We start from the raw sequence: 57,671 nt of genomic DNA on the forward strand, positions 1-57,671 counted from the left end.
CCTTTGTGACCCTCGATGCTTTCCCGCTGACCCCCAATGGCAAAATCAACCGTCAGGCATTGCCGGCACCCGATCAGGCCGCAGTCGTCATGCGTGGCTACGCAGCGCCCGCCAATGAAACAGAAACAGCACTGGCGGAAATCTGGCAAGGGTTATTGGGATTGGAGAAAATCGGTCGTTATGACCATTTCTTTGAACTGGGCGGTCATTCGCTGATGGTCGTCAGCCTGCTCGAACGGCTGCGCCATCAAGGCTGGGATCTTGATATCCGTGCCGTGTTCTCCACCCCTGTACTGGCTGAAATGGCGAAAGCCATGCAGGCGACACAGAATCATGCCACCCACTTCATTGTGCCGCCCAATCTCATCCCTGACGGCTGTACTGCCATCACACCGGATATGCTGCCGCTGGTCTCCCTGTCACAAAACGAGATTGATACCCTTGCTGACGCCATACCCGGTGGCTGTGCCAACATTCAGGATATCTATCCGCTCGCACCGCTACAGGAAGGCATTCTGTTCCACAACCTGCGGCAAACACAGGGCGATACTTATTTGTTACGCCAGTTGTTCGCATTTGATACCCGTGATCGCCTCGATACTTTCCTCGCAGCCTTGCAGCAGATCATTGACCGCCACGATATTCTGCGCACCGCAGCCTATTGGCAGGGATTGACCCAACCGATGCAAGTTGTTTATCGCCATGCACCGCTGCCCATGAATGAACTCACTCTGCCGATGGCAGAAAATGCAATGGAGGAAGGGCAGGCAAACGAAAGCACCGAAGCACTATTACATCGCCTGACCGACCCTCGCACAGTACGCATGGATTTGACCCAAGCGCCATTGCTGGCCGCTTATATTGCCCAAGATCCGGAATCAGGACAGTGGTTGCTTTCCTTGTTGAACCACCATTTAGTTTGTGACCATCTGTCGCTGGAAATCATCTCTCATGAAGTGAAAGCGCTGATGTTAGGAGAGGGTGACCGTCTGCCGGCTCCCCTGCCTTACCGTAATTTCATCGCCCAACTCCGCAATGTGCCGCAGGAAGTCCATCAAGCCTATTTCCAGACGCTATTGGGTGACGTGGATGAGCCGACCCTGCCGTTTGGATTGCATGACACCCAGAGTGGTCATCAGGATGAAAGCCAGCATAACGCAATCGCAGAAGATATCCTGCCCCTCGACAGTGAGCTGGCTCACCGTCTGCGTGACTGCGCCCGTCAACAAGGCATGAATGCGGCGGTGCTGTTCCATGTCGCATGGGCACAGGTCTTGGCACGATGCAGTGGACGTGATGATGTCGTGTTCGGGACGGTTCTGCTGGGACGTTTACAAGGGGGCGCCGGCGCTTCCCAAGTCTTGGGAATGTTTATCAATACCCTGCCCATCCGCGTCCGGTTACAGGCATGTACCGTTCAACAGGTCGTACAGGAAACTTACCAACAGCTCACTGAATTACTGGATCACGAACAGGCCCCCTTGGCCGTTGCCCAGCGTTGCAGCGGCATTCAGGCACCGATGCCGCTGTTTAGCAGCCTGCTCAACTTCCGCCATAGCCCACGCGATGAAACCTCTTCCACATCACAGGCTTGGGAAGGTATACAAATCCTCAGTGATGAAGAACGCAGTAACTACCCACTCTCGTTGGATGTGGATGATTTTGACGACGGATTTTCTCTCACCACACAATGCAGCCAGCACATTAATCCGGCTCGGATCAATGCCCACATGAATACCGCCCTGAAAGGGCTTGTCGCCGCACTGCAACACGCGCCAGAAAAAATGGTTGAAACAATCGATACCCTGGCACCGGCAGAACGCACTCAATTACTGGAAGACTTTAACGCTACGGCCATCGCTTATCCACAAGATTGCCTGATCCATCAACTACTTGAACAACAAGCAGAACGGACACCGGATGCCATCGCGTTGATATTTGGTGAGAGCCAACTGAGTTATGCGCAACTTAACCATCGCGCCAATCAACTGGCTCATCAGTTGATCGCATCCGGCGTGCGGCCGGATGATCGGGTGGCCATTTGTGCCGACCGCAGTCTGGATATGATCATCGGCATGTACGGCATTCTCAAGGCCGGTGCGGGATATGTTCCGCTTGACCCGGAATATCCCGCTGAACGGCTGGCCTATCAGTTGTCGGACAGCCAGCCCGCGTTATTGCTGACGCAACAACATTTGCAGGCACACCTGCCGATACACCCGATCCCGGTCTGGTTGTTGGATGATCAACATAATCGGGATAGCGTGGCACAACAACCTGTCCATAATCCTGATGCCCGTCAATTAGGGCTGCAACCGCACCATCTGGCCTATATCATTTACACTTCCGGCTCGACCGGAATGCCTAAAGGTGTCATGCTGGAACACCGCAATGTGGTGAATTTTATCCATGCCCAACGCCAAACCAGCGAACCCCGATTAGGTGATCGCATCCTGCAATTTGCGACGGTGGCATTTGATACTTCGGTGTCTGATATTTTCCCCACTCTTGCATCAGGTGCCACACTGGTTCTGCGTCCGCCTCATATCCGAATACCGGATATCACTTTTGTCACTTTCCTGCGGGAACAGAAAATCACCATCATGGATATGCCGACCGCTTTCTGGCATCACTGGGTACAGGAAATGATGGCCGGCCGCAGTGGCTTCAGCCCATACCTGCATACGATCATTGTTGGCGGCGAGAAAGCAGAGCATCGTCATTTGATGGATTGGTTATCCAACCCTGAAACCCAATCCTGCCGCTGGATAAATTCCTATGGCCCGACGGAAACAACGGTCATTGCCACGACTCTGACCATCGATGACAAACATTCCCCGCACCTGACTGACAGCATTCCGATTGGCCGTCCACTGCCCAACACACGCATCTATATTTTAGATACGCTCGGTCAGCCGGTTCCCATCGGGGTGAGCGGTGAAATTCATATTGGTGGTGCGGGTGTCGCCCGTGGTTATCTGAATCGACCAGAACTGACAGCAGAGAAATTTGTTGACGACCCCTTCGGCGGACATCCCGATGCCCGCATATATAAAACCGGTGATTTGGGCCGCTGGCTGCCAAACGGCATGATTGAATATCTGGGACGCAACGATTTTCAGGTCAAGATACGCGGCTTCCGCATTGAGTTGGGGGAAATTGAGGCACAATTGGCCGCCTGCGACGGGGTCAGCGATGCGGTGGTTATTGCCCGTGAAGAAGGAACCGGTGACAAACGTCTCATCGCCTACGTGATCCCACAAACGGGTGCCACGCTTACCCCAACCCATCTACGCGAGCAATTGAGCCTCAGCCTGATGGAGTATATGCTCCCCAGCGCATTTGTCATGCTGGACACTTTCCCGCTGTCCGCCAACGGTAAATTAGACCGCAAGGCGTTGCCGGCTCCCGATCATTCGGCGATTGTCAGCCGCGAATATGAAGCACCACAAGGCGAAATTGAGCAGAAACTGGCGGCAGTCTGGCAGAACTTACTGGAATTGGAGCAGGTCGGACGCCACGATAACTTCTTTGAACTGGGCGGGCATTCTTTGCTGATCGTAGGGTTGATCGAACAGTTGCGCCAGCAGGGGCTGTCAATGGATGTCAGCGCCGTCTTCTCCGCACCAACATTATCCGCCATGAGCACCCGCTTAAACCGGAATAGTGATCAGGACGCAGATGCTCAGGCCATCCCACCTAATTTGATCCGCGAAGATAGCCGGAGCATTACGCCAGATATGCTGCCACTGGTGGATTTAACTCAGGCACAAATCGATCAGATTGTTGCCCGCGTACCGGGAGGGGTCGCCAATATTCAGGATATCTACCCACTGGGGCCATTGCAGGAAGGGATTTTGTTCCATCACTTACTGGAAGAAGAAGGCGATACCTATCTGGAAAACACTCTCATCAACTTTGACAGCCGGACCCGGCTGGATAGTTTCTTGCAGACGCTCCAGCAGGTTATTGATCGCCATGATATTCAACGCAGTGCCTTCCATTGGCAGGAGCTGCCCATACCTGTGCAAGTCGTTTACCGCCATGCACCCCTGCCCATCACGGAGCTGACTCTCTCAACGGAAAGCGAATCAGCGGAAACCGGTGTCGAGGCACAGTTGCGACGTCTCACGGCACCCGACACGATCCGTCTGGATATTACCAAAGCCCCACTATTGGCCGCCTATATAGCCGAAGATCCTGACTCCGGTCTGTGGTGGCTGAGTCTGTTGCATCACCATCTGGTCTGTGACCACTTGTCACTGGACATCATTTTCAGTGAGATACAGGCGCTGCTTTCAGGCAAAACAGACCATCTGTCCGTGCCCGTTCCTTACCGCAATTTTATTGCCGAAACCCGCAAAGTGCCCATTGAAGTTCATCAAGCCTATTTCCGGCAATTATTGGGGGATATCGAAGAACCGACCCTGCCCTTTGGGTTGCTCGACGTACAGGGAAATCAGCGCGGTGAGCATGATGAAATAGTCGAAGATATCTTCACGCTGGATAACGCGCTGGCACAACAGATCCGTGATTGCGCCCGCCAGCAAGGCATCAGTTCAGCCGTGCTGTTCCATGTGGCCTGGGCACACGTGCTGGCAAAATGCTGCGGCCGTGATGATGTGGTGTTCGGGACGGTTCTGTTAGGGCGATTGCAGGGTGGCATGGGCGCTTCCCAAGTGCTCGGTATGTTTATCAATACCCTGCCTGTTCGCATTCAACTGCAAGGACGCACCGTCGGGCAAGCAGTACAGGAAACTTATCAGCGTTTGAGCGAATTGCTGGATCATGAACAGACGCCATTGGCCATTGCCCAGCGTTGCAGCGGTGTTCAGGCTTCCGTTCCCCTGTTCAATAGCTTGCTCAATTTCCGCCATAGTCCGCGAGATGATGAATCCGCCGACACACGGGTCTGGGAAGGCATTCAGGGCGGTGAAGAAAGTGAAGAACGCAGTAACTATCCGCTGTCGCTGGACATTGACGATTTTGATGATGGATTCGAGCTGACGGCGCAATGTCGCCGGCAGGTAGGTCCGGCGCGCATTAATGCTTATGTCAACGCCGCACTGAAAGGAATTGTGGCAGCATTACAACATGCCCCTGAGCAGGCAATCCAGTCAATCGATATCCTGCCATCGGCAGAACGCACCCGATTATTGCGGACGTTTAACGACACGGTGCTGGACATTCCGCAGGATAGCCTGATCCATCAATTGTTCGAACAACAGGCAGAACGCACACCTGATGCGACGGCGCTGGTGTTTGGTGATACGCAATTGAGCTATGCACAATTGAACCGTCACGCCAATCAACTGGCACACCAATTGCTTGCGGCGGGTGTCCGCCCGGATGATCGTATCGCTATCTGCGTAGACCGCAGTCTGGAGATGATCATTGGCATGTACGCTATCCTCAAGGCCGGTGCGGGCTATATTCCGCTTGATCCGGAATATCCGGTTGATCGGTTGGCCTATCAGCTATCGGACAGCCAGCCCGTGTTACTGCTGACCCAGCAACATTTACGTTCCCATTTGCCGGTACAGGGCTTAAATGTCTGGCTGCTGGATGATGAAATGCATCGGGATCAGGTGGCCAAACAACCTGTCCATAATCCTGACGCCAGCCAAATGGGGCTTAAACCCCATCATTTGGCTTATATCATCTATACTTCCGGTTCGACAGGGCAACCCAAAGGGGTGATGCTGGAGCACCGCAACGTGGTGAACTTTATCCATACACAACACAAAATCAGTGAACCCCAGGCAGGTGATCGCATTCTGCAATTTGCCACCGTCGCCTTTGACACTTCAGTGTCTGATATTTTCCCCACCCTCGCTTCCGGAGCGACACTGGTTCTGCGCCCGGCCCATATCCGCGTACCCGATGCCGAATTTGTCGCTTTGCTGAATGACCAACGCATTACTATCATGGACATACCGACTGCTTTCTGGCACCAATGGGTACCGGAGATGATGGCAGGGCGCAGTGGTTTCGGCCAACATCTGCGTACCGTGATTGTCGGCGGTGAGAAGGCAGAATTCCGTCACTGGTTAAATTGGCAGTCGATAGCGGAAACCCAATCCTGCCGTTGGATCAACTCTTACGGCCCAACGGAGACGACGGTGACCGCCACCAATCTGATCCTGGATAACAACGCCTCCCCGATCACCGATGCCATTCCGATTGGTTATCCCAATGCCAATACCCAAATCTATATTTTGGACCCGCTGGGTCAGCCGGTTCCCCTCGGTGTCAGCGGGGAGATCTGCATTGCGGGAGCCGGCGTTGCCCGTGGTTACCTGAACCGGCCAGATTTAACGGCGGAGAAATTTGTGGCTGACCCGTTCTGCGCACAGCCTGATGCCCGCATGTACAAAACCGGTGATCTGGGACGCTGGTTGCCAAACGGCATGATTGAGTATCTGGGACGCAATGACTTTCAGGTCAAGCTACGCGGTTTCCGCATTGAACTTGGCGAGATAGAAACGCGTCTGACGCAATGTCAGGGCGTACTCGACGCTATCGTCCTGATCCGCGAAACCACCCCCGATGATAAGCGGCTTGTCGCCTATATTCAGCCTCAGCCCGGCATCACACTGGTTCCCGCTGAACTGCGTCAGCAACTGGCTCAACACCTTGCGGACTATATGCTGCCCAGTGCCTTCGTGATACTTGAGGCTTTTCCCCTCACCTCTAATGGTAAGATCGATCGTCAGGCATTCCCTGCTCCCGATCAGTCTGCCATTGTGGTTCGGGATTACGAAGCACCACGGGGTGAAGTGGAAACCACGTTGGCTCAGATTTGGCAAGAGTTGTTGGGGTTAGACCGTGTCAGCCGCCATGATCACTTCTTCGAATTGGGCGGGCATTCTTTGCTCATCCTGAAAGCCAGTTCTTTGGCCGTAGAAAAGTTTGGGCTTGAGCAAACTATGATGGCGCGTTTGATGGCTTTCACGACCATTAAAGATCAGGCTCAGGCCATTGAAAACCGCGAGAATGCTGATATTGGCTCTATGATTGGCCTGTCACAGAATACTCAGGCTACCCCGCTGTTCTTTGCACCGGGAGCCGGGGGACATGTGCTCTACTTGCGGGAATTGGCAGCCGCACTGGAGGGTACTTATGCGGTTTGGGGCATGCAGTCCCCTGAGCTGGATGGGCGCAACGCTCCCCCCTCCAGCCTTGAAGTGATGGCCAGCGCAATGATTAACGACCTTAAAAAGGTGCAGCCCAATGGTCCTTACTACTTGGGCGGACACTCTTTCGGCGGCTGGCTCGCGTTCGAAATGGCTCAACAACTGGTTCAACAGGGGGAAAGTATCGGTTTGCTGGCTTTAATTGATAGCGAATCCCCTCTTGATTGCCTGGCCCAACAGTCAGAATCAGAATGGCCTGACAGCCGCTGGATCGCGGAATTTGGCAATGTCCTTGCGTCATTGGAAGGCGCGGAAGAAAACTTCACTGAAGAAGCGTTTCAATCCATGACGGCAGAAGAGCAAATCGACAGCCTGCGACTTCGCCTGATTGAAGAGCAACTTTTGCCACCTCAACTTGAACCTCAGGAAATCGCGACTTATTTAAATGTGTTCAAGGCTCACTCGTTAATGAACTATCAACCACAAGCGCACTATGCAGGAACGATCCACCTGTTTATAGCGAGCGATAACCAAGAGTATAAGAAACAAGCGACTTCTGATGAGCGTTTTATTGATGGATGGAAAGCATTGGCGACCGGGGATGTCATAGCGCAGAGTTTATCCGGTGATCACATCACCATCATGCGTCAACCTTTTGTTCAGAAATTGGCATCAGCGATAGTCAGTATTGATAAACAGGGATAGTCATGGGCGAATTTTATTGTTGATTAAAAACAGTTGATTATCACAAGTGGCAGCCGATATGGCTGCCCTATTGACTGACTTATCGAGCTTTTTAAAACTAGATAAAAAATGATTGCACTATCAATATTCCGTCTGATTGTTACGTGCTAACCACAAAGAAAGTGCTTTCAGTGAATCTGATGTAAACTCGTCACAACGAGCCGTAATTTCTTCTGATGTCAGCCAATAAACCGCCGTGACTTCCTCTTCCTGCAATGCAAACGGCCCGTGGCTGACACAACTGAACAGACCTCCCCATATACGGCAAGTCTCCTCTTCATAGTAAAAAACCCCATGCTCTGCAAAAGGAACACCGGCGATGCCCAACTCCTCTTCCGCTTCCCGGCGAGCCGCATCAAGCCAGTATTCTCCCGTCATAACGACACCACCAGCCGTTGCATCCAATTTTCCCGGATAAAAATCTTTCGTTTCTGTACGATGCTGAACCAGAATTTTGCCCATTCCATCATGCACGACAATATAAGTGGCACGATGCCTCAAGTTTTGCGCTCTCATCTGCTGACGAGTCGCCTGCGCAATCACTTCATTGTCTTCATTGACAATGTCAATCCATTCAATACTTGCTGATTTTTCTTGCGCCATCCTAAGAACCTTTAATAAACGATTGGTATGCCCGTTTTTGCTGTGATGCCCCGATTAAGGAGGCTAAAATAAGTCCACTGCCCCTAATACAGAAATAAGAAATTTGTAACATATTACAGACAAACAGTGGTAATGTAACACTGCCATATTTATCAAAGAGTTATTATTATCGGAGGTTATATGATAGATCTATATTATGCTCCAACCCCTAATGGCTACAAAATCACCCTCTTCCTTGAAGAAGCCGGCTTACCTTATACTATTCACCCTATTAATATCAGTACAGGCGAACAGTTTAAACCTGCATTCCTTGCCATCGCCCCCAATAACAAAATCCCCGCGATTGTCGATCATCAACCTGCCGATGGAGGAGAACCGGTCTCTCTCTTCGAGTCAGGGGCCATTTTACTTTATTTGGCAAATAAAACAGGTCGGCTGTTAAGTCAAGATACACGTGAGCGTACTGAACAACTGCAATGGTTGTTCTGGCAAGTCGCGGGGTTTGGCCCGATGCTCGGACAAAATCACCACTTCAATCATTATGCTTCTGAAGTCGTACCTTATGCCATTAAACGCTACGTGGAAGAGACCCAACGTTTATACAGCGTGTTGAATACCCAACTGGAAAAGACCGCCTATCTGGGAGGGAGCGAGTACAGTATCGCCGATATTGCCACGTATCCGTGGGCCAAATGCTATGAGCATCAAAAAATCGATGTGCGGGATTATCCTGCGGTTGAAAAATGGCTTGATAAGATCAGCAAACGCCCTGCAACAAAAGCGGCTTATAATGAATCGTCTCAGTAACGCTTGCAAATAATTCAGTGAGTGGCGAAATTTTTCACCATAAAACTTGAAGTCGGTAACAGATAATAGCACATTTCGCTGTCATATGAGCCATCCCTTGTTATAGTCAGTAATCGACTATCTATCCGTCACAGGGGGTGGCTATGCATATCCTAATCACAGGGGGAACAGGACTGATTGGTCATCATTTGACCTACCGATTGCTTTCTCTCTCTCATTCCATCACCATTCTGAGCCGTTCACCACAAAAGGTCTATGCTCTGTTTTCCGATCGCGTTGAATGTTGGACAACGCTGGATGACCAGAACAATCTCAATGGCTTTGATGCCGTTATTAATCTTGCCGGTGAACCTATTGTCAATAAACGCTGGACGCCAAAACAAAAAGACAGACTTTGTCAAAGCCGGTGGCAACTGACTGAACGGCTGAGTCAGTTGATCAACGCCAGTGATTCTCCGCCATCGGTGTTTATTTCCGGTTCAGCCATTGGCTATTATGGCGATCAGGGGCAATCCGTTGTTACTGAAAATGATCCTCCCCACGATGAGTTTGCCCACCAGCTTTGTCAACGTTGGGAGCAACTGGCTTTACAGGCAAAAAGTGAAAAGACCCGTGTTTGCCTATTACGCACAGGGATTGTTTTAGCCAAAAAAGGGGGGGCGCTGCAAAAAATGCTGCCAATGTTTCGATTGGGCTTAGGAGGAAAAATCGGTAACGGCAAGCAATATATGCCGTGGATACACATTGATGATATGGTTAATGGTATCTATTACCTGCTGGTATCGCCGGAATTACATGGCCCCTTTAACATGACATCTCCCTATCCTATTCATAACGATCAGTTCAGCGCTGTATTGGCGAAGGTTTTACATCGTCCCTCTTTCATTCGCATCCCGGCATTCGTGTTAAAAGTGATGATGGGTGAAGCCGCAGGGTTAGTTTTAGGCGGACAGCAAGCCATTCCGAAAAACCTGGAAGAAGCCGGATTCGGCTTCCGTTATTTCCGGCTGGAGGAAGCCTTGCAAGATGTATTGAAGGCAGATGACACCAACATTCCCTGAGTTTGTTGCTATACCCTTTATCTTTCAGCCCGTCGCTTGAAATTTATGGGGTATCGCTTCCCGTGGGTTTGGCACCCTGCCAACGGTCAAACAGGTCTTCCGGCAAATCAATGTCGAACTGATCAAGCACACGGTTAACGGTCTGGTCGATGATATCCTGAATATGCTCAGGGCGGTGATAAAATGCAGGAACCGGTGGCATGATCATCGCCCCGATTTCAGCCGCCTGAGTCATTAACCTCAAGTGCCCTAAGTGCAAAGGCGTTTCCCTCACTCCCAGCACCAACTTGCGACCTTCTTTTAAGACAACATCGGCGGCGCGGGTAATTAAACCATCGGTATAACTGTGCACAATACCTGATAAGGTTTTTATGGAGCACGGCAGGATCACCATGCCCAATGTTTTAAATGACCCAGAGGAAATAGATGCCGCAATGTCACGATTATCATGCACGACATCCGCTAAAACCTGCACATCACGCAAGCTATAATCCGTTTCCAGTGCCAATGTCTGTCGGGCGGATTGGCTAATTACCAAGTGCGTTTCAATGCCGGCTATTGGCTGCAAAACTTGCAGTAACCTGACACCATAAATCGCCCCACTTGCCCCGGTCAGCCCGACAATCAATTTTTTCATCTTTTCCTCTGAGATTCTGGCTATAACTTGATGATAATAACAATATTATCCTTCATTATATATTTCCAGACTCTCTATTTCGCTCTGTCCACGCACTTTCAAGGCATCATCTTTACGCAGATTTTCCAGATAATCGAGGTAGGTCTGATCAATGTCTTTGGTCACATAGATGCCATCGAATACGGAGCATTCGAATTTTTCAATATCCGGGTTTTCTTCCCGCACTGCCTGAACAAGATCGGGAAGATCTTGATATATCAAAGCATCAGCCCCTATGAGCTGGCGAATTTCATCCACTTCTCGACCATGAGCTATCAGTTCATTGGCATTCGGCATGTCAATACCATAGACATTCGGGAAACGAACTTCCGGTGCCGCCGAAGCAAAGTAAACTTTCTTGGCTCCCGCTTCACGAGCCAGTTCAACAATCTGCTCTGAGGTGGTCCCTCGCACGATGGAGTCATCCACCAGCAAGACATTCTTACCCCGGAATTCAGCACGGTTGGCATTCAGTTTACGACGCACTGATTTACGGCGTTCATTCTGACCGGGCATAATAAAGGTGCGCCCTACATAGCGATTTTTAACAAATCCCTGACGATAGGGTTTATCCAAAATGTGGGCGATTTCCAGCGCGATATCACAAGACGTTTCCGGAACAGGAATAACCACATCAATATGTAAGTCTTCCCATTCGCGGGCAATTTTCTCACCCAGCTTTTTACCCATCCGTAACCGCGCGTTATATACCGACACTTTGTCAATAAAAGAATCAGGGCGGGAAAAATAAACAAACTCGAACAAACACGGCGTCAATGATGGATTTTCTGCGCACTGACGGGTGAATAACTGCCCGTTCTCAGTGATATAAATCGCTTCGCCGGAAGCCACATCACGCAGGAATTCAAAACCCAATGTATCCAGTGCCACGCTTTCTGATGCCACCATATATTCATTGTGACCATTTTCCAGTGTGCGTTTCCCCAGCACCAGAGGACGGATACCATGTGGATCACGAAAAGCCACCAACCCATGCCCAATAATCATGGCAACACAAGCGTAGGCTCCCCGGATTTTCCGGTGCATTTCGGCCACGGCGGCAAAAATATTATCCGGCTCCAATGGGCAATTGGGAAATTGAGTTAATTCATTAGCAAAAATATTGAGCAGGATTTCAGAATCTGAGGTGGTATTGACATGACGGCGATCATTTTCAAACAGCATTTTTTTTAATTTATGTGCGTTTGTCAGATTGCCGTTATGCGCCAGCGTAATACCAAAAGGAGAATTCACATAAAAAGGTTGTGCTTCAGATGCACTGGAACTCCCTGCTGTTGGGTAACGGACATGTCCGATCCCGATCGTTCCCTGTAAACGCAACATGTGTCGTGTTTCAAACACATCCTTGACCAAACCATTGGCCTTACGTAAACGGAATTCATTGTTACTATCAATAGTCGCAATGCCTGCTGCATCTTGCCCACGGTGCTGAAGCACCGTCAATGCATCATAAATCGACTGGTTAACCGGTGTAGAACCAACGATACCGACAATACCGCACATGTAGTCTTTCCTCATCAGCCAGGCGGAGAGGGTTATCTCTCCGGCAGGAAACTCGACGCATTTTGCAGGTAGTCAAAAAACCACCTGATGATTTGACTGAACTGTGGGATCAATTGTGACTGTTGCCAGTCCTGGCTTTTAGGCAGTGGCGTGAAAGAATCAGCAACAAACAGAATGGCAGACACAATCAATACGCCGCGCAATGCCCCAAAACAGATCCCCAGAACCCGATCAGTACCTGACAGGCCCGTTCGCTGAACCAGTGAACCAATGACATAGTTCACTACTGCGCCAACAATCAGTGTTGCGATAAATAAGATAGCAATCGCTACTCCATTACGCACCAACTCATCTTCAAGACGGGTAAAATACTCCGCCAAATAAGTATAGAAGTGGCTTGCAACAAAGAAAGCACAGCCCCAAGTTATCAGGGAAAGCGCTTCACGAACAAACCCTCGGATCAGGCTAACCAGTGCCGAAAAACCAATAATGACAATAATCGTATAATCAATCCAGACCATATTTTAATCCCAAAATAGGCGTCCGACATTCAGGTCGGGCGCATTCTAACAGAAAACGAAAACGTTTGCGCAGTAGATTTATCACTCTACTGAAAATAATTTTTCATCCCCTGACGGGAAGTTTAGCCTTCCCGTCAGGGCCTATCCGATTATGGCTTATAGTTTTTAATTTGCCCCTGCAACCCCGTGATTTCTCTCAGTTCGGACAAAACAGATTCAAGTGCTTGCCTGGATGCGTTAGGGCCGACATAAATCCGTGTCAATTGTCCCTGCATCGGCGAAGAAGGAACGGTGTATACCTGATGCCCGGAAAGACGCAACTTCGCCACGATCTCGCCCACTTTATCCGCATTTTTCAATGCGCCGAGCTGAACCACATATGCCGTTGCCTGCGGAGCCTGTACTGCCGGCTTCGGTTTAGCTTCTGGCTGGTTGCCAGAACGGATTTCAGGCTGAGCTTGTGGTTTGGTTTCGACTTTCTGTTGAGAAGGAGACTCAGGTTTGACCTCGATCTTGGGATCTTTTGGGATAGCCACAGGCGGCGCTGTTATCTGAGCCGGCCCGGAAGAGGACAACGAGCCAGACAGCTCGCTATCTGACTGCTGTTGTGCCTGTATCTGCATGGCTTCCGCCGCACCTTCCGGTGGTGTGGAGGGCATGTTTTGCGCCAGTGGCGGAATGGAATCAATATCCTCTTCATCTCCCGGTTTTGGCACCAATGGAATAGAAGCAAACTGGTTTTCGTTATATTTTTTATCGCCGTCAAATATCATGGGCAGCACAATCACACCCAATGCGACAAGGACGATAGTGCCAACTAAGCGGTTCTGAAATTTACTTGCCACGTTCCTTCCCCTCCTCAAGTGCCTCCATAACATGGGCTACGGTGTGAAAAGAACCACAAACGACAATGATATCCTGCGCTGACGCATCTTCCATTGCTTGTTGCCATGCTGACTCGACTTCGGTAAACATGCGGGCATGGTCAAGATGCCCGGCCAATATTTCAGCCTCTGCACCCCGTAGTTCATGCAGTGATGCGCAGTACCATTCGTCAATCTGCCGGGAAAGGCAAGCCAGTGTACCCGCAATATCCTTGTCTTCCAGCATACCAACCACACCACGTATTTTGCTGTCGGGTAAACGGGGCAATTCTGCCAGTTTCTGAATCAGATAAGCTGCAGCATGCGGATTATGCGCCACATCCAGAATGACCAGCGGATTGTCTCTGACAATTTGGAAACGTCCCGGTAACCGGGCGTTTCTCAACCCCGCCCGAATAGCCCGCTCGTCAATTGCCCGGCTGACTTTATCATCCTGTTGCAACAAACAGTGGAGCACGCCCATCGCCGTCGCCGCATTCGCCAGAGGTAAATTGGGTAACGGCAATTGACTGAATTGCTGTTCCCCCGCCTGCCAAGTCCAGCTATCTGTACCCTGCAAGAAATGCCAATCAACATCACGACGAAATAATTTGGCACCCAATTCATCCGCAACATCAGCAATCGCATGTGGCATGTCAGGTTCACCCACCACAGCAAAACGGCCGCGACGAAAAATTCCCGCTTTTTCACGGCCAATGTGCTCGCGATCAGCACCAAGCCAATCCGTATGATCCAGTGCAATACTGGTGATGGCCGCAATATCGGCATCCACAATGTTGGTGGCATCCAGACGTCCGCCCAACCCCACTTCCAGAATCACAACATCAAGGCAGGCTTCTTTAAAAAGCTGTAACGCCGCCAACGTGCCGTATTCGAAATAAGTTAAGGAAATATCACCACGTTGGGCTTCAATATCTGCAAATACACGACAAAAATCCTGTTCTGCTGGCTCCTTGCCCTGAATACGGACCCTTTCGGTATAACGTACCAGATGCGGGGAACTATACACGCCAACCTTAAGCCCGGCGGCCAGAAAAATAGATTCGAGAGTATGGCAAGTGGTTCCCTTGCCATTAGTCCCTGACACCGTGATAACTTTAGGTGCTGGATCCAGCAAGCCTAATTGGCTGCCGAGTTTGCCAACACGCTCAAGCCCCATATCAATGGCTTTGGTGTGCAGGTTTCCAAGATAGGAAAGCCACGTCATCAGTGGCGACGTGGCTTGGGGAGTTAGTAAAGTATCAGACATCTTCTTTATTAGCGTTGATATTTATATCAGCTTCGACATCAGTAGGTTGTTCAACAACGATTTTTTCCACTGGCTGCGCTTGGGTACCCGGCTGCGGTTGATGAGTCAACATTGCGATCAGGCTGGCCACTTTCTCACGCATCTCCGGGCGACGCACGATCATATCAATCGCCCCTTTTTCCAGTAAGAATTCACTACTCTGGAAACCTTCCGGCAGTTTTTCACGCACGGTCTGCTCTATCACGCGGGGACCGGCAAAACCAATCAATGCCTTAGGCTCAGCGATATTAATATCACCCAGCATCCCCATACTTGCCGTCACTCCCCCCATTGTCGGGTTAGTCAGGACACTGATATAAGGCAGACTCCGATCTTGCATTTTTGCCAGCGCAGCACTGGTTTTTGCCATCTGCATCAGTGACATCAGCGCTTCCTGCATACGCGCCCCACCGCTGGAAGCAAAACAGATGAACGGGCAGTTGTCTTCCAGAGCCTGTTCAACGGCACGGACGAAACGTGCACCGACGACCGATCCCATTGAGCCGCCTATGAAGCTAAATTCAAAGGCACCCGCCACAACAGGCATCTCATGCAATGTACCTTTCATGACGATCAGTGCGTCTTTTTCCTGCGTCTGTTTCTGGGCTGCAGTTAAACGGTCTTTGTATCTTTTGGTATCGCGGAACTTGAGAATATCTTTAGGTTCCAGCTCACTGCCTAATTCCGTGCCGGTGCCTTCATCCAAAAATGCGGTCAGTCTCCGACGGGCCGAAATGCGCATATGGTGGTCGCACTTTGGACACACTTCAAGATTACGCTCTAATTCAGCACGATACAGTACCTGACCACAACTGTCGCATTTTGTCCAAACTCCTTCAGGGATATTTGCCTTACGAGTTTGCATAATTTTGCTTTTATTTAGAATCTTTTCAATCCAGCTCATTAATGAACCTTTCCGTCTGAATCTGGCTTATACCTTGATCTCCCAAGCTGCTGCTGCATGAGCGGCAACTTGAAATGCATCAGGTAGATGCCAGCTTTTGTTTTACGTGCCATTAAACCACAATGCTACCGCAGTGTGGATAAAAAACTGCTCAAACCTGTTAGGGTTATTTACTTATATTCCCTGCTGCTTTTTTCGATGCAGCGCGGCGATGACGCCAAATTTCGATGACGCCGGGCAGAATAGAAATAAAGATAATTGCAACAATCAATAGCTTCAGATTCTGCTGTATAACGGGCATATCGCCGAATAAATAACCTGCATACGTGAATAATAGCACCCAGATAAATGCACCGATAACGTTATAAGCAGCAAAATGGCGATAAGACATTTTCCCCATTCCTGCCACAAACGGTGCAAACGTTCTAATAATTGGCACAAACCGAGCCAAAATTATTGCTTTTCCGCCGTGTTTTTCATAGAACCCATGAGTTTTATCCAGATAACTCCGGCGGAAAATTTTTGAATTCGGATTAGTAAATAATTTCTCACCAAAAATTCGACCAATGGTATAGTTTATCGCATCACCCAGAATGGCGGCCGTTACCATCAAGGCCACCATGATGTGTACATTAGGATCATTCGAATTTAATGCAGAAAGTGCCCCGGCCACAAACAGCAGGGAATCTCCCGGCAAAAAGGGAGTTACCACCAGCCCTGTTTCACAAAATATAATCAGGAATAAGATGCCATACACCCAGTCCCCATAGTTGGCAACCAATTCGGCTAAATGAGCATCAATGTGTAAAATGAAATCGACAATAAATTTTGCAAAATCAACAAAATGATTCAAAAACTCCATAATCTTCCTCGTTATGCACGAATATCCCTGCCATTATTTGACAATCGTTAGCCAGAAACCAGATCATTTCCCAAAAACTAAATCACTTCCCAAAAACAGTGGCCCCATCATGGGTTCAGGTAAACCAAAATGTTCAGGATAATCTACGGCAACTAAATATAACCCTTCAGCTTTGGCTGTTGCCGCCGCTTTCGTTCTGTCTTTCAGTGCCAAGAGTTCAGCCATCCAGACAGTGCCCTGATTGCCACAACCAATTTCCAGCAAGCTGCCGACAATATTGCGCACCATGTGATGAACAAAGGCATTTGCCTTGATATCCACGACAATATAGTCCCCATGCCGGCTGACATTGATGTGCATCATATTGCGCCATGGTGAATTGGACTGGCACTGCACCGCCCTGAAAGAAGTAAAGTCATTTTCTCCCAGTAAGCACTGTGCTGCTTCATGCATTTTTTTCTCATCCAGTGGATAGTGAAAATGCGTGACTCCCTGTGCCAGTATCGCCGGACGATAACGGTGGTTGAAAATCACATAGCGATAACGGCGAGCCGTTGCACTGAAACGGGCATGAAATTCATCATCCACCGTTTTGACCCAACGCACAGCAATATCCGACGGCAAATGGGTATTTACCCCCATTGTCCAGGCGGCATCTTTGCGTTGTGCCGACGTTTCAAAGTGCACCACTTGCCCGGTTGCATGTACTCCCGCGTCCGTTCTGCCAGCACAGAAAACGGAAATAGGTTCATTCGCCACTTGCGACAGCGCTTTTTCCAGATATTCCTGTACACTTCTCACTTCTTGCTGGCGCTGCCAACCATAATATCGGCTGCCGTCATATTCAATCCCCAGTGCAATTTTCACCTTTTTTGCCTCTGGCTCAGACTGACTCAGCTCTGTATCAGACATCAGTAAAATTGCTCCTGCACCAGCTTTTCTGCAATTTCAACGGCCATCAATGCGCCACCAAAACGGATATTATCGGCAACTGACCAGAATTGCAGCATTTCTGGCATACCATAATCATTGCGCAGACAACCGATGCTTAAACCATCACTGCCTGAAGCGTCAGTCACCTGAGTCGGGTAATCGCCCTCTTCTGAAACCTGAATTTCTTCAAGACGTTCAAATTCACCACGGGCTTCTTCTGTACCCACCGGACGCAGCGTTTCCAGACTCACCATCTGCGCAATGCCATAGAAAACAGAGGATTGGACACAACTCACGGAAACGGGCAGACCGTCATCCTGCAATACCCGGCGAATTTGATCGACAATGCGGCGTTCTTCACGCACAGTTCCTTCAACATCAGGCAAGAGAGGCAGCATATTGAAGGCCAATTGTTTGCTGAAACGGCCTTCATCCGGTGGAATGCCATTTAATAAACGGGCACTCTGACCCGCCAGTTCATCAATGGCAGCTTTACCATGCACGGAAACCGGCAATATATTGGTCAAATGTAAACGCGCAATGCCCGCCGCATCGATTAATGGCTTAATGGCTGTCAAAACCTGACTGGTTGAGCTATCCGCCACCGCGACGATGTTACGATTGCGATATTCAGCCAACGCATACGGGTTAACACCAGGAACCACCAAAGGCACATCCGGTTCTGCCGCGAACAAGCCACTGCTGTCAATGACCAGACAACCGGCTTCTGTGGCTTTTTCAATATGCTGTGCTGTTGCTTCCATCGTCGCAGCAAAAAAGGCAAGTTGTACCTGTGACCAGTCAAACTCTGCCGCATCACGAACGGTGATATTTTTACCGTTAAAACGCTGGATTTTCCCCGCATTTTGTTCACTGGCCAGAAGATGCAGTTCACCAACCGGAAATTGGCGCTCCTGTAATAACGCCAATATCGCTCCACCTACTGCGCCCGTTGCACCCAAGAGCGCAATATTCCAACCTTCAGACATGTTGGTTTTCTCCACTTCTTTCATTTTGCTGACAGGCAGGGGTCCCTGCCTGTATTAAATCACTTGAGTGTTAAACACCATTCTGCATTAAACACACTTTGGCATTACACCCACTTTGGCATTAAATCCAAGGTGGGACAGTAATTGCGCACTTTTCTCTGAATCACAAAATACCGTCAGGGAGGACCATTCCCGGCGTTCTGGATAATGTCTCCGCAACTGATCAAAAGCCCCCTTTTGACCCGCTACCTGACGTAAAGGTGCATCATCACGGCGCACATCATACACTAAATGTATCAAGCGCTTCAGGATGCTTTGTGTCACTTCACCTTGTATGGCGATCTGGCTGAAATCAGGTGTGGGCAACAGCTCCGCCAATTCCGTTTTGCGGGGTTGCCCCAAGAATTCGCAATAGGCTTCAAAAACCTGCGTTGTGCCCCTGGCCTTGCCCTCCAAGGTATAACCCGCAATATGGGGTGTACCAATATCAATCAACGCCAGTAAAGGCAGTGAAAGATTAGGCTCTGGCTCCCAAACATCAAGCACAACCCGTAATTTTTTTCCACGTTGCAGTACAGAAAGTAATGCTTGATTATCAACCACCTCACCCCGGCTGGCATTAATCAAAATTCGGTTATCCGGTAATGCCGAAAGTAATTCTTCATCTGCCAAATGGTGGGTTCGATATGGGCCAGACTGATTAAGGGGGGTATGGAACGTCAGAATATCGGCTTCTGTCACCAATTTTTCTAAAGGCCAAAATTCGCCTTCATCACCACGATCAGCTCTGGGAGGGTCACACAGTAATGTTTTCACACCCAAAGCCGCCAGCCGATCAGCCAAACGCCCACCGACATTGCCAACCCCCACAATGCCGACAGTTTTATCTTTAAGTTGAAATTGATCTTGTTCAGCCAAGAGCATCAGTGCAGAAAATACATACTCAACAACCGCAATCGCATTACATCCGGGGGCAGCCGAAAAACCAATCCCCGCCTGCGACAACCATTGTTGATCAACATGATCCATCCCCGCAGTGGCAGTACCGACAAATTTCACTGAGCTGCCTTGCAACAAGGAGCCATTAACTTTAGTGACAGAGCGCACCATAAAGGCATCCGCATACTCCAGTGCACCTTCAGGCACAGGGCGCCCCGGAATTGCCTGTACTTCACCCAATTGCTGAAAGAGCTGTTCAGCATAAGGCATATTTTCATCAACCAGAATTTTCACTTTTCTCATCCAACGGCTTAAATGGGCGGGATCTGCTATTCTGCCATTTTATCGGCATAAAACCTATATGCCCTTTATCTTTCAAATCAGCCTTTCCTAAAACATTCTGCTATCGTCCCTGCTTGCACCGCCGTAATAAAGTTCTTTCTGGGGTATAACTCTTTTTAAGGTATAACTCTTTTTGAATAAATCGATCACGGCTACATTGCTAAACTACTCAAACGATACACTTACACAAAAAATTTATCTCAATGAAGAATTTATTGTTTCCCTTCGTGGCTGTATTGATCTGGTCAATCAATGCCGTTGTCAGTAAAGCTGCCGCCACTTTAATTGAACCCGCAGCAATTTCTTTTTATCGATGGTTCATTGCCTTCCTGACTTTGACGCCTTTTCTCTTATTACCCGTCCTGAAGCAGCGGAAAATAGTTGCCCAATATTGGTGGAAGTTATTGATTCTTAGCTCTCTGGGCATGGTTCTTAACCAAAGTCTGGCATACTACGCGGCTCATACTGTCAGTGCGACGATCATCGGAATTTTCACCTCACTCATTCCATTATTGACCGTCATTATCAGTATATTCGCCTTGCGAGCAGCCCCTACTGTCGGGATCACCCTGGGTACGGTACTGTCTTTATTCGGCCTTGTATGGTTGGTCAGCAAAGGAGATCCGGCTTCCCTATTGCAACAGGGTCTGGGTATCGGAGAGGTGATGATGTTTATTGCTGCCGCTGCTTATGCGTTATACGGTGTCTTAACAAAACGCTGGGCGATCCCATTACCCAACTGGCAATCACTCTATGTACAAATTGGGTTTGGTGTTTTATTGCTCCTGCCCAACTTCATGATGACGGAAGATGTTCAGTTAACCTCTGATAATCTTTCCCTTGTTCTGTTTGCCGGCATCCCGGCATCAATTATTGCCCCCTATTTGTGGATACAGGGCGTAGTACGCATTGGCGCAAGCATGACGTCTATTTTTATGAATCTGGCCCCCGTATTTACTGCCATCATTGCCATTCTGGTTCTCCATGAAAAAATGCAAAGTTATCACCTGATTGGAGGCGGTATTGTACTGGGTGGTGTGATACTCGCACAGCAATTACGCACCCCGCTCACACGCAGGAAGCCGGAAAACAATTCGAACCAGTAATCCCCCCAATATTTCACTGGGTAAAAGCTGGAGAGGGGCACCGTGATACAGGCTGATTTCCTTGACGATAGTCAGCCCCAATCCTGCGCCCTCCAGCCCTGCGGCATTGTCCAAGCGGTTAAATGCCATGAGAGAGTGACGGATATCGCCTTGCGCGATACCTGGCCCCGAATCATCGACTTCAAGACAACCATATTTTTTGTCTGGTGTCATCGTAACCCGAGCCGTCACGACTCCCATTTGTGGCGTATATTTGATGGCATTGTCCAGCAAATTGGCACACATTTCCGCTAATAATACGGGTTCACCCTTGATCCACAACGTATCTTCCCCCTCATAACCCAAATCAATGCATTTGCTTTCTGCCTGCTGCCAGCGGGAAAAACAGGCTTGCTGCAGCAACTCCACGATATTCACTGGCTGATAATTTTGTACTGCCTGTTTTTCATGTACTTTCAACTGTGACAACTTCAATAAGCGATCAGTCAACAAAATCATGTTATCCAAACTCTGATCAATAGCAGTCAGTATTGCTTCCCTCTGTTCCGGGTTCTGTTCACTACGAGCCACCACCAGTTGGGTTTTCAAGACAGCCAAAGGCGTTCTGAGTTGATGGGAGGCATCCGCACTGAATCGCTCTTGGCGTCCCACCATTAATTTCAGCCGTTCGATATATCGGTTGAACGCCAGAAGTAATGGAGAAAGTTCAGACCACGGCAAAATATCCGGTAATGGTGTGAGATTATTCGCGGAACGGCGGAGCATAATAGCGGACAGTTTTCGTAACGGCTTGAGCAATTGTTTTAATAAGAGATAAGCCAGAAGCAGCGTCAATAGTACGACCGTGCCCTGATTCATCAACGAAGAAAACAGTAATTGTTGTGTCATATCTTGGCGGGAAATCACGGTTTCAGCCACTAATACCCGCGCCATTCCCATCATTCCGCCTTCATTGACAGGCTGATACAATGCCACGACTCGTATAGGCTGCCCCTGATATTCTGCATCATAAAAATACGCCAGTGCCGTATACAAGGGGGAACGCTGGGTATGTTGCGGCATGAGGGGAAGATTGTCGTAACCTGAGATGGTTTTCCCTTCCGGTGAGATGACTTGATAGTAAAGACGATCATGGATATTGCGCTCAAAACTATCCAAGACAACATAAGGGACATCAACCATCAGGCGCTTGTCTCGGACAATCAGGCGTTCGGCAACGGTTCTTGCTGATGCAAGCAAGGTTCGGTCATAAGCCAGTGTTGCCGCACTCTTCACGCTGACATATTGGCTATAAACAGAAGCACAACCCAATAACAGCAGCGGCACGCCAAAAAACAGCAGCAGTTGGTGGAATAACGAACGGGGTATTTTGACCAATTTCATGAGTCCGGCTGCTCCAAACGATACCCCAACCCACGTAATGTGCCTATTCTTACATCACTGTCGAGTAATTTTTTCCGCAATCGATGCACATATAATTCGATGCTTTGTGGATTTGCTTCATCCGACAGGGAAAACACCTGCTCAAACAATTGCTGTTTAGAGACAGGACGACCCCGACGGTGAAACAGTGTGGTCAGAACGGATAATTCTCTGGGAGTCAGTGCTAATGGGGTATTGCCCAATACGAAATAACCTTCGTCTTCATAAACCAATGAGCCGAATTTTTGTGCTTCTTGCGACATCGCTGTACTGCGGCGTAATAATGCGCGAATACGCGCTTCCAGTTCCTGAAAATCAAACGGTTTAGTCAAATAATCATCGGCACCGGAATTCAATCCCTTGACGCGATCTGTCACTTCTGTTTTGGCGGTCAATAACAATACGGGTAGATTTTGGCCGCGCTTACGCAGCCGGGATAACAAAGACATTCCGTCTAATCTGGGCAAAGCAACATCCAAAATCAGTAAGGCATAATTTTCGGTCTGTAAAAGCTGTTCTGCCACAACACCATCTTCCGCCAAATCGACCACAAACCCAGAATGGCTCAATGCCTTCTGTAACCAATGTGATAAGTCAGGATGGTCTTCAACCAATAAGAGACGCATGAATAATACCACTGTTAAAAACAAACCAGAGGAATAGAACTGAAATATTAACCAATTGCAATATTAAGATTCAGCAATTGGTTATGAGTTAACAAAAAATATATTCCAAAACAGTTCATTAACATTTCCGTGTGAAACACTGCGCAAATTAAGCGACTAAGGTCACATCCAGCCAATTTATATTGTTAATGAAAGGTAATTGAAAGGTTTCACTTCTATAAATAGACATTCACCAGATCGTTATCATCCATGTCCTTTACTGGTGTTATGTGAGGAATCAATATGAAAACATTCAAAACCTTAGTCGCCGCTGCAAGTCTCCTTCTCTGCACTCATGCTTCTGCAACCACAGCTCCCAATAGAACTGAATGTATTGCGCCAGCCAAACCCGGGGGAGGTTTTGATTTAACCTGCAAACTTGTTCAGGTTTCATTATTGGAGACTAAATCCATCAACTCTCCAATGCGGGTCACATTCATGCCCGGTGGTGTCGGGGCGGTTGCCTATAATGCCATCATTGCCCAGCGGCCTGCTGAACCCGGCACGGTCGTCGCTTTTTCTGGTGGTTCCCTGTTGAATCTTGCCCAAGGAAAATTTGGCCGCTACAACGTAAATGATGTGCGCTGGCTGGCGAGTGTGGGTACAGACTACGGTATGATTGCTGTGCGCCAGGATTCACCTTACAAAACGTTGGCAGATTTGATGGCGGCATTCAAAAAATCACCCGATAGTATTGTGTTTGGTGCGGGTGCCTCTATCGGCAGTCAGGATTGGATGAAAACAGCCTTACTGGCAAAAGAAGTGGGTATTGACCCCCGCAAAATGCGCTATGTGGCATTTGAAGGTGGCGGCGAACCTATCACCGCCCTTTTAGGCAATCATATCCAAGTTGTTTCCGGTGACCTGAGTGAGACGTTACCTTATCTCAATGGTGATAAAATCCGCGTACTTGCTGTCTATGCAGACAAACGTCTGGAGGGTGAACTGGCAAATATTCCAACGGCAAAAGAACAGGGATATGACCTCGTGTGGCCGGTCATTCGTGGTTTTTATATGGGGCCGAAAGTCTCTGACGCACAGTATCAATGGTGGGTGGATACCTTTAAAACGCTACAGCAAACCGCAGAATTCAAAAAACAGCGCGAACTGCGAGGGTTATTTGAATTCAACATGACTGGCAAGGAGTTGGATGACTATGTGAAAAAACAGGTTGTTCAATACCATGAAATGGCCAAATCCTTTGGTTTAGCAAAATAACAGAGGTGGCATCATGAGCGATCGTATCTTTGCTGCTGTATGGCTGGTGCTATGTGGAATAGGGCTGGTCGTTGGCTGGGGTATCCATAGCGAATACAGCTATGAACCTCTGGGGCCTCGCCCATTTCCCATTGCTATTCTTTCATTAATGGCATTTTGTGCATTACTGTTGCTATTTAACCCCCCCTCTCCCATACACTGGCCGACGATACCCGTGTTACGTCGCTTAGTTTTACTGATTGTTTCACTCACCCTTTACGCATGGTCATTTGAGTGGCTGGGTTTTCCTTTGGCAACCATATTGTTGACCATCAGTGTGGCATTGTTATTTAACGCCACACTCCCTGCGGCGATTATTTCTGGCATTGTTCTTGGTATTTCGCTCTTTTTTGCCTTTGATCGCCTGTTAGATGTCACACTGCCCGTCGGCAGTTGGCTCAGTTAAGGAGTTAACGATGGATACTTGGGTATATCTGAGCCAAGGCTTTGAAGTTGCATTAGTGCCCCAAAATTTGGTCATTGCATTAATCGGTTGTTTTATCGGTACGGTTGTGGGTTTACTGCCGGGCCTTGGCCCCATAAATGGAGTGGCAATCTTACTCCCACTGGCTTTCGCATTAAAATTACCGGCAGAGTCAGCGTTAATTTTATTGGCAACGGTTTACATTGGCTGTGAATATGGCGGACGTATATCTTCAATCTTGCTGAATGTACCGGGAGATGCCGCCGCTATTATGACGGCTCTTGATGGTTACCCCATGGCGAAACAAGGGCGGGCAGGCGTTGCGCTCTCTATCTCTGCCGTCAGTTCATTTTGCGGTTCACTTTTAGCCATCACGGGGATCATCTTGTTTGCCCCTCTTCTGGCACAATGGTCTTTAGCGTTTGGCCCGGCTGAGTATTTTGCATTGATGGTTTTTGCCATTGCCTGTCTTGGCAGCATGATGAGCCAAAACCCCGTCAAGTCATTATTGGCTGCCTTAATCGGTCTGGGCTTAGCCACCGTGGGTGTGGATCCCAACACCGGCGTTTATCGTTTCACTTTTAATAGCGTGCATCTTTCTGATGGTATTCAATTTATCGTTGTCGTTATTGGTCTGTTCTCAGTCAGTGAAATTTTGTTGATGCTGGAGAGTACATCTGCAGGACAAAAAGTGATAAACAAAACTGGGCGCCTCTTGTTCAACAGAAAAGAAGCCATGGCCTGTGCGGGACCAACTTTACGCTCTTCAGTGATTGGTTTCTTCGTGGGTATATTACCCGGGGCGGGAGCAACTATCGCCAGTGCAATCACATACATGACAGAAAAACGGATTAGTGGCAACAGTGATTCATTTGGCAAAGGTGATATTCGCGGGGTTGCTGCCCCAGAAGCTGCCAATAATGCTTCAGCGTGTGGGTCATTCATCCCGATGCTCACTCTTGGGGTACCCGGTTCAGGCACAACGGCGGTAATGATAGGTGCTTTGACGCTTTATAACATTACACCCGGCCCGGCTATGTTCACAGAACAACCTGATATCGTCTGGGGACTCATTGCCGCTTTATTGATCGCCAATGTTTTGTTACTGATCATGAATATCCCGATGATCGGGTTGTTTACCCGTATGCTGAATATTCCGATGTGGTTTCTGGTTCCGTCAATAGCGACAATTTCCGCCGTCGGCGTGTATGCCGTTCATAGTACTACATTCGATCTTATATTGATGGTTGGGTTAGGTGTTTTTGGTTACATTCTGCGAAAAATGAATTTCCCAATGTCACCATTAATTTTAGGGTTCGTTTTAGGAGAGATGCTGGAACAAAACCTACGGCGTGCGCTATCTATCAGTAATGGGGATTTCCAGATACTGTGGGGCAGTACTATTACGCAAATTCTCCTGATCCTGGCGATATTGGTCATTATTATCCCATCCGCTTTACGCATCATTAAAAAATTGCGTAATAAAGCAGCAGCATAACTACGTCACATAATTAAAATAGCCAATCCACAGAGTTAATGGATTGGCTTTCATTTTGGTTGATCGTTTTGGCGGATCGTTTTTTCAGTATGTAAAGGCTCAGTCTGAATACTTGCGCATCACCAGGGACGCATTTGTACCGCCGAACCCGAAGCTATTGGACATCACTGTTTTTAGCTCGCGTTCGGTAGGTTCAGTGATAATATTCATACCCAATGCTTTTTCATCCAGGTTTTCAATATTGATGCTTGGCGCAATAACACCATGTTCCAACATCAATAAGCTGTAAATCGCTTCATGAGCACCCGCTGCGCCCAGGGAATGCCCTGTCATCGCTTTAGTGGCGGAAATAGCAGGGGTATTATCACCAAACACTTCTCTGATGGCTTCCAGTTCTTTCAAATCACCAATCGGTGTCGAAGTTCCGTGGGTATTGATGTAGTCCACGCCATCTTCAACCCCCTCCAGTGCCATCTTCATGCAGCGCACCGCTCCTTCGCCAGAAGGTGCAACCATGTCCGCTCCATCCGAGTTTGCCCCATACCCGACAATTTCGGCGTAAATATGTGCGCCACGGGCCAAAGCATGTTCTAATTCTTCAACAACGACAATACCGCCCCCTCCTGCAATCACAAAACCATCGCGGCTTTGATCGTAAGTACGGGAAGCCAGTTCCGGTGTTTCATTATATTTGGTGGAAAGCGCACCCATGGCATCGAATTCACATGCCATTTCCCAACTTAATTCTTCACCGCCGCCGGCAAAAATAACATCTTGCTTGCCAAGTTGGATTAACTCAACGGCGTGACCGATACAGTGCGCAGAAGTCGAACAGGCAGAACTGATGGAGTAATTGACGCCTTTAATTTTAAACGGAGTTGCTAAACAGGCTGATACACCGGAAGCCATGGCTCGCGTAACCATATATGGCCCAACACCACGCAACCCGCGAGCACGCATACCATCTGAACCCGCCACTTGGTTATAGGGAGAACCGCCCCCTGAACCCACAACCAGCCCAGTGCGAAAATTAGAAATTTGTTCATCCGACAGGCCCGAATCTTTAATTGCCTCATCCATTGCCAGATAAGCATAAACAGATGCGTCGCTCATAAAACGTTGAGTTTTGCGGTCAATCAAACCCGTTGTATCCAGTTTTACATTGCCCCAAACATGGCTGCGCATTCCTATCTCTTTAAATTTTTCTGAGAAAGTTATCCCGGAACGGCCCTCTTTCAGAGATTCCAGCACCTCTTTCTGGTTATTACCAATACTAGAAACAATACCCAGACCAGTGATTACTGCACGTTTCATTACTTACCTCATCAATATGTTTGCCTGCGGGATTTCCCATACGCACTTTAGCGTACACTTGTACGCCGAACAAGTCCGATCAGGTCAAAAATCGATGGAAAAATTGATCCGGACTCATTCCAGAAGATCTGTCATAGGTGGTGCAACCCAATGAAGCCCGTTAAAATCTCTATACTATTCTTGTCAACATTATAGGCATTATTGTGAAAAACAGTGCTATCAGCAGCGCAACCCTAAGCTGGAATGAACAGGGCACACCTATTTCTGAGCAGTTTGATGATGTTTATTTTTCAAATCAAGATGGCTTGGAAGAAACTTTATATGTATTTTTAAAAGGCAATAATTTTCCTGAACGCTTTAACACCCATGTCCGTCCAGACTGTGTTATTGCAGAAACGGGGTTTGGTACGGGATTGAATTTTCTCACTCTTTGGCGGTCTTTTTCGCTTTTCAGGCAGGAAAATCCTGAAACTACCTTAAAACGACTTCATTACATCAGTTTTGAAAAATACCCATTAAAGCCAGCAGACCTGAAAACTGCGCACCAACGCTGGCCAGAACTTCAAGTGTTTTCTGAACAATTATGCCAGCAATGGCCCTTGGCGCTGGCGGGATGCCATAGGTTAATTCTGGATAATGGCGCGATCACATTAGATCTTTGGTTTGGGGACGTAAATGATCTATTACCAAAAATCACTGCAAATCTAACCGGAAAAATTGACGCTTGGTTTTTAGATGGTTTTGCCCCCGCCAAAAACCCACAGATGTGGAGCGAACAACTGTTCGCTGCAATGGCAAAATTTTGTCGCCCCGGAGGTACATTTGCCACTTTTACCTCCGCCGGAACAGTTCGACGAGGATTACAGGACGCCGGTTTTACTGTCACGAAGGTTAAAGGATTTGGACGTAAAAGAGAGATGCTGACCGGAATTTTGTCTCCATCAGAAAACCCGTCTCTTTCTTTATCCCACACGCCATGGTTTTCTCGCCAGGCAGCGATTCGTTTTCAAACAGCGGTTAATTCTCAAACAGCGATTCATTCTGATGATATTGCCATCATCGGGGGCGGTATTGCGAGTGCATTAACCGCACTGACTCTATTACGCCGTGGAGCCAAGGTCACATTATATTGTCAGGACGAACAACCAGCTCAGAACGCATCAGGTAATCAGCAGGGAGCCATTTACCCCCTATTGAATGGCGATAACGATCCACTGGAACGTTTCTTTACGTCAGCATTTACTTTTGCCCGCCGTCAATATGATCAACTCATCGATGAAAATGTGTTATTTGACTACCAATGGTGTGGTGTCAGTCAATTGGCTTACGATGAAAAAAGTGGCAAAAAAATCAATAAAATGCTGCAATCATCATGGCCAGAAGCCATTGCACTCGGGATGGATCGCCAACAATTAAGCCATGTAAGTGGATTGGACGTTAATCATCATGGTATTCACTATCCGCGAGGAGGATGGTTATACCCCGCACAACTCACTCAGGCGATAATAAAACGTGCTGAACAACGTGGAATGCGGGTTTATTTTAATCATAAGGTGACTCAGCTAATTCAAAATGAAAATAGTTGGCAATTGCAGGTTGAATATAAGGAAAACCTACAACACAAAAACCATGATGTGGTTATTATTGCCAATGGTCACTGTCTGCCAGAATTCGAACAAACTAAAAAACTTCCAGTCACCGCAGTTCGCGGTCAAGTTAGCCATATCCCAACCACAAGCTGCCTCAATCAACTGAAAAGCGTATTGTGTTACGATGGATACATGACGCCGGCTAATCCCAATAATCAATATCACTGTATTGGTGCCAGTTATCAGCGCCAACAATTGAATACACAATATTCTTCTACTGAACAGCAAGAAAACCGTGATCGTTTATTGAAATGTTTTCCTGAGGTCGATTGGGTACAGGAAGTTAACATTGCGGAAGAAAAGTCCCGCCAAGGTATACGATGTGTTATTCGGGATCATATGCCAATGGTTGGAAATGTTCCTGTTCTTCGTGAGATTATAGAAAAGTATGCTAATTTATCTCATCAGATGAAAACTGATGACGTTATCGAAGAGTCGCCTTGTTACCCTAATTTATTCGTGATTGGTGCGTTAGGTTCTCGTGGCTTGTGTTCCGCTCCGCTAAGTGCTGAATTATTGGCAAGTCAGATTTTTGGGGAAGCATTACCACTGGATGATGAAACATTAGCCGCCTTACATCCCAATCGCTTTTGGGTTAGAAAATTATTACGGGGCAAAACAGTTAAAACAGAAAAACCTTAAAGCAACTTATTCTTCGGCATCAGGCACCATGTATGGAAAACATAGTGCCTAATGGAAAACATAGTGCCTGATGGAAAACACAGCACCTGATGGAAAACATAGCACCTGATGGAAAACATAGTGCCTGATGCAAAACCCAGTGTCCTCATTCTCAAAAATCAGCACAGCGTTCAGGGGTGGAGATCAAACGTTTCATTGCACAGCGTTGTTCTTCAGCAAATCCGTAATCAATTTCACTTTGTAATATTTGGCGTAATGGTTCAGTAATCTGCTGAGAGTCCAAGATGTTAAATCCCAGGCTATGATAAAAAGGCGCATTCCAACTCACCTCACGAAAAGTTGTCAATGTCACGGCTTGAAGATAACGTTGTTCCGCTACTTGAACGACTTTCTCAACCAACGCCTTTCCGATACCTTTTCTCTGCCAACCTTCATGCACGGAAAGCTCCATAATATGCAGGCCATTATCTAACGGTTTAGCCAAGATAAAACCAACCGGCTGAGAACATTCATTAATGGCAACCCAGCTATTGCCTTGCGAAATATAATCCCAATGCTGCTGTTCTGTTTGCACATGACCATTGGCTATCCAAGCCAATTCCGGTATAAAACTAAACAATTTTGCAGCGGAATATTCTATTGCAAGTAATTGGCTTGCATCTGTATCTTGTGTTAAGCGAATAGAAAACATAGTTTACTCTGGCAATTACTCAATTTTACTTATTTCATTAATAGTAAAAGTAAAAAACTCAACTAAATTAAATCGTTGCTGGATTCAAAGCATAAGCCTCATTGCGGCAATAATCATACCAGAAAGACCAAACATTATTGTTACCATCCATTTAGTTTGAGAAACTATTTTCTCAGACATGCTTTCATGCAGGGATGATATTCTCTGATGTATCGATAATATATCTCCATTTGTGGAGGCGATATCCTTCTTCATGGAAGAAATATCCTCGCGCACAGAGGACATATCACTGTTCAGTGATGAGATATCTTTGCGCACAAAGACCATTTCACTGTTCAGTGATGAGATATCCTTGCGTACAGAGACCATTTCACTGTTCAGTGATGAGATATCCTCGCGCACAGAAACTATTTCATTGTTCAGTGATGAGATATCCTTGCGTACAGAGACCATTTCACTGTTCAGTGATGAGATATCCTTGCGTACAGAGACCATTTCACTGTTCAGTGATGAAATATCCTCGCGCACAGAGACCATTTCATTGTTCAGTGATGAGATATCCTTGCGTACAGAGACCATTTCATTGTTCAGTGATGAAATATCCTCGCGCACAGAGACCATTTCATTGTTCAGTGATGAGATATCCTTGCGTACAGAGACCATTTCATTGTTCAGTGATGAGATATCCTTGCGTACAGAGACCATTTCACTGTTCAGTGATGAGATATCCTTGCGTACAGAGACCATTTCACTGTTCAGTGATGAGATATCTTTACGCACAGAGACCACCTCACTGTTTAATGATGAGATATCCTCGCGCACAGAGACCATTTCACTGTTCAGTGATGAGGTATCTTTACGCACAGAGACCATTTCACTGTTCAGTGATGAGGTATCTTTGCGCACAGAGACCATTTCACTGTTCAGTGATGAGGTATCTTTACGTACAGAGACCACCTCACTGTTCAATGATGAGGTATCTTTGCGCACAGAGACCATTTCACTGTTCAGTGATGAGGTATCTTTACGTACAGAGACCACCTCACTGTTCAATGATGAGATATCCTTGCGCACAGAGACCATTCCACCATTTAACAATGATATATCGCTACGGCCAGCGCTTATTTCTTTATGAATCAATGTCCTCACAACTTCAATGTCAGCTTTTGTCGCATAGTTTGATTTTATGACCGCAACATCTGTTTTTATTTGTGCAACATCTGATTCCAGATTTTCAACTCTTTTTTCTAATGTTGTATTCATCACCTTTTCCCATGAAAACTTTAAGGAGCTATAACTCATCGATTCAGGTAACAAAAGTATTTTATTATTTGTGGTATAATATCCATATTCACTTTGGGCAGAACTGCCTTTCTGCTTCATGACATCATCTCCTGAAGTATCCTTTTCCAACCTTAAATTCTCAAGAAGAATTCATCTGTTTTTATAATGCGAGATGTTATCGATTCCTTTATTTATCCTCATCGTCTTTCAAGTGACCGCTTTGTCGGCTGTATCTTTAAATCTATCAGGTCTGGCCTGTGACTTGTCTGTATATCACTATCATGTTGTTATTTAATAACTTTAGTCACCTATTCAGGTGAAAGATTTATACCCGTCATACTTCAAGTTGCCTCTTTGTTGGCTACGCTCATTCACCCCGGTCACATAGTTATCTATGCTCCCGGGGATTCACTCCCTTGCCGCCGCGATGCAACTCGAATTATTTTGGGTATAGTCCTTCAATATATCATTACCCAAACTCTAACATTCCTCATTATTTTAATCATCAGACGTTCCACTAATAACACAATTATTTTTGAATAATAGAAAATGATTCCATTTGTTAGCCTAATAAAAAGTTATATTCCACCATTATTTCCTGGTTATTGAGAAAACCTTCCTAAGATAAAGACAAACATAGAGTTATTATTCTATTTATTATCCACACTCATTGCATTCAATATATTAACACCCTAACAATTTCAATAATAAATAAGGGGGAAACACATTCCCACATCAAATTAACTCTAAAGATATATTTGGCGTCAACTTAATAAACCACATAACTTTACTTCATATTTATGATAAAAAGATCAATAACGATTGAATTTTCGCTATTTATGATAATAATTGAGAGGTGCTCCGAATTTTTTTGTAATCGTAAATCAGTCATTACCTGATTCAGGCAGAAAAATTAAGGGCTATATCAATAGCCCTTAATTTTTTATCAATGCGTTAGGCTTTCACGCCAGCCAACAGTCTCTGCCAGGTTGCCAAAACCAACACCTGATCGGGTGGGGTGAGTTCTCCCGCTTTAATCGCTTTATGAACACTTTCTTCAACACGTTGATGAAGGTGTTCAACGGTATTTGCACCTTCTTGCTCTAATTCAGCAACAGCCAATGTTAAATGCCCACGGAGGTATCCACCAGCAAATAATTCGTCATCACTGGCATGTTCAACCATGTCATCAATTTGCGCCAGAATGTGTGTTTCAAACTCTGCGAGCATTATTTTCTTCCTCAAAATCAATTTCAATGAGCAAAAGGATCTTCCGGATAAGGAAAATGTTCTGCTTTTAGTGGCGGCGTATTGTAAAACGATTGCAGACCCTGAATAAAGCATGCTGCCCGTGTGGGTATTCCATGTTCAAGGTGTTGCATAATTTGTGCATGTACTTTTCGCTGAAAAGCAAGGCGATCCGGCTCAACATCCCCTTCGAGGTTGTCACAACTGACATTGAAAGGAAAACCCGCCGCTACGCAAAATAACCATTCCAATGCCTGCGGTTTGATTTCCACTTTTTCAAACGCTTCCTGAGTCTGGGCATCACGCCCATCAGGGCAGTACCAGTAACCGAAATCGACCCGCTTGCGGCGCTCTTTTCCCGCAATGCACCAATGCGAAATTTCATGTAACCCACTGGCATAAAAACCATGGGCAAACACAATCCGGTTATAGCTCACTTCCTCATCTGCGGGCAGATAAATCGGCTCATCATCACCTTTTATCAAGCGAGTGTTATAGTCATCGCTAAAGCAATTATTAAAAATTTCAATCAGTTGTTGATAGTGATGTGCAGTCATGAATTAATGCAATATCCCAAAATCAAAAATAAAACGCCAGCCAGGAACGGATAGTCTCTCCGTGGTGGTCATAGAGAAGTTTGATGCTCATCAAAAAAGAAATGGTCACCAACATTGGGCGGATCAGTTTTTGCCCTTTGTTCAGTACCAAACTGGCGCCGAATCGAGCACCAATGATTTGCCCGATCAACATGACAAAACCCACGAGCCACAAAACCTGCCCGCCAAGGATAAAAAAGCCCAACGCTCCCATGTTAGACGCAAAGTTCAGTACCTTGGCATGGGCGGTTGCTTTCGCCAGATTGTATCCGCAAAGCATGACATAGCCCAGCGCGAAAAAGGAACCCGTTCCCGGCCCAAACACACCATCATAAAAACCAATTCCACACCCGACAAGACAACCAAATGCCACTGGGCCAAGGCGACGTTGCCGATCTTCTGCCCCAATATTGGGTACCAGTAAAAAATAAAGACCGATGATCATCACCAATGTGGGCAATAAGTAACGCAGAAAATCCGGTGACACAAATTGAACCAGTAAAGCACCGAACATGGCGCCAACTATCGTCATGACGATCGCAAAACGCTGGGAACGCAAGTCCACTACGCCACGACGGATAAAATAAAGGCTGGCAGATAAAGAGCTACCTACAGCCTGTAATTTACTTGTTGCCAATGCCTGAACAGGAGAAACCCCTACCGATAACAGCGCGGGAATGGTTAATAACCCTCCCCCACCGGCAATGGAATCAATAAATCCCGCGACTATCGCCACACAAAAGAGTAAACCGTAAATTTCCGGTCCCAGTAATGACCATTCCATTATTCATCTCACCAGAAAACTGCTTGTCCATCATCACGATGTCTTTCGGCATCAACCAGAACGTGTCTATGCAGGTCGCTATTTTACCTACCAGCGTGGAAGCGGTGGTATCACGTCAGCACATTGCGCCCGCTGACGCAGTAAATGATCCATCAGCACTATCGCCATCATCGCCTCGGCAATAGGTACCGCACGGATACCCACACAAGGATCGTGTCGGCCACGGGTCACCATATCCACGTCTTCTCCCTGGCGATTGATTGTCCTGCCTGATACCGTAATGCTGGATGTGGGTTTCAAGGCGATATGGGCGATAATCGGTTGACTGCTGCTGATCCCGCCCAGAATGCCGCCGGCATGGTTGCTGGTGAACCCCTGCGTTGTAATTTCATCGCGGTTTTCGCTGCCACGTAAGTTTACAACACCGAAACCGTCACCGATTTCAACACCTTTCACCGCATTAATACTCATCAATGCATGAGAGATATCCGCATCCAAACGATCAAAAACAGGCTCTCCCAGCCCGGCGGGGACATTTTCAGCAACGACGGTGACTTTCGCACCAATAGAATCCCCCTCTTTTTTCAAAGCTCGCAGTAAGGCATCAAGTTGGGGCAATTGACGCTCATCAGGGCAGAAAAAAGGATTTTGTTCAACGAGTTCCCAATTTTTCAGTTCACAATGAATATCACCCATCTGGGTCAGGCAGGCACGAATGAGAATGCCATGTTTTTCGAACAGATATTTTTTGGCAATCGCCCCGGCCGCAACACGCATGGCGGTTTCACGGGCAGATGAACGCCCACCACCACGGTAATCACGCAGTCCATATTTCTGTTCATAGGTATAGTCAGCGTGACCCGGGCGGAATACATCTTTAATCGCACTGTAATCCTGTGAACGTTGATCGGTATTCTCAATCGTCAGGCCAATGCTGGTGCCTGTTGTTACCCCGTCAAAAACACCGGAAAGAATACGCACTTGATCAGGCTCACGGCGTTGTGTTGTATAACGGGAAGTTCCCGGACGACGCCTGTCCAGGTCGATTTGTAAATCGGCTTCCGTAATAGCAATGCCCGGCGGAACGCCATCCACAATACATCCCAATGCGATTCCGTGAGATTCACCAAACGTGGTAACACGAAAAAACTGCCCAATACTATTTCCTGCCATTCCTACCCTGCCATCATTATTTGTGCGTTAAAAATGAGATCGAATAACAATAACTCACCCAATGATTAAAACCTATCTTATTTCAGCAATTTTATTTGCCTTTATATCCCTCATTTTTCAGGCCACAATTTTGTGGGTTACGCTGTGACTGGATATTTATTGGATATAATTTAATGCAGTATCAGTCTTAACCATTGAGTACCAAGAAAAATGATTAATCTTTGAATTGATGGAAATATTCGTGATACTCAACTAATTGCTGGCGGGTTAACATGAAAACGCCATTCCCCCCCTGTTCGAATTCCAACCATGTAAAGGGTATTTCAGGGTACTGTCCAATCAGGTGAACCATGCTATTGCCCACTTCACATATCAGTACCCCATCTTCCGTGAGGAAATCAGGTGCAGTTGCAAGAATGCGGCAGACCAATTGCAGACCATCAACTCCCGCAGCCAATCCTAATTCTGGCTCACAGCGGAATTCATCAGGTAGATCGCTCATGTCTTCTTCATCCACATACGGGGGATTAGTGACAATCAGGTCGTACTTCATCGGTGCCATATCACGGAATAGATCAGAACTCATCGGGATCACGCGATGCGAAAGCCCATGACTCTCAATATTCTGTTCCGTAATTGACAATGCATCGGCTGAGATATCAACGGCATCCACTTCTGCTTCAGGAAATGCGTGAGCGCAAGCAATCGCAATACAGCCGCTTCCGGTACAAAGATCCAAAATAGTCAATGGTTCGTGCGGAATTAATCCGGCAAATTGATTGTTAATCAATTCACCGATGGGTGAACGAGGCACCAAAACCCGCTCATCAACATAAAATTCATGACCACAGAACCACGCACGATTGGTCAGATAAGCAACCGGAATACGCTCATTGATACGGCGAAGGACACGCTCAACAATGCGATGGCGCTCTGTTGATGTCAGACGCGATGTCATCATGGATTCTGGAATATCCAAAGGCAGATACAGCGTGGGAAGCACCAATTGCAACGCTTCATCCCACGGGTTATCCGTTCCATGACCATAAAAGATATTGGCGGCATTGAAACGGCTGGTAGACCAACGCAACATATCCTGAATGGTTTGCAGCTCTGCAACTGCCTCATCCACAAAAATCTTATCCAAGAAAACCTCCGAACGACAAAAAATGGATTAACGCGCTAGTTTGCCATGATCCTTGACACAAATCAGCTTTCTGAGCATATGAATTGTCTCAGTGAGAAATTGTGTTTATAAAAATCGGATCAAGGAAAAGAGCGTGTCAGGGGACAAAATGACTGTAATGCAGATTTATTTGCGATGGAATGAAAGAACCATCCAGCATGTACCGGATGGTCTGCCCAGCTTGTATTATCTGGTTTTTTTCACCCATAGGTAATAGCTAATCGTCAGTAATGCTATCCATACCATCCCAACGTACAATGCAATCCGGGTTCCGGGAAAGTATCCCAACACCGCAATAACAAATGCCATAAACGCAATGGTCAGGGCGGGGGCGACAGGCCATAGGGGAACAGGGAACTTAAGCTGTCTGACCTCTTCGGCGGGCATGTTACGACGCATCATGTATTGTGACAGCAGAATCATCAGCCATACCCAAACGGTTGCAAATGTTGCAATGGAGGCAATGATCCCGAATACTTTTTCCGGCAGCAGGTAGTTCAAAACAACGCCCAATAGCAAAACCCCTGACATTGCCAACACGGTGATCCACGGTACGCCATTCTTAGTCAATTGTGTGAAAGAAGCGGGAGCCTGTTTTTCTTGCGCCATGCCATACATCATCCGACCGGCACCGAAGATATCGCTGTTGATCGCTGAAATGGCAGCAGTAATCACGACAATGTTCAAAATATTCGCGGCCGAATCAATGCCCAGATTGGAGAATATTTGGACAAATGGGCTGCCGTTTTGCCCCACTTGATTCCACGGATAAATGCACATCAAAACAAACAGAGTCAGCACATAGAACAGCAAGATACGGAACGGAACGGCATTGATTGCACGTGGGATAGATTTTTCCGGGTTTTTCGCTTCACTGGCGGTAATACCAATCACTTCAATGCCACCAAATGCAAACATCACAACCGTAAATGAGGCAATCACCCCCGCAATACCATTTGGCATGAAGCCGCCATGTTCCCATAAATTTGATAAACCCGTGACATGCCCGGATTCTTGACTGAAGCCATACATCATAATGGCAAAACCACCCACAATCATGGCAATAATCGCAGCCACTTTGACGATAGAAAGCCAGAATTCCATTTCACCAAACACTTTGACATTACATAAATTTATCGCCCCGATGAAAAAGACGATACCGAGTACCCAAATCCACTGATCAACATGGGGAAACCAGAGTTTCATATAGATGCCAAATGCAGTGACGTCAGCCAGACAAACAACCAGCATTTCAAAAACGTAAGTCCATCCGGTCAAGAAACCCGCCAATGGCCCTAAGTAATGAGTGGCATAATAGGAGAAAGAGCCGGGGGCTGAACGATGTACCGCCATTTCCCCCAATGCCCGCATGACCATAAAAACGGCTGCCCCACCCATCGCATAGGCTAACAATACCGCCGGCCCCGCCGCTTTAATGGCTTCGGCTGATCCATAGAAAAGCCCTGTGCCAATGGCCGATCCCAGCGCCATAAATCGAATGTGGCGAAGACTTAACCCTCGCTTGAGTTGTGAACTGTTTTGCATGATTTATCCTTGTGACTTTTATTATTAGATTGGAAAAGATAAATACTACGATAAGGCCGGATATTGCCCGGCCTAAAACGATGTGTTTGTGTTTAGTTTTCTAAGATCTTTCCTGTGGGCAACAAGGCAGAAAGTTGCTGTTCAGCCAACAGTTGGATGGCCTCCTCAATATCAGGGGCGAAAAAACGGTCTTTATCATAATGCGCAACTTTACCACGCAGAATATGGCGGGCTTTTTCCAGTACCGGGCTGCTCTTTAATCCATGACGAAAATCCATGCCCTGACAGGCAGTCAACCATTCAATGGCTAAAATTCCGCGCACGTTATCGGCCATTTCCCACAAGCGACGGCCAGCAGCGGGGGCCATTGATACGTGATCTTCCTGATTGGCAGACGTTGGCAAGCTATCTACGCTGGAAGGATGCGCCAAGGCTTTGTTTTCACTTGCCAGCGCTGCCGCAGTGACCTGAGCAATCATAAAACCGGAGTTCACGCCGCTGTTTTCGACCAAGAAGGGCGGTAGCTGAGACATATTACTGTCCATCAGCAAGGCAATGCGACGTTCTGACAGGGAGCCGATTTCTGCCAACGCGATGGCCAGATTATCCGATGCCATCGCGACAGGTTCTGCATGGAAGTTACCGCCAGAAATCACTTCATCCTCTTCAGTAAATACCAACGGGTTATCGGAAACGGCGTTGGCCTCAACCATAATCACATCGGCAGCGTGGCGGATCTGGGTTAAGCAGGCTCCCATCACTTGTGGCTGGCAACGCAGTGAATAAGGGTCTTGAACTTTCGGACAGTTTTTGTGGGATTCGGAGAGACCGCTTTGCTCTTCCAAAACCCAACGATAGAGGGTTGCCACATCAATTTGCCCTTTTTGACCACGGGCTTCATGAATACGTGCGTCAAATGGCTTACGGGAACCAAGGGCGGCTTCAACAGACAACGCGCCACAAACAACGGCCGATGCCAGTAAATCTTCGGCGGCAAAAAGACCTTTCAAGGCAAAAGCGGTTGAAGTTTGCGTTCCATTGAGCAACGCCAGCCCTTCTTTTGCGACCAGACTAATCGGCTTGAGTCCTGCTTTTTCCAGCGCGAGTTTGGCGGGGAGCCATTCTCCACGATAGCGGGCTTTACCTTGACCCAACAATAACAGGCTCATATGTGCCAATGGGGCCAAATCTCCTGAAGCCCCCACGGAACCTTTACTTGGGATGCAGGGATAAACCTCCGCGTTAACCAAAGCAACCAAACTCTGAATGACTTCCAGCCGAATGCCAGAATAACCACGGGCCAGGCTGTTGATTTTCAATACCATAACCAATCGGACAATGTCATCCGACAAAGGTTTACCCACTCCCGCTGCATGTGACATTACGATAGAACGTTGCAACTCTTCCAAATCTTGTTCTGCAATGCGGGTATTTGCCAGTAAGCCAAAACCGGTGTTGATACCGTAAGCGGTTCTGTTTTCACTGATGATGCGATTTACACAAGCAACACTGCTTTCTATGGCAGGGAAGCATTGCTCGTCCAGACTTATGTGCACAGGATGCTGATAAACATGACGTAACGCTTCAAGCGTCATTTTTCCCGGATGAATAGTAATATTTCTCATATCAATAACGCTCCTTATTTTGCATCAATCATTGGCAGGTTCAGACCCTGTGCTTTCGCACACTGGATAGCCAGCTCATAACCCGCATCAGCATGTCGCATAACGCCTGTTGCCGGATCGTTGTGTAATACACGGGCAATGCGTTCTGCGGCTTCATCAGTGCCATCGCAGACAATTACCATGCCGGAATGCTGCGAGAACCCCATGCCGACACCACCGCCATGATGCAGGGAAACCCATGTCGCGCCGCTGGCTGTGTTTAACAAGGCATTCAGTAGAGGCCAGTCTGAAACCGCATCAGAACCATCCTGCATGGATTCAGTTTCACGGTTGGGACTGGCTACAGAGCCAGAATCCAAATGGTCACGACCAATGACGATGGGTGTAGAAAGTTCTCCACTGCGTACCATTTCATTAAAGGCCAATCCCAATTTGGCGCGATCCCCCAGCCCTACCCAGCAAATACGCGCCGGCAAGCCTTGGAAACTGATGCGTTCTCTCGCCATATCCAACCAGCGGTGTAAATGGGTATCATCAGGCAACAGCTCTTTTACTTTGGCATCGGTTTTATAGATATCTTCAGGATCACCGGAAAGGGCTGCCCACCGGAAAGGCCCGATACCACGGCAGAACAGAGGACGAATGTAAGCGGGAACAAATCCGGGAAAATCAAAGGCATGTTCAACACCTGATTCTTTCGCCATTTGACGGATATTATTACCATAATCGAAAGTCGGCACGCCCTGCTTCTGGAAGGCCAGCATGGCTTCAACATGCACCGCCATTGAGGATTTTGCCGCCTGAATCACGGCCTCTGGTTCAGTTTCAGCGCGGCGGCAATAGGCTTCCCATGTCCAGCCTATTGGCAAATAACCATGTAAGGGATCATGGGCGCTGGTTTGATCCGTGACCATATCAGGACGAACGCCACGGCGTACCAGCTCAGGCAAGATCTCTGCCGCGTTGCCGCACAATGCGACTGAGACGGCTTTACCTTCATGGGTATAGCGCTGAATACGTGCCAAAGCATCATCCAGGTCAATAGCCTGCTCATCCACATACTTGGTACGCAGACGAAAATCGATGCGGCTTTGCTGGCATTCTATGGTCAGTGAAGATGCACCTGCCAATGTTGCGGCTAATGGCTGTGCGCCTCCCATGCCACCCAGACCCGCCGTCAATACCCAGCGTCCGGTTAAACTGCCGTTGTAATGCTGGCGTCCGGCTTCCACAAAAGTTTCGTAAGTCCCTTGGACAATGCCCTGACTGCCAATATATATCCAGCTCCCCGCTGTCATCTGGCCATACATCGCCAGCCCCTTGGCATCCAATTCGTTGAAATGTTCCCACGTCGCCCAATGTGGAACTAAATTCGAATTTGCGATTAATACCCGTGGGGCATTTGCATGTGTTTTGAAAACGCCCACGGGTTTGCCTGACTGCACCAGCAAGGTTTCGTCATTTTCCAGATTTTTCAGCGTCTCAACGATTTTTTCATAACTTGCCCAATTTCTGGCTGCGCGGCCGATCCCGCCATAAACCACTAATTCATTCGGGTTTTCAGCCACATCAGGATCAAGGTTGTTCATCAGCATACGGAGAGGGGCTTCCGTCAGCCAACTTTTTGCTGTGAGTTGTGTTCCTCTAGGGGCACGGATAATGACGTTGCGGAATTTATTATTTTGTCTCGTCACGATTTTTCCTATTTCATCTTGATGTATTTTGTTAATTGTATAGTTGTATATACATGTATATTCAATAGGCAAAAATGTGACGCAGATAAAGTTGATGATCGGGGGTACATTATCATTTATGATAAATATCAATAAGATGACAATGATTTACTTGGTGATAAATCGGGGAATTTTTTTGCTGGTTTTGTGTTTTATATCACATTTGCTTTACATTGTCGTCACAACTGGATGCCGCCATCATGGATAAAAAACCTCTTTTCCTTTTGGGTTAAAGAGGTTTTTGTGGCCCAAATAAGCAGACTATGAACTAAAATGCCCTTTTAATTTATATCGATGGCCCGGAAACAATAACTTGGCACTGGAAACAATACCTGTTTTCGACCACGTTCGGCGGCTGATTGACAAACAAGGCGTATTTGCCTCAATTTGCAATAGTCGACAAGAACGGGCATCTCCCGCGACGGCTTCAACGATATGCTCGCCTTCCGTCAAGGGCGCGACTTGCGATAAATAATCATGGGCCGTTTGTTGGCTAAAATCTTGCCTTAAATACTCCGGCGCAGCCTGAGCATTGACATAGCGATCTTCAATCTGAACTGGCATATCATTTTCATAATGTAGAATGATGGAATGGTAGATAGGCGAACCGACCGCAATACCAAATTCCGCTGCCTGTGTCATATTGGCATTCACCTCAGAAAGTTTCAGCACCTTGCAACTGTGTTGATGAGAGCGTGAAGCAATTTCATCCGCAATACTGTGGATTTCAAACAGAGCCGACTGTCCTTTCGGCTCAGAAACAAACGATCCTACACCTTGCAGGCGGAACAGAAATCCCTCCGCCGTCAGCTCTCTCAGTGCCCTGTTAGCGGTCATGCGACTACAGTTAAACTGCCTGACTAATTCTGCCTCAGAAGGAACCCGATCATGGGGTTTCCATTCTCCTGTATAGATTTTTTCAACAATCGTCTGTTTGACTTTCGCATACATTGGCACTGGCTTGGCCAATGTATCTGATAAATCGGCCGTCACTATCAATTCCTTCTACTTTTTATTCATATCATTTATTCATGCCATTTATTCATGCCACCAGTGCACCAATTGCCATGCAAGACGGGCCGCCGCTTTTCCCCCCATTCCTTGAATATCATACAAAGGATTGAGTTCGACCAAATCTACGGCTTGTAATTTTTTGCTCTGACAAATAAGTTGAATGAATGGCAATAAACGGTCCAGCGGAACACCCAACGCAGCCGGAGCGGAAACGGCCGGCATCTGCCAAATGGGTAACACATCCAGATCGATGGTCATATAGATGATATCCACTTGATTAATGATATCTTGTAATTGCTGCTGTAGCTTGTCCGGCATGGGTTCAACACACTGAGTATCCCAAATAATCGTGACATCAAGGTGATTGGCCTCATCCAACAACGCTTGGGTATTTGACGCCAAACTGGCACCGATGCAAGTATAATTAAACGGGCGCTGGTGCTGCTGGCAATAATGGGCAAGCTGCCGGAATGGGGTTCCTGATGTCGGCTGCGGTGAATTTCGCAGATCCAGATGCGCATCAAAATTAATGATGCCTATGCGTTGTGTCGGAAACGCGCGATAAATCCCCATGCCATGAGCAAATGCCGTTTCATGCCCGCCACCAAAAATCAGGGTTTTCATCTTATGTTGCAGGCAATGGTGGACAGCATCACTGAGGGCATTCTGCGCTTCACTTAATTTTTCAGGATTAGCACGAATATTCCCCAAATCCACCAGCCGATCATGCCCCTGATAACTGGCTAAATTCGCCAATGATTGACGCAAATATTCAGGCCCCAATTTCGCTCCCGGACGACCTTGGTTAAGTTTGACGCCTTCATCACACTCAAAACCCACTAGCGCAATATGATGAGGAAATGCTTCTGGAGAGAAACTGACGGGCTGTTTTATGGTCTGGAATACACGCAAAGCATTATCGGCTTCAGCAAGATCATTACGCCCTTGCCAAATGTTTTCTGATGTTGGATGCCATAAATTCATCTTCTTTCCCTCGCCACTATTAATGATTGCCAATGTCATTATCATCAGCTTGACTTACGTGGTCATGATGCGTGATTTTTCCGCGATAAATGCGATAAACCAATGGGTTATGACCTATCTCATATAAAATATCCACCGGGTTATGAGCATCCCAGACAATGAAATCTGCCCTATAACCCGCAGATAATTGGCCGTGGCTATTTGCCCGCCCCAATGCGCGAGCCGCATGGATTGTAACACCTTGCCACGCTTCTTCTGGTGTTAAACCAAACTGCACACAAGCCATGTTCATGATCAGGCGCAAGGAAGCAAAAGGACTGGTGCCGGGATTAAAATCTGTCGAAATAGCCATCGGAACACCATATTCACGCAATAATGCGATAGGTGGACGCTTCGTCTCTTTCAGGAAATAAAATGCCCCGGGCAACAACACGGCAACCGTTCCACTACGGCTGAGAGCCTGAATGCCTTTTTCATCCAAATATTCGAGATGATCCACTGACAGCCCCTGATATTCAGCAACCAGTTCACTCCCGCCCAAATTGGAAAGTTGCTCAACGTGACCTTTTACAGGGATATTCAGGTGAGCGGCTGCATCAAACAGACGCTTGGTCTGGCTAAGGTTAAAACCGACGGTTTCGCAGAATACATCCACGGATTCGAATAACTGTTTTTGCCACAGGGTGGGCAGGATGGAGTCACACACTAGATGAATATAGGAATCAGGGTCATGGTTATATTCCGGGGGAACGGCATGAGCTGACAGTAGTGTTGGGCTTATTTCGATGGGATTTTTCTGTGCCAATGCCAGTACTACATTTAGCTGTTTCTCTTCATTCTCCAGATCCAGCCCATAGCCTGATTTCACTTCAATGGTGGTGACGCCTTCGGCAATCAGCGCATTGAGACGCTTCTGGGCAGCCATTTCCAATTGTCGGGCCGAACTATGGCGAGTGGCAGTGACAGTGGAATTAATCCCGCCCCCTTTAGCACTGATTTCTTCATAAGAAACCCCATTTAACCGCTGCTCCCATTCCGATGCACGATTACCCCCGAAAACCAGATGGGTATGGCAGTCGATCAAACCCGGAGTGATTAGTCGCTGTCCGACATCAATAATCTGACAGTGGTTGGCTGGCACACTCTCCGTTGGCAGAACGGCCAAGATCTTTTCATTCCGCACAATAAGATCATGCTGCTCTAACATTCCATAATGATTTTTACCATCAATGCCCTTTATTGTAGCGTTCATTGTGGCAAGTCTGGCATTGCGCCAAATAACATCGCTGTCTTTCAGTTCAATCGACATGATTATCGTCCTGTTATTCTTTCTTATTGATATCAATTTTTATGTTGTATATACATTTATTTTATAACCAAACACGATTGTCAAATCATTTTGTGAACAGCTTGTTGCTAAAAATGATGGTGCCTAAGAAAAATCGCAAAAAATCAGGTACACTTAGCGAAATTTGTGAGTGAATTAACGTGTAATGAAGAAGAAAAACCGATTAAACCAAGAAGACATCAGTCTATTCAGAACGTCTGTTGCGGGATCTCGTCGCATTGTCCAAGATACGGTTACCCATACCCCGAAAAGAAAAAAAATAAGTCATGTCGCCCCTGAACGTCTTATGCAAGAACAGGTTGATGCCAGTTACTATTTTTCCGATGAGTTCCAACCCAATTTGGATACGGAAGGCCCGACCCGTTACCTTCGGGAAGGTGCCAATCATTATGAATTAAAGAAATTACGCCGGGGCGATTATTCACCTGAGCTTTTTCTGGATTTACATGGATTAACCCAGTTACAGGCCAAACAAGAGATTGGGGCTTTGATTGCAGCCTGCCGCCGTGAACACGTCTATTGTGCCTGCGTGATGCATGGCCACGGTAAACATATTCTCAAGCAACAGGCCCCCTTATGGCTTGCCCAACATCCCGATATTATCGCCTTTCATCAGGCTCCTAAAGAGTGGGGAGGGAACGCCGCGTTACTCATTCTGATCGAGATGGAGGAATTCACGCAGCGCTAATTGATTCTCAGATGATATTAGAATTTGGTCGCTAGTTGGGCCGGTGAGGTTTGCCACAATAGGCTCCCTTTTGCTGCCTGATAATCCCACTTCACACAAGCAATGCCGGATGTCGCAAACATCGGGGGGGGTTGCCCGGGGCAGAGATCAGAAACCAAATAGCCCACCAACGGTAAATGGGAAACCACCAATACCGATTTGTGCCCTTGTGTTGATAAAACATGTAAATAGCTGGCGACCAGTGCGACATCACCCGATGGAGTCAATTCATCTAACACTTCCTCACTGTCAGGTAATGTCAGGTATTCACGGACGACCTCTAAGGTTTGTCCGGCCCGGAGATAAGGACTGACCAGGATATAATCAACATCAGGATCTTGCTGCTCAAGCCAATAAGCCATTTTCCGTGATTCCATACATCCACGAGGCGTCAGTTCCCGGGCCGTATCACTGATTGAATCTAAGGCAGCATCACCGTGACGCATAATAAAAACGTACATAATCCACCGTCTAGTTAATTGTGAACCAACCTCAAGGCAAGCCATTTACGGTATGAATAAGTCGGCTAATTTGATATTAACAAGCTAAAATTCGATAAAAAACGTTTCAATTAGCATTAATTGGCATTCTGCCCTAAAAAAAGGGCAAATAAAATGGTTAAAAACAGTTGATATATCTGTCGTTCCATGTGTGTCTATTTCTTTATTATATGAAAAATAAAAACCATGAAAAATGGTAATAATTCCCGGCAAAAAAACGGCTCTTGATGAAAAGAGCCGATGTGATTGATTTAGGTATCCCCTGCATCTTGAAATCTATGGGGGCATAAAACCATAAGCTATGAGTAAAATGTCTTTTTCTGTTCAGCCATCTGGATTAAACCTGCGCATGGCGTAAACCTCTCTCCATGCTGTTGTTCCAGCCGACGTAAAATTTCGACAACCTTATCACTGCCAAGTTTATCAATATAACGGAATGGCCCACCCAGAAACGGCGGGAACCCAATGCCAAATACAGCACCAATATCACCATCACGGGGACTTCTTATAATCCCCTCATCCAAACAGCGAACGGCCTCATTCAACATCAGCATTACACAACGCCGGGCAATATCAGCAGGTAATATTTTTATCGCTGGCTTGATTTTTAATAAGGTATAAATCGATGCATCAACTTCTTTGGATTTCTTGCCGAAGAACCAAAATGAACGCTTTTTATTCGTATAAGAATAAAAACCACGGCCATTCTTTTTGCCTTTCCGATCATCTTTTAAGACCGCATCCAGAATCTCTGGCGCAGCAAATCGATTACCCAGTTGCTCTACCAAGATAGGGATGATTTTAGTACCGACATCTATACCCACTTCATCCAACAAATTGATTGGGCCAATCGGAAAACCAAAGTTCACCAGAGCCTTATCGATGTGATCAATCGGCTCTCCTTCCAACACGCAATAACCCGCTTCATTAATGTAAGGTGTCAGAATCCGGTTCACATAGAACCCGGCTTTATCCCCGACAACAATCGCGGTTTTTCCCTGTTTCTTCGCCAGTGCAACAGCGGTTGCAATCGTTTTTTCACTCGTACCTGCATGTGGAATGACTTCAACCAACGGCATTTTGTCAACCGGGCTAAAATAGTGAAGGCCAATGACCTGTTCTGGTCGTGTCGCCACCTCCGCAATTTTGTGAATAGGTAACGAGGAAGTATTAGAGGCAAAAATAGTTTCAGGTTTCGTGTTTTCTTCAATTTCTGAAACCATTTTGCGTTTCAATACCAAATCTTCAAATACCGCTTCAACCACGATATCCGCTTGCTTAAATCCGCTGTAATCTGTGGTTCCTGTCAATAAAGACATCTGCTGAGAACGCTCACTTGATTTCAGCCGCCGCTGTTTTACCCGCTTAGACAGAATATCCCATGTATATTTCAGTGCCTGATTAATGCCTTTTTCATTAATATCTTTAATGCGGACAGTCAGGTTTCCTCGTGTCATGGTCACGTTGGCGATCCCTCCTCCCATCAGACCCCCCCCCAAAATACCCACCTGCTTGATCTCAGCAGGCTGCTCTGACGAACCTGTTTCATTTTTTAACGCAGTCGAAGCAAAGAACAAACTCCGCAATGCCACCGATTCCTGCGACATCGCCAATTCGCCAAATGCCCTGGCCTCAGCCTGAAATCCCTTATCTAATCCTTTCTCCAGACCGGTACGGATCACATTGAGAATTTTCTCCGGTGCGGGATAGTGGCCGTGAGTTTTTGCCTGCGTTTTTTGATGTGCCGCACGAAATAGCAGCGACCTACCCAATGCACTCGCCAACATACGCTGTGACCATGCCAATGGCTTGCGCTTGGCAATGCCTGTTTTCGCATTGCCTTTTTTAACATCATGGCCTTTTTTAACATATTGCACAGCAACATCCAGCAAGATAGGTAAAGGAACGGCGTCATCCACGACGCCCAACCGTTGCGCTTGTTTTGCCCTGAGTTGACGGCCAGTCAATATCATGTCCAGAGCCGCACTGACACCAATCAAGCGTGGCAAGCGCTGGGTTCCGCCCGAACCCGGTAACAACCCAAGCTGAACTTCCGGTAAACCTAGGCGCGTTTTATCATCCAGAGAGCAAATGCGGGCATGACAAGCCAATGCCAATTCCAGACCGCCGCCCAGGCACGCACCATGAATGGCAGCCACAACCGGTAAAGGATAGTTGGCAATCTGCGCAAATAGTTTTTGACCTTTCTCGGCCAATGCTGTCGCTTCTTCCTGAGTTTGGCAGGCTGCTATCATGCTGATATCTGCACCCGCAATGAAAGAGTCCGGCTTCCCAGAGACAATCACCAGCCCTTTCAAACCGGACACTTGCTGCGCTTTCTCAAACATTTTTAAAAATTGTTCAACAAATTCAGCTTTCAGGGTATTCACTTTCTCACCCGGCACATCAATCGTGATGACGCCCACCTTGTCATCCCTAACAGAAAAATCGAATACCGATTGTTTCGGTTGTGCCATTGACATGACCGTTTCTTGTTCAGCCTGAGCCATTACTCTACCTCCAATACCATTGCAGCACCCAAACCACCTGCGGCACAGGCTGTCGCCAACCCAAACCCACCACCGCGACGACGCAATTCATTTAATGTCTGGGTAACCATTCTGGCTCCCGTTGCAGCAAATGGATGCCCATAAGCAATTGACCCGCCCAATACATTGAATTTATCCATATCTACTTCACCCATTGCCTGAGTACGCCCCAGCTTTTCACGGGCAAATTTTTCACTGGCAAACATGTTTAAATTCGTCAATGTTTGGGCGGCGAATGCTTCATGCATGTCAATGAGCGTCAATTCGTTCAAGGTAATACCCGCCCGATCCAGCGCCAACGGCGTCGCATAAGAGGGTCCCAGTAGCATATCTTGCCAAACATCAATGGCAGAGAATGCATAACTACGCAGATACCCCAATGGAGTCATCCCCAGCGCCTTGGCAACTGATTCACGCATCAACATGACAGCGGCCGCGCCATCTGTCAGTGGCGTACTATTTGCTGCCGTGACGGTGCCATATTTACGATCAAAAGCGGGGCGCAATTTAGCATAAGAGGCCAGAACTGAATTTTTCCGAATGTTATTATCTTCAACCAATGTGTCGCGGTATGGCGGGAAATGAGCCGATACGATTTCATCATTCAAAAGCCCTTGCTCCCAAGCCTTAGCGGCTAACACATGGGAACGATGTGCTAATTCGTCCTGATCTTTACGGCTGATATGATAGGTTTTTGCCATCTGCTCCGCCGTATCTCCCATCCTTAACCCCGTAGAATATTCGGCAACAGCAGGCGATACTGGCAATAAATCACGTAACTTCAAGCGGCTGAGTAATTTCAGCCGTTGAGGTAAGCCCTTAGCTTTGTTCAGGTCTACCAGAGTACGGGCTAATGACTTAGTGACGCCAATCGGCAACACAGATGAAGAGTCAGCCCCTCCGGCAATGCCTATATTGACGGTACCTGCCATAATACTTTCAGCCACATTTGCAATTGCCTGGAAACTTGTCGCACAGGCACGGGAAACGCTATAGGCATCAGTATTCACACTTAAGCCTGCCCCCAAAACAATTTCCCTTGCAATATTCGGTGCTTCAGGCATTTGAACAACTTGCCCAAAAACTAATTGGTCGATCTTCTCAGGCGACAAACCGCTCCTAATGACCAGTTCGCTGACAACCGCCTTTCCTAAATCGACAGCCGGGATCCCGTGGTAGAAAGTTGCCTGTTTCGCAAAAGGAATGCGCAACCCGCTGACAATAGCAACACGTTCTTTTGGCGGTGTTACTTTTGTTGAAGAACGACCCATAGCAACTCCTGACAATAATTATTAATTAAATCAATTGATTGATTAAAAATATTTACTCACCTCGCAAGAGGTCAGACCTGATCAAGCATTGTTAACGCAATGTTGGGAAATAGCAAACAGGAATAAACGAAAAATGCGAGCAAGCGCAACTTTAAGCTATTTATAATTTACACAACTTGGACGGGGAATGTGCGATAAAAATAAAGAAAAGGTGATGAGTTACAATAAAAGAAGAATTATTACAATAAATGACAACTGATTTCCCACTGTTTGAAATGACAAAACAATGGGAAAATCATCATTCAGAGTGGATTAGCGCAATCCTAACTGAAAAATCAGTGCTTCTGCCTGACAGCTAAAAGTGAAATCTACAGATAATTGTATTCCACCCTCAACTGCTTCGATTTTATGATGTATAACGCATGGCTCTGATTCCACCGCTTTTGCCTTTTGAGTCAACGTATTAAACATAGTTTCAGCTTCTTGCCCACTGGCAAAAACACACTGGTAAGAAGCAGTACAATCTTCATTATCAATGACGGTTCCTACATCAACACAACAACAGGCAGCAGTTTCTTCCGCACGACAACGGTTAATGGCATCAGGCATTTCTATTTCTCCAACGATAAAAACTTGCTGATAATATTACGAGGTTCTGACTATGGATAACCAGCATTTACGCTATTTGATGCCATTTATCTCACTATTTATTGATCTCATCACACGAACCTGTTTTTATTTACACTTCATTAACATTGGTTGTCGTATTTTTGTTAAGCAAGTCCCATTTTAGCAATCATCTTGGTTATATTTTGAAAACATTCTTGCAACATATTCTATGTTCGAGCCTATACTTCGTGCACTGGTCTGATTTGTCATTGTAGCAAACCGACTCTACAATTCCGCGCTCTCAGCTACTTGAGTAGCATGTTAATAATAATTAAACAATGAGGTTTTGGTTATGAACCAGAAAAACCTGTTTACACGTTCAGCATTAGCAGTGGCGGTTGCAATCATCTCATCCAACGTTAATGCTGCCGGTTTTCAATTGAATGAGTATTCATCATCAGGACTAGGTCGTGCATTTTCTGGGGCAGGTGTCGTTGCAGACAACGCTTCCGTTGGCAGCCGTAACCCTGCGGCCATGACTTTATTTAATAGCCCATCGTTTTCCGGTGGCTTAGTGTATGTCAACCCAAATGTTGATATCACTGGGCAGTCACCTCTCACCAAAAATAGCACTGATGCTAAAAATATTGCGCCAAATGCATGGATCCCCAACCTGCATTTTATTACCCCGATCAATGATCAGTGGTATGTGGGTGCATCTGCGACTTCCAACTTCGGTCTGGCAACCAGTTTCAGCAATAACTACTCTGCTGGCCTGCTCGGTGGGAAAACTGATCTTAAAACCGTGAATCTAAACCTAAGTGGTGCTTACAAATTTAATGATCAGTTCAGCTTTGGCTTAGGTGTCAATGCTGTTTATGCCGATGCTACAATTGTTCGCCATATGGGTGAAATCGGTTCTATAGTATCGAAAATGACAGGGCTCAATATTCCTGCAAGTGCTGAAGCGGCTAAACTGGAAGGTAAAGATTGGGGCTACGGCTGGAATACGGGACTTCTGTATCAATATGATGAAAATAACCGTTATAGCTTAACTTACCGCTCAAAAGTCAAAGTTAAGTTTAAAAACGGGGATTACAGCAACGATCTGCCATATATACCAAAAGCCTTTGATAATGGTACTAACGGCAAAATAGTTAAAGGTAAATTGGATCTGAACTTACCTGATATGTGGGAATTTTCGGGTTATAACCGCGTAGCACCACAGTGGGCAATTCACTATAGCCTCCTGTACACAGGCTGGAGTGAATTCAAGGAATTAAAAGCGACAAGAAGTGATAATGATAGCGTTGCATTTGAGAAACATGAAGGTTTCCGCGATGCTTACCGTATCTCGCTGGGTACCACTTACTACTACGACGATAACTGGACATTCCGCACCGGTATCGCATTCGATGAAAGCCCAGTACCCGCTAAAAATCGCTCTATCTCCATTCCGGATCAAGACCGTTTCTGGTTAAGCGTGGGAACCACTTACGCATTTAATAAAGATGCCTCTGTGGATGTTGGTGTTTCCTATATGCGTGGCAAAAAAGTACATGTTAGCGAAGAATTGCCAGAAGATGTTCAGAAAAAAGGGTTCAATACCCCTTATGAATTCGATTCCAAAGGAACCGCATGGCTATACGGCGTGAACTTTAACTATACGTTCTAATACACGTTCTCACCAAATGCCGTGATCTAAAAAAGGATAGCACCCGCTATCCTTTTTTGATTATCGAACCCTGATTAATCAATGGAATCCAATTCATCTTGAATGCTGGCTGCATTAGGATTTTTTTCTGGTTCCAACTGGCCGCCATTGGCCATAAAATTGTGGCGTTGGAAGTAAGCATCACGCACCATCAAATACGGATCAGAAGAGTTTTTTAACAGACCATCAGAGTCCAACAAACGGGCACGGGTTTCTATCCCGTCGAACATCCACTTTCCTACCGACATCCAACCAGTGAGATAACTCAGCACAGGATAAGTCATATCCGCAAAGTTACCGCCTTCATCACGCAATGTGAAACTACCATAACCCGGCAGAACAACATACGGGCCATAGCCCACATTATAGTGACCTAATGTACTGCCAAAACGCATCGGATCTTCTTTTGCCAAGTTAGGATTTGCCATGGAAGCGACATCAATAAACCCGCCCATTCCCAAGAGTGTGTTTAAAAAGAAGCGGTTAAAGTGTTTTGCACCTTCATGGATATCGCCACGCAAAAAACTGTTAACCATACTGGCTGGCTCTTCCAGATTGCTCATAAAATTGCCAATACCATTCCGGGCAGGCGTCGGCACATAATTCCGCCATGCAACAGCCACAGGCCGCAGAACATAAGGGTCGAGAACATCATAATTAAAGTTGAACATAGCACGGTTAAACCCTTCCAGCGGATCAGAACGCCCCTGTTCACTCGTATTCGATGGACTGGCACATCCCACGAGTAAGACTGCTGTAAGAGCAATCCCGCTTAAACGATACTTCATATTGTTCTCCAAATAATTATTTTTTGACATCAACCATCATGCTGCAAACCAGCCAATGCTCCTAATATGTTAAATATACTTCCAATTTTTCATTAATGGTAATCAAAAAGAGTGGTGATTATATAGGCAAACAATTCTCTGTCCCTTATCTTTAGCAAAAAAAGCAGGTATACTCAGCCTCCATTGTCCCCTTAGTAAAATGGATATAGAGATAAAAAGATTTATAACAATGATTTTAAAAAGAAAAATAAAAAATATAATACCTTAAAAGTACACAAATATGTACACAAATCAAAAAATGTCTGCCTTACTTCACCCTATTCAGTACCTGTATTTTAGTTGAGTATCTCATCAAAAAAACTGCAATCTCCCAAAAAGAAAAACGCACAATCATAGAGCAATGGGAAAGTAAGCTGTTGTCACTATGATGCAACATGCTGATTACGGGGATGGACTATCAGTAAGTTAAAAGGCGGGGATTTCATTTTTATTAACAAGTTTTATCAGTCGTCAGATAAATATTATTATTTTCTGTTTGTTATTTTATGTCATCCTGCTATCAAAACATGCAACTCACCCACTGAATTTAGTCAAGACGTACTCTCCAGTATTGATGAACCTATTTTATTGATGTTCACAGGCGGAGCAGTCACCCACCGCCTTCATGTTACTTAGCAATCTGTATTGTTGATTAGATGAGGGAATAAGTATGAGTATTCAAGATAAAAAGCCTGATACAACAACTTTAGAAACTGATGACCTTGTTGTCGTTCCAACACCGAAATATGTTAAAGAAGCTATTGAAGAACACGCAGCAAGTCGTAATCATCCAGATGCTACGTTGCAAGATAAAGGTTTTGTTGTCCTGAGCAATGATACTGGCAGTGATAGCGAGACGATGGCTGCAACACCCAAAGCAGTGAAAGCTGCATATGATTTAGCTAATACCGCCAATCAAAACGCCCTTAACAATAATTTTGATCTCTATTTGGAGAAGAAACAAAACGGGGACGATATTCCGAATAAAGCGGAGTTTGTGAAGAATATTGGTTTATCAGAGCTGGTTTATAGAACCGTAGGGAATGGACCGAACCAGATTCCTGACATGTCATTTTTCAAACGATATGGAGATGCTCAAAATGGATGGGTTCAATACCCTAATGGACTAATTTATCAGTGGGGCGTGACATCAACTCGAACATATGACGAGGTGTATATAACATTTCCAATACAGTTTAGTTCTGGGGTATCTATGGTCAGTGAGCATGATAATGGTGGAGGTGCGGTCAGAGCTATATGGCAAATAAATGATATTAGCTTAGCAGGTTTTTTAGCAATAAATTTGGGAACATTACAGCGAGGAGTAGGCACTTTTAATCCTTCTGCTCTGTCTGCCTGTCAGTGGCATGCCTGGGGATTCTAATGATGGCATATTTTTACAGCGCAGTGCGTAATTCATTCTATCCTACTCATATGAAACAGGATTATATCAATGTGGGTTCATGGCCGGATGATGGGATTGAGGTCAGCGAGACTATTTTTAATGAGTTCGCGATTGATTCTACCCCAGAGGGTAAATATCGTATTGCTGGCTCAGATGGTCTGCCAGCATGGGCTGATATTCCGCCGCCAACGCCTGAGCAGTTACAGCAAAATGCTGAACATGAGAAACGGCAATTACTGAGAACAGCAGCAGAGAACATTGATATCTGTCAGGACGCGGTTGATTTGGATATCGCCACCGATGCCGAACACTCCGCATTAACCGCATGGCGTAAATATCGGGTGCTGCTCAATCGGGTAGATTGCACTACCGCACCCGATATCGAATGGCCGGAGCTGCCAAAATGATAATAGGGGCTGCGTGCCCCTCAAGTTATTCTGTTTTTTGTCTTAAGTTCCACACCGAATCTTCCGGCATCTGGACACGGACGTCCAGTCGAGTTCCTGCGGGTAAGTCACAGGGTTCATCATCGGCGTAATAAATCTGTTCTTTCGTGCATTTCATGCGCCTGTTCTGTAACCGGGCGGGCATGTGGATGTTTTGTCGATGAGTGACCTTGATTTCAATGGCTCCATCCGGCAATACCTTATCCTCGACATACACTAACTCATTGCCGTTAACATCAAGGGGAACACTAATACCGCCATGTACACCCCATGCACCATCTGAGTTATAGCCCAGAACACCGGTGATTCTGTAATGACCAAGGCCAAGTTTAGTGACAGTCGCACCCTCTGATTCGTCATTGGTGGTAAATGTGCCGTCAGGGTGAATTTGGATGATGGGGGAGGATTGTCGTATATAGCCACTGTTATCACGGTAGCAGTTTCGGTTCAATATTAAGACAGGTTGTCCGCTATAATGCAGATTCCCTGTGTTATATAACTGTAACTCAAACCAGTTTTTGCCATGATTATATGAAATTAATGCATGGTTTTCTCGGCTCGTGCTAATAACCAGTCGCCTGTCATTCGAACCTGTGCGTTTGACCCAGAAATCAGCTTCAACAATTAATCCGCCATCTATAACACCCCCAGCTTTTGGCAGTGCATTTTCCGCCTGCTCCACCGTTTTCACTAAACCAAGGTTTTTCACAAACTCTTGTCTATTGGGAATATCCGCCCCGTTCCTTGATTTTTCGAGGCGGTTGTCAACTGACTGGGTTAATCCTGCGATTTGCTCATTCATTGCCTTAATCGATTGCAGCGATACTTTCTGTCCATTCGGCAATGTCACGTTAACCACGCCATTCTCACTCATCCATCTGTCCATATTCTGGAGGAAGTTGATAATATGGCTGTTAATCGCCACCATATGCCGGACGCCATCGGAGACAGAATCAGGGAGGGTAATCTGAATCTGGTAGCTCACGTTATTCAGGGTGACAGCGGCATTGTCTGCCAGTACCAGTTCGGTATCGGAGTTCACCGCCTGAATCATGTGGAGTAGATTACTATTGCCGGACTGGATTAAGATAATCTGACCGGGGGCAATGCCGTTGATGTTGTCTTTAAATCGTGTGCCGGTTCCACGGACAATAGCCGAGCCGGACACAGTGTTAATTGTGCCTTGTGAATAGTACATGGTGTGTTCCTGAGAGGTTAGAAGTTGAAGTAATCTGCGGCGTCTAAGATAAGAATAGGTCTTTTGGTCACATAGGTATAATCTGGCCCTGAATATCCATATCGGTCATAACTGGATGACACTCCAACACAAATGGAGCCAGAATCATAATTTCCTACCGCCAGATCCTCTTGTCTTCCCTTTCTGCCTGACATCCAGAAGTGTTTAGCTGCGTGTGACGGGATATACATAGGGCGTTCAATACCCGAAACGGGTATTCGTTCATTTTTTCCATATGAATTGATGTAGATCTCTGTCGGTTTGGTCAATACGCCGACCCCTGACGAAAAGGTAATATCCCCCCGATTATTCCTGAGCCGTAACCCATAGCGATCATTCTCAAATCGCCCGGTTGCATCAATATCGGAGAAAATCACCAGCCAAAAAACAGCCGACATTTTATTTCCGTTGCGTCTGTCACAACAAGTGTACGAATTCTCCCCTGGAGTCATTATCGCGTAAGGAGTTTCCGCGCAAAAAAACACCAAACAATTACTCCGGTTTAGCCGGGGATCTATTTGGGAAAAGTCCAGCTCACCATCAATTTTCAATTTCGCTTTGTGTGAGACATACGAAAAACCACTGCGCGGAACATCAATATTGAAATTGGTATTATTTCCTATTTTCAATCCGGCACGTCCCGTTCGATTCTCTGGGTAGGCGAGTATTTTGACAGCGGTATATCTCGGGTCTCCGTTCCACGCTGTCATTGACATGTCAGTAATCGTCACGGTATCACCATTCTGTGAATATATGATCCGCTCCTCTCCTCTGTCCAGCCGGGCATGGGAATCACCAAACTCGAAAACCAAGCCGACCATTTCGTCACACGCCACCATTGACTTATATCCAGACGGAATTTTAACAGGGCACGTCCATTGATCCTCACCTGGCATTCTTCCACGCCGCGCTCCGGGCGTGTTATAACTGACATCCGCCAACCACACCAAGCTGGCTGGTGCGGTTTTCTCATTAAAAATAAAAC

45 protein-coding genes and 2 pseudogenes (2 of these 47 cut by a window edge) are annotated in these 57,671 nt (G+C 46.7%); 13 read left to right on the top strand and 34 right to left on the bottom strand.

Annotation, left to right across the window (positions count from 1 at the left end):
* Together Xbed_RS07160 and Xbed_RS20810 are read left to right on the top strand one after the other, a co-directional pair.
* Positions 1-6,923 (top strand): annotated as a pseudogene (locus tag Xbed_RS07160) (amino acid adenylation domain-containing protein) (its annotated part extends 6,184 nt beyond the left edge of the window); the annotation flags it as partial.
* Positions 6,924-7,058: 135 nt separating this feature from the next.
* Positions 7,059-7,841: pseudogene (locus Xbed_RS20810) on the top strand (thioesterase domain-containing protein); the annotation flags it as partial.
* A 120-nt stretch (positions 7,842-7,961) separates the two neighbouring features.
* On the opposite strand, the gene yfcD reads toward Xbed_RS20810, so the two are convergent.
* Entirely contained in the window at positions 7,962-8,483 is a 522-nt protein-coding gene (yfcD, locus tag Xbed_RS07165; RefSeq protein WP_086112239.1) for an NUDIX hydrolase YfcD, read from the bottom strand.
* Positions 8,484-8,663: 180 nt separating this feature from the next.
* Between yfcD and Xbed_RS07170 the strand changes: the two genes are divergently transcribed.
* Positions 8,664-9,290 (top strand): glutathione binding-like protein, encoded by a 627-nt coding sequence (locus Xbed_RS07170; protein WP_086112240.1) that lies wholly within the window; start codon positions 8,664-8,666, stop codon positions 9,288-9,290.
* 143 nt (positions 9,291-9,433) lie between these two features.
* Positions 9,434-10,351 carry a TIGR01777 family oxidoreductase gene (locus Xbed_RS07175; RefSeq protein WP_086112241.1) on the top strand — a complete coding sequence of 306 codons (918 nt, stop codon included), beginning with the start codon at positions 9,434-9,436 and terminating at the stop codon, positions 10,349-10,351.
* Positions 10,352-10,394: 43 nt separating this feature from the next.
* On the opposite strand, the gene Xbed_RS07180 is transcribed toward Xbed_RS07175, so the two are convergent.
* The 10 genes from Xbed_RS07180 to pdxB all read right to left on the bottom strand — a co-directional run bounded on the left by Xbed_RS07180 (position 10,395) and on the right by pdxB (position 20,165).
* Positions 10,395-10,988: a UbiX family flavin prenyltransferase gene (locus tag Xbed_RS07180; protein WP_086112242.1), complete on the bottom strand. Its 594-nt coding sequence runs from the start codon at positions 10,986-10,988 to the stop codon at positions 10,395-10,397.
* Positions 10,989-11,033: 45 nt separating this feature from the next.
* A complete protein-coding gene (gene purF, locus Xbed_RS07185; protein ID WP_086112243.1) occupies positions 11,034-12,551 on the bottom strand; it encodes an amidophosphoribosyltransferase in 1,518 nt (505 codons plus the stop codon).
* A 32-nt stretch (positions 12,552-12,583) separates the two neighbouring features.
* Complete coding sequence (gene cvpA, locus Xbed_RS07190) at positions 12,584-13,072, bottom strand: colicin V production protein (RefSeq protein ID WP_086112244.1); 489 nt, start codon at positions 13,070-13,072, stop codon at positions 12,584-12,586.
* A gap of 149 nt (positions 13,073-13,221) precedes the next feature.
* The gene (gene dedD, locus Xbed_RS07195; RefSeq protein WP_086112245.1) at positions 13,222-13,917 is read right to left on the bottom strand and encodes a cell division protein DedD; all 696 of its coding nucleotides are present in this window, start codon (positions 13,915-13,917) and stop codon (positions 13,222-13,224) included.
* Positions 13,907-15,205 carry a bifunctional tetrahydrofolate synthase/dihydrofolate synthase gene (folC, locus tag Xbed_RS07200; protein ID WP_086112246.1) on the bottom strand — a complete coding sequence of 433 codons (1,299 nt, stop codon included), beginning with the start codon at positions 15,203-15,205 and terminating at the stop codon, positions 13,907-13,909. The genes dedD and folC overlap by 11 nt, the downstream gene beginning before the upstream one ends.
* Positions 15,198-16,148, bottom strand: coding sequence for an acetyl-CoA carboxylase, carboxyltransferase subunit beta (gene accD / locus Xbed_RS07205; protein ID WP_086112247.1), 951 nt, complete (start codon positions 16,146-16,148; stop codon positions 15,198-15,200). Before accD ends, folC begins: the two co-directional genes overlap by 8 nt.
* Before the next feature lie 166 nt (positions 16,149-16,314).
* Positions 16,315-17,010, bottom strand: coding sequence for a DedA family protein (locus Xbed_RS07210; protein WP_086112248.1), 696 nt, complete (start codon positions 17,008-17,010; stop codon positions 16,315-16,317).
* 63 nt (positions 17,011-17,073) lie between these two features.
* Positions 17,074-17,922, bottom strand: coding sequence for a tRNA pseudouridine(38-40) synthase TruA (truA, locus tag Xbed_RS07215; RefSeq protein WP_086112249.1), 849 nt, complete (start codon positions 17,920-17,922; stop codon positions 17,074-17,076).
* Positions 17,922-18,932: an aspartate-semialdehyde dehydrogenase gene (locus Xbed_RS07220; RefSeq protein ID WP_086112250.1), complete on the bottom strand. Its 1,011-nt coding sequence runs from the start codon at positions 18,930-18,932 to the stop codon at positions 17,922-17,924. Before Xbed_RS07220 ends, truA begins: the two co-directional genes overlap by 1 nt.
* 87 nt (positions 18,933-19,019) lie before the next feature.
* Positions 19,020-20,165: a 4-phosphoerythronate dehydrogenase PdxB gene (gene pdxB / locus Xbed_RS07225; RefSeq protein ID WP_086112251.1), complete on the bottom strand. Its 1,146-nt coding sequence runs from the start codon at positions 20,163-20,165 to the stop codon at positions 19,020-19,022.
* Between the two features lie 251 nt (positions 20,166-20,416).
* Here pdxB and Xbed_RS07230 point away from each other — a divergent pair, with 251 nt between their 5' ends.
* On the top strand, positions 20,417-21,319 hold the full coding sequence (locus Xbed_RS07230; protein ID WP_086112252.1) for a DMT family transporter: 903 nt from the start codon (positions 20,417-20,419) through the stop codon (positions 21,317-21,319).
* Here the strand turns inward: Xbed_RS07230 and Xbed_RS07235 are convergent.
* Together Xbed_RS07235 and tctD are read right to left on the bottom strand one after the other, a co-directional pair.
* Positions 21,269-22,702, bottom strand: coding sequence for a sensor histidine kinase (locus Xbed_RS07235; protein ID WP_086112253.1), 1,434 nt, complete (start codon positions 22,700-22,702; stop codon positions 21,269-21,271). The two genes, Xbed_RS07230 and Xbed_RS07235, sit on opposite strands and share 51 nt — an antisense overlap.
* Entirely contained in the window at positions 22,699-23,367 is a 669-nt protein-coding gene (gene tctD / locus Xbed_RS07240; RefSeq protein ID WP_086112254.1) for a transcriptional regulator TctD, read from the bottom strand. Before tctD ends, Xbed_RS07235 begins: the two co-directional genes overlap by 4 nt.
* 282 nt (positions 23,368-23,649) lie before the next feature.
* Here tctD and Xbed_RS07245 point away from each other — a divergent pair, with 282 nt between their 5' ends.
* Genes Xbed_RS07245 through Xbed_RS07255 form a run of 3 tightly spaced genes read left to right on the top strand, consistent with a single transcriptional unit; the run spans position 23,650 to position 26,585 of the window.
* Positions 23,650-24,624 carry a Bug family tripartite tricarboxylate transporter substrate binding protein gene (locus Xbed_RS07245; RefSeq protein ID WP_086112255.1) on the top strand — a complete coding sequence of 325 codons (975 nt, stop codon included), beginning with the start codon at positions 23,650-23,652 and terminating at the stop codon, positions 24,622-24,624.
* A 13-nt stretch (positions 24,625-24,637) separates the two neighbouring features.
* The gene (locus Xbed_RS07250; RefSeq protein ID WP_086112256.1) at positions 24,638-25,069 is read left to right on the top strand and encodes a tripartite tricarboxylate transporter TctB family protein; all 432 of its coding nucleotides are present in this window, start codon (positions 24,638-24,640) and stop codon (positions 25,067-25,069) included.
* 10 nt (positions 25,070-25,079) lie between these two features.
* Positions 25,080-26,585 carry a tripartite tricarboxylate transporter permease gene (locus Xbed_RS07255; RefSeq protein WP_086112257.1) on the top strand — a complete coding sequence of 502 codons (1,506 nt, stop codon included), beginning with the start codon at positions 25,080-25,082 and terminating at the stop codon, positions 26,583-26,585.
* Positions 26,586-26,684: 99 nt separating this feature from the next.
* Here the strand turns inward: Xbed_RS07255 and fabB are convergent, their stop codons facing one another.
* On the bottom strand, positions 26,685-27,899 hold the full coding sequence (gene fabB, locus Xbed_RS07260; protein ID WP_086112258.1) for a beta-ketoacyl-ACP synthase I: 1,215 nt from the start codon (positions 27,897-27,899) through the stop codon (positions 26,685-26,687).
* 203 nt (positions 27,900-28,102) lie between these two features.
* Here fabB and mnmC point away from each other — a divergent pair, with 203 nt between their 5' ends.
* Positions 28,103-30,190: a bifunctional tRNA (5-methylaminomethyl-2-thiouridine)(34)-methyltransferase MnmC2/FAD-dependent 5-carboxymethylaminomethyl-2-thiouridine(34) oxidoreductase MnmC1 gene (mnmC, locus tag Xbed_RS07265; RefSeq protein ID WP_086112259.1), complete on the top strand. Its 2,088-nt coding sequence runs from the start codon at positions 28,103-28,105 to the stop codon at positions 30,188-30,190.
* Positions 30,191-30,341: 151 nt separating this feature from the next.
* Here the strand turns inward: mnmC and Xbed_RS07270 are convergent, their stop codons facing one another.
* The 13 genes from Xbed_RS07270 to hutI form a co-directional block, all read right to left on the bottom strand.
* The gene (locus Xbed_RS07270; protein ID WP_086112260.1) at positions 30,342-30,881 is read right to left on the bottom strand and encodes a GNAT family N-acetyltransferase; all 540 of its coding nucleotides are present in this window, start codon (positions 30,879-30,881) and stop codon (positions 30,342-30,344) included.
* 84 nt (positions 30,882-30,965) lie between these two features.
* Positions 30,966-32,264, bottom strand: a complete 1,299-nt coding sequence (locus tag Xbed_RS19965; RefSeq protein WP_086112261.1) for a coiled-coil domain-containing protein — start codon at positions 32,262-32,264, stop codon at positions 30,966-30,968.
* 855 nt (positions 32,265-33,119) lie between these two features.
* Positions 33,120-33,395, bottom strand: a complete 276-nt coding sequence (locus Xbed_RS07285; RefSeq protein ID WP_086112263.1) for a YfcL family protein — start codon at positions 33,393-33,395, stop codon at positions 33,120-33,122.
* Positions 33,396-33,418: 23 nt separating this feature from the next.
* Positions 33,419-33,970, bottom strand: coding sequence for an elongation factor P hydroxylase (locus Xbed_RS07290; RefSeq protein ID WP_086112264.1), 552 nt, complete (start codon positions 33,968-33,970; stop codon positions 33,419-33,421).
* Positions 33,971-33,992: 22 nt separating this feature from the next.
* On the bottom strand, positions 33,993-34,793 hold the full coding sequence (locus tag Xbed_RS07295; protein ID WP_086112265.1) for a sulfite exporter TauE/SafE family protein: 801 nt from the start codon (positions 34,791-34,793) through the stop codon (positions 33,993-33,995).
* Positions 34,794-34,880: 87 nt separating this feature from the next.
* The gene (gene aroC, locus Xbed_RS07300) at positions 34,881-35,966 is read right to left on the bottom strand and encodes a chorismate synthase (RefSeq protein ID WP_086112266.1); all 1,086 of its coding nucleotides are present in this window, start codon (positions 35,964-35,966) and stop codon (positions 34,881-34,883) included.
* A gap of 214 nt (positions 35,967-36,180) precedes the next feature.
* Positions 36,181-37,113: a 50S ribosomal protein L3 N(5)-glutamine methyltransferase gene (prmB, locus tag Xbed_RS07305; protein ID WP_086112267.1), complete on the bottom strand. Its 933-nt coding sequence runs from the start codon at positions 37,111-37,113 to the stop codon at positions 36,181-36,183.
* Positions 37,114-37,338: 225 nt separating this feature from the next.
* Positions 37,339-38,697 (bottom strand): amino acid permease, encoded by a 1,359-nt coding sequence (locus Xbed_RS07310; RefSeq protein WP_086112268.1) that lies wholly within the window; start codon positions 38,695-38,697, stop codon positions 37,339-37,341.
* Between the two features lie 92 nt (positions 38,698-38,789).
* Positions 38,790-40,322 carry a histidine ammonia-lyase gene (hutH, locus tag Xbed_RS07315; protein ID WP_086112269.1) on the bottom strand — a complete coding sequence of 511 codons (1,533 nt, stop codon included), beginning with the start codon at positions 40,320-40,322 and terminating at the stop codon, positions 38,790-38,792.
* Positions 40,323-40,336: 14 nt separating this feature from the next.
* On the bottom strand, positions 40,337-42,016 hold the full coding sequence (gene hutU / locus Xbed_RS07320; RefSeq protein WP_086112270.1) for a urocanate hydratase: 1,680 nt from the start codon (positions 42,014-42,016) through the stop codon (positions 40,337-40,339).
* A gap of 300 nt (positions 42,017-42,316) precedes the next feature.
* Positions 42,317-43,006 (bottom strand): histidine utilization repressor, encoded by a 690-nt coding sequence (gene hutC, locus Xbed_RS07325; protein WP_208612210.1) that lies wholly within the window; start codon positions 43,004-43,006, stop codon positions 42,317-42,319.
* Between the two features lie 87 nt (positions 43,007-43,093).
* Positions 43,094-44,053, bottom strand: coding sequence for a formimidoylglutamase (gene hutG / locus Xbed_RS07330; RefSeq protein ID WP_086112271.1), 960 nt, complete (start codon positions 44,051-44,053; stop codon positions 43,094-43,096).
* Positions 44,054-44,072: 19 nt separating this feature from the next.
* A complete protein-coding gene (hutI, locus tag Xbed_RS07335; RefSeq protein WP_086112272.1) occupies positions 44,073-45,362 on the bottom strand; it encodes an imidazolonepropionase in 1,290 nt (429 codons plus the stop codon).
* Positions 45,363-45,546: 184 nt separating this feature from the next.
* On the opposite strand from hutI, the gene smrB reads away from it, so the two are divergent.
* Positions 45,547-46,089 (top strand): endonuclease SmrB, encoded by a 543-nt coding sequence (gene smrB, locus Xbed_RS07340; RefSeq protein ID WP_086112273.1) that lies wholly within the window; start codon positions 45,547-45,549, stop codon positions 46,087-46,089.
* 17 nt (positions 46,090-46,106) lie between these two features.
* On the opposite strand, the gene sixA is transcribed toward smrB, so the two are convergent.
* The 4 genes from sixA to Xbed_RS07360 all read right to left on the bottom strand — a co-directional run bounded on the left by sixA (position 46,107) and on the right by Xbed_RS07360 (position 51,057).
* Positions 46,107-46,589, bottom strand: a complete 483-nt coding sequence (gene sixA / locus Xbed_RS07345; protein ID WP_086112274.1) for a phosphohistidine phosphatase SixA — start codon at positions 46,587-46,589, stop codon at positions 46,107-46,109.
* A gap of 338 nt (positions 46,590-46,927) precedes the next feature.
* Positions 46,928-49,138, bottom strand: coding sequence for a fatty acid oxidation complex subunit alpha FadJ (fadJ, locus tag Xbed_RS07350; RefSeq protein ID WP_086112275.1), 2,211 nt, complete (start codon positions 49,136-49,138; stop codon positions 46,928-46,930).
* On the bottom strand, positions 49,138-50,448 hold the full coding sequence (gene fadI, locus Xbed_RS07355) for an acetyl-CoA C-acyltransferase FadI (protein WP_086112276.1): 1,311 nt from the start codon (positions 50,446-50,448) through the stop codon (positions 49,138-49,140). The genes fadJ and fadI overlap by 1 nt, the downstream gene beginning before the upstream one ends.
* Positions 50,449-50,760: 312 nt before the next feature.
* Positions 50,761-51,057: a YfcZ/YiiS family protein gene (locus tag Xbed_RS07360; RefSeq protein ID WP_086112277.1), complete on the bottom strand. Its 297-nt coding sequence runs from the start codon at positions 51,055-51,057 to the stop codon at positions 50,761-50,763.
* A 352-nt stretch (positions 51,058-51,409) separates the two neighbouring features.
* On the opposite strand from Xbed_RS07360, the gene fadL reads away from it, so the two are divergent.
* Positions 51,410-52,732 carry a long-chain fatty acid transporter FadL gene (gene fadL / locus Xbed_RS07365; RefSeq protein ID WP_086112278.1) on the top strand — a complete coding sequence of 441 codons (1,323 nt, stop codon included), beginning with the start codon at positions 51,410-51,412 and terminating at the stop codon, positions 52,730-52,732.
* A 74-nt stretch (positions 52,733-52,806) separates the two neighbouring features.
* Here the strand turns inward: fadL and mlaA are convergent, their stop codons facing one another.
* Entirely contained in the window at positions 52,807-53,559 is a 753-nt protein-coding gene (gene mlaA / locus Xbed_RS07370; RefSeq protein ID WP_086112279.1) for a phospholipid-binding lipoprotein MlaA, read from the bottom strand.
* 709 nt (positions 53,560-54,268) lie between these two features.
* Between mlaA and Xbed_RS07375 the strand changes: the two genes are divergently transcribed.
* Both Xbed_RS07375 and Xbed_RS07380 read left to right on the top strand, forming a co-directional pair.
* Complete coding sequence (locus tag Xbed_RS07375; protein ID WP_086112280.1) at positions 54,269-54,982, top strand: tail fiber protein; 714 nt, start codon at positions 54,269-54,271, stop codon at positions 54,980-54,982.
* Entirely contained in the window at positions 54,982-55,410 is a 429-nt protein-coding gene (locus Xbed_RS07380) for a tail fiber assembly protein (RefSeq protein WP_244182427.1), read from the top strand. The genes Xbed_RS07375 and Xbed_RS07380 overlap by 1 nt, the downstream gene beginning before the upstream one ends.
* A 25-nt stretch (positions 55,411-55,435) precedes the next feature.
* Here the strand turns inward: Xbed_RS07380 and Xbed_RS20140 are convergent, their stop codons facing one another.
* Together Xbed_RS20140 and Xbed_RS07390 are read right to left on the bottom strand one after the other, a co-directional pair.
* Complete coding sequence (locus Xbed_RS20140; RefSeq protein WP_244182428.1) at positions 55,436-56,647, bottom strand: phage tail fiber protein; 1,212 nt, start codon at positions 56,645-56,647, stop codon at positions 55,436-55,438.
* Between the two features lie 17 nt (positions 56,648-56,664).
* Positions 56,665-57,671 carry the 3' portion of a hypothetical protein gene (locus Xbed_RS07390; protein WP_086112281.1) on the bottom strand. The gene runs 46 nt beyond the window's last position, so the window shows 1,007 of its 1,053 coding nt (coding positions 47-1,053); the start codon falls outside the window, past its right edge — the gene reads right to left on this strand; the stop codon is at positions 56,665-56,667.

The sequence above is a fragment of the Xenorhabdus beddingii genome (genome assembly GCF_002127545.1).
GTDB classification, from domain to species: domain Bacteria; phylum Pseudomonadota; class Gammaproteobacteria; order Enterobacterales; family Enterobacteriaceae; genus Xenorhabdus; species Xenorhabdus beddingii.

Excerpts from the sequence above, each read along its gene's own strand:
- yfcD (WP_086112239.1), bottom strand. The coding sequence starts at position 8,483 with ATGGCGCAAGAAAAATCAGCAAGTATTGAATGGATTGACATTGTCAAT.
- Xbed_RS07170 (WP_086112240.1), top strand. The coding sequence starts at position 8,664 with ATGATAGATCTATATTATGCTCCAACCCCTAATGGCTACAAAATCACC.
- Xbed_RS07175 (WP_086112241.1), top strand. The coding sequence starts at position 9,434 with ATGCATATCCTAATCACAGGGGGAACAGGACTGATTGGTCATCATTTG.
- Xbed_RS07180 (WP_086112242.1), bottom strand. The coding sequence starts at position 10,988 with ATGAAAAAATTGATTGTCGGGCTGACCGGGGCAAGTGGGGCGATTTAT.
- purF (WP_086112243.1), bottom strand. The coding sequence starts at position 12,551 with ATGTGCGGTATTGTCGGTATCGTTGGTTCTACACCGGTTAACCAGTCG.
- cvpA (WP_086112244.1), bottom strand. The coding sequence starts at position 13,072 with ATGGTCTGGATTGATTATACGATTATTGTCATTATTGGTTTTTCGGCA.
- folC (WP_086112246.1), bottom strand. The coding sequence starts at position 15,205 with ATGTCTGATACTTTACTAACTCCCCAAGCCACGTCGCCACTGATGACG.
- accD (WP_086112247.1), bottom strand. The coding sequence starts at position 16,148 with ATGAGCTGGATTGAAAAGATTCTAAATAAAAGCAAAATTATGCAAACT.
- Xbed_RS07210 (WP_086112248.1), bottom strand. The coding sequence starts at position 17,010 with ATGGAGTTTTTGAATCATTTTGTTGATTTTGCAAAATTTATTGTCGAT.
- truA (WP_086112249.1), bottom strand. The coding sequence starts at position 17,922 with ATGTCTGATACAGAGCTGAGTCAGTCTGAGCCAGAGGCAAAAAAGGTG.
- Xbed_RS07220 (WP_086112250.1), bottom strand. The coding sequence starts at position 18,932 with ATGTCTGAAGGTTGGAATATTGCGCTCTTGGGTGCAACGGGCGCAGTA.
- Xbed_RS07230 (WP_086112252.1), top strand. The coding sequence starts at position 20,417 with ATGAAGAATTTATTGTTTCCCTTCGTGGCTGTATTGATCTGGTCAATC.
- Xbed_RS07235 (WP_086112253.1), bottom strand. The coding sequence starts at position 22,702 with ATGAAATTGGTCAAAATACCCCGTTCGTTATTCCACCAACTGCTGCTG.
- tctD (WP_086112254.1), bottom strand. The coding sequence starts at position 23,367 with ATGCGTCTCTTATTGGTTGAAGACCATCCTGACTTATCACATTGGTTA.
- Xbed_RS07245 (WP_086112255.1), top strand. The coding sequence starts at position 23,650 with ATGAAAACATTCAAAACCTTAGTCGCCGCTGCAAGTCTCCTTCTCTGC.
- Xbed_RS07250 (WP_086112256.1), top strand. The coding sequence starts at position 24,638 with ATGAGCGATCGTATCTTTGCTGCTGTATGGCTGGTGCTATGTGGAATA.
- Xbed_RS07255 (WP_086112257.1), top strand. The coding sequence starts at position 25,080 with ATGGATACTTGGGTATATCTGAGCCAAGGCTTTGAAGTTGCATTAGTG.
- fabB (WP_086112258.1), bottom strand. The coding sequence starts at position 27,899 with ATGAAACGTGCAGTAATCACTGGTCTGGGTATTGTTTCTAGTATTGGT.
- Xbed_RS07270 (WP_086112260.1), bottom strand. The coding sequence starts at position 30,881 with ATGTTTTCTATTCGCTTAACACAAGATACAGATGCAAGCCAATTACTT.
- Xbed_RS19965 (WP_086112261.1), bottom strand. The coding sequence starts at position 32,264 with ATGAAGCAGAAAGGCAGTTCTGCCCAAAGTGAATATGGATATTATACC.
- Xbed_RS07285 (WP_086112263.1), bottom strand. The coding sequence starts at position 33,395 with ATGCTCGCAGAGTTTGAAACACACATTCTGGCGCAAATTGATGACATG.
- Xbed_RS07290 (WP_086112264.1), bottom strand. The coding sequence starts at position 33,970 with ATGACTGCACATCACTATCAACAACTGATTGAAATTTTTAATAATTGC.
- Xbed_RS07295 (WP_086112265.1), bottom strand. The coding sequence starts at position 34,793 with ATGGAATGGTCATTACTGGGACCGGAAATTTACGGTTTACTCTTTTGT.
- aroC (WP_086112266.1), bottom strand. The coding sequence starts at position 35,966 with ATGGCAGGAAATAGTATTGGGCAGTTTTTTCGTGTTACCACGTTTGGT.
- Xbed_RS07310 (WP_086112268.1), bottom strand. The coding sequence starts at position 38,697 with ATGCAAAACAGTTCACAACTCAAGCGAGGGTTAAGTCTTCGCCACATT.
- hutH (WP_086112269.1), bottom strand. The coding sequence starts at position 40,322 with ATGAGAAATATTACTATTCATCCGGGAAAAATGACGCTTGAAGCGTTA.
- hutC (WP_208612210.1), bottom strand. The coding sequence starts at position 43,006 with ATGTATGCGAAAGTCAAACAGACGATTGTTGAAAAAATCTATACAGGA.
- hutG (WP_086112271.1), bottom strand. The coding sequence starts at position 44,053 with ATGAATTTATGGCATCCAACATCAGAAAACATTTGGCAAGGGCGTAAT.
- hutI (WP_086112272.1), bottom strand. The coding sequence starts at position 45,362 with ATGTCGATTGAACTGAAAGACAGCGATGTTATTTGGCGCAATGCCAGA.
- smrB (WP_086112273.1), top strand. The coding sequence starts at position 45,547 with ATGAAGAAGAAAAACCGATTAAACCAAGAAGACATCAGTCTATTCAGA.
- sixA (WP_086112274.1), bottom strand. The coding sequence starts at position 46,589 with ATGTACGTTTTTATTATGCGTCACGGTGATGCTGCCTTAGATTCAATC.
- fadJ (WP_086112275.1), bottom strand. The coding sequence starts at position 49,138 with ATGGCTCAGGCTGAACAAGAAACGGTCATGTCAATGGCACAACCGAAA.
- fadI (WP_086112276.1), bottom strand. The coding sequence starts at position 50,448 with ATGGGTCGTTCTTCAACAAAAGTAACACCGCCAAAAGAACGTGTTGCT.
- Xbed_RS07360 (WP_086112277.1), bottom strand. The coding sequence starts at position 51,057 with ATGCCTGATGCCATTAACCGTTGTCGTGCGGAAGAAACTGCTGCCTGT.
- fadL (WP_086112278.1), top strand. The coding sequence starts at position 51,410 with ATGAACCAGAAAAACCTGTTTACACGTTCAGCATTAGCAGTGGCGGTT.
- mlaA (WP_086112279.1), bottom strand. The coding sequence starts at position 53,559 with ATGAAGTATCGTTTAAGCGGGATTGCTCTTACAGCAGTCTTACTCGTG.
- Xbed_RS07375 (WP_086112280.1), top strand. The coding sequence starts at position 54,269 with ATGAGTATTCAAGATAAAAAGCCTGATACAACAACTTTAGAAACTGAT.
- Xbed_RS07380 (WP_244182427.1), top strand. The coding sequence starts at position 54,982 with ATGATGGCATATTTTTACAGCGCAGTGCGTAATTCATTCTATCCTACT.
- Xbed_RS20140 (WP_244182428.1), bottom strand. The coding sequence starts at position 56,647 with ATGTACTATTCACAAGGCACAATTAACACTGTGTCCGGCTCGGCTATT.